Below are 57671 nucleotides of genomic sequence, written 5' to 3'. Positions count from 1 at the left end.
GCATAAAGCCAAAAGCACCCAGGTCATCGTGTCGACACGTGTGTGGATTTAAGCTTTTCGGGGTATCCCCGGAAAGCGGCGCATTTTATACCACAGGGTGCACAGAAACGGAACCCGGAATCTGCAATCGCACCAGGGACATGGGCGCAGCCCCCTTGGAATCGCCTTCAAGCGCATCATTGTATAGACAGACGCGATGCACGCAGGCGCGGATTTGCTCCTTTCGTCTGGTAGAATCGCGTTTTTCAGGGTCGCAAATCCCACACCTGCCACCCTATCCGTATCAGCAAGCGCCGCCGAGCGCAGAGAGAGCCTGTATGACCGTCAACCTCAAAACCCCCGAGGACATCGCTGGCATGCGTGTCGCCGGCAAACTGGCCGCCGATGTGCTGGAAATGATTGCCGAACACGTCAAACCGGGCGTGACCACCGATCAACTGAACCAGATCTGCCACGACTACATCGTCAACGTGCAGCAGGCCATCCCTGCGCCGCTCAACTACAAAGGCTACCCGAAGTCGATCTGCACCTCGATCAATCACGTCGTCTGCCACGGCATTCCGAATGACAAGCCGCTGAAGAATGGCGACACGCTGAACATCGACGTCACCGTGATCAAGGACGGCTACCACGGCGACACCAGCCGCATGTTCCACGTTGGCGAAGTGCCGGTCTGGGCCGAACGCCTGTCGCAGGTCACTCAGGAATGCATGTACAAGGCGATCGAAATCGTCAAACCTGGCTGCCGCCTCGGCGACATCGGTGAGATCATCCAGAAGCACGCGGAAAAGAACGGTTTCTCGGTGGTTCGTGAGTTCTGCGGCCACGGCATCGGCAAGGTGTTCCACGAAGAGCCGCAGATCCTGCATTACGGTCGCGCCGGCACCGGCATGGAACTGAAGGCCGGCATGACCTTCACCATCGAACCGATGATCAACCAGGGCAAGGCCGACACCAAGGTACTGGGCGACGGCTGGACCGCGATCACCAAGGACCGCAAGCTCTCGGCGCAGTGGGAACACACCCTGCTGGTGACCGACACCGGCTACGAGATCTTCACCCTGCGCGCCGACGACACCATCCCGCGCGTCTCGGCCTGATCCCAAGAACGCTCCCAGCCCTATAGAAGGAAAGCCAATCGATGCCGCAGGTGGATCCCGAACTCTTCGACCGCGGCCAGTTCCAGGCCGAACTGGCCCTGAAAGCGAGTCCCATCGCGGCGTTCAAGAAGGCGATCCGCCAGGCGCGCGAGGTCCTCGACACGCGTTTTCGTAGCGGCCGCGACATCCGCCGACTGATCGAAGACCGTGCATGGTTTGTCGACAACATCCTGCAAAAAGCCTGGGAGCAGTTCAACTGGAGCGAAGACGCCGATATCGCGCTGGTCGCGGTCGGCGGCTACGGCCGGGGGGAGTTGCACCCCTATTCCGACATCGACCTGCTGATCCTGCTGGACAGCGCCGATCACGAAGTCTTCCGCGATTCCATCGAGCGTTTTCTGACGCTGCTGTGGGACATCGGTCTGGAAGTCGGTCAGAGCGTACGCTCGGTCGACGAATGCGCCGAAGAGGCCCGCGCCGACCTGACCGTGGTCACCAACCTCATGGAAAGCCGCACCATCTGCGGCCCCGAGCGTCTGCGCCAGCGCATGCTCGATGTCACCAGCACCGCACACATGTGGCCGGCCAAGGAGTTCTTCCTGGCCAAGCGCGCCGAGCAGAAGGCCCGCCACCACAAGTACAACGACACCGAATACAACCTGGAACCCAACGTCAAAGGCTCGCCCGGCGGCCTGCGGGATATCCAGACGATTCTGTGGGTGGCACGGCGTCAGTACGGCACCCTGAACCTGCGAGCCCTCGCTGGCGAAGGTTTCCTGGTCGAGAGCGAAAACGCCCTGTTGGCGTCCTCCCAGGAATTCCTCTGGAAAGTGCGTTACGCCCTGCACATGCTCGCCGGGCGCTCGGAAGACCGCCTGCTGTTCGATCATCAACGGACCATCGCCGGCCTGCTCGGTTTTGAAGGCGACGACGCCAAACAGGCCGTCGAAAACTTCATGCAGCAGTACTTCCGCGTGGTCATGAGCATCGCCCAGCTCAGCGACCTGATCATCCAGCACTTCGAGGAAGTGATCCTCGCCCCGGAAGACGAAGCACCGCCGCAGCCGATCAACTCGCGCTTCCAGTTGCACGACGGCTACATCGAAGCACGCAACGACAACGTGTTCCGCCGCACGCCGTTCGCCATGCTCGAGATCTTCGTGCTGATGGCCCAGCAACCGGAAATCAAAGGCGTGCGCGCTGACACCATTCGTCTGCTGCGCGAGAACCGGCACCTGATCGACGACAACTTCCGCAACGATATCCGCAACACCAGCCTGTTCATCGAGCTGTTCAAGTGCAAGATCGGTGTACACCGCAACCTGCGCCGGATGAACCGCTACGGCATCCTCGGGCGCTATCTGCCGGAGTTCGGTTTCATCGTCGGGCAGATGCAGCACGACCTGTTCCACATCTATACGGTCGATGCGCACACGCTGAACCTGATCAAACACCTGCGTAAGTTGCAGTACACCCAGGTGTCGGAAAAATTCCCGTTGGCCGCCAAGCTAATGGCCAAACTGCCCAAGTCCGAACTGATCTACATGGCCGGCCTGTATCACGACATCGGCAAGGGCCGGCATGGCGACCACTCGGACATCGGCGCGGTCGATGCCGAAGCGTTCTGCCAGCGCCATCAGTTGCCGCTGTGGGACAGCCGCCTGATCGTCTGGCTGGTGCAGAACCACCTGGTGATGTCGACCACCGCACAGCGCAAGGATCTGTCCGATCCGCAGGTGATCCACGATTTCGCCCAGATCGTCAGCGACGAGACCCGTCTGGATTACCTGTACGTGCTGACCGTGGCCGACATCAACGCGACCAACCCTACCCTGTGGAATTCGTGGCGCGCCAGCCTGCTGCGCCAGCTCTACACCGAGACCAAACGCGCTCTGCGCCGCGGCCTGGAAAATCCGGTGGATCGTGAAGAGCAGATCCGCCAGACCCAGAGTGCGGCGCTGGACATCCTCGTGCGCGGCGGCACCGATCCGGACGACGTCGAGCAGTTGTGGGCGCAGTTGGGCGATGACTATTTCCTGCGTCACACCGCCGGCGACGTGGCCTGGCACAGTGACGCGATCCTGCAGCAGCCGGCCGATGGCGGTCCGCTGGTGCTGATCAAGGAAACCACCCAGCGCGAGTTCGAAGGTGGCACGCAGATCTTCATCTACGCCCCCGACCAGCACGATTTCTTCGCCGTGACCGTGGCCGCGATGGACCAGCTCAACCTGAACATTCACGACGCCCGGGTCATCACTTCGAGCAGCCAGTTCACCCTCGACACCTACATCGTGCTCGATACCGACGGTGACTCGATCGGCGACAACCCGGCCCGGGTCAAACAGATACGCGACGGCCTGACCGAAGCCCTGCGTAACCCCGACGACTACCCGACGATCATCCAGCGCCGGGTGCCGCGCCAGCTCAAGCACTTCGCCTTCGCGCCGCAGGTGACGATCCACAACGACGCCCAGCGTCCGGTGACAGTGCTGGAACTGACGGCACCGGATCGCCCGGGCCTGCTGGCACGGATCGGCGGGATCTTCCTCGAGTTCGACCTGTCGCTGCAGAACGCCAAGATTGCGACCCTGGGCGAACGCGTAGAAGACGTGTTCTTCATCACCGACGCCCACAACCAGCCGCTCTCCGACCCGCTGCTGTGCAGTCGCCTGCAGGACGCAATCGTCGAGCAACTGAGCGTCAATCAGGAACCGGATATCAAGCTTTCGCGCATCAGTATTTGATCCAGCAACTTCCCCCCTGTGGGAGCGGGCTTGCTCGCGAAAGCGGTGTGTCAGGCAACACATCATTCAATGACACACCGCTTTCGCGAGCAAGCCCGCTCCCACATTGAACGAGGCCCCCATGAACAACGCTCTGAACCAGCTCCAGCCCTACCCGTTCGAAAAACTCCGCGCGCTGCTTGGCACGGTCACGCCGAACCCGGACAAACGCCCGATCGCCCTGTCGATCGGCGAGCCGAAACATCGCTCGCCAAGCTTTGTCGCCGAAGCGCTGGCGAACAATCTGGATCAGATGGCGGTGTATCCGACCACCCTCGGCATCCCGGCCCTGCGCGAAGCCATCGCCGGCTGGTGCGAACGTCGTTTTGGCGTACCGAGCGGCTGGATCGATCCGGCGCGCAATGTGCTGCCGGTCAACGGTACCCGCGAAGCGCTGTTCGCTTTCACCCAGACCGTGGTCAACCGTGGCGACGATGCACTGGTGGTCAGCCCGAACCCGTTCTATCAGATCTACGAAGGCGCAGCGTTCCTCGCCGGGGCCAAGCCGCACTACCTGCCTTGCCTGGACGAAAACGGCTTCAACCCGGATTTCGACGCCGTGTCACCGGACATCTGGAAACGCTGCCAGATCCTGTTTCTGTGCTCGCCAGGCAACCCGACCGGCGCACTGATCCCGGTTGATGTACTGAAAAAACTCATCGCCCTGGCCGACGAATACGACTTCGTGATCGCCGCCGACGAGTGCTACAGCGAACTGTACTTCGACGAACAGACCCCGCCGCCGGGCCTGCTCAGCGCCTGCGTCGAACTGGGCCGCAAGGACTTCAAGCGTTGCGTGGTGTTCCACAGCCTGTCCAAGCGCTCCAACCTGCCGGGCCTGCGCTCCGGGTTCGTCGCCGGTGACGCGGATATCCTCAAGGGTTTCCTGCTGTACCGCACCTACCACGGTTGCGCGATGCCGGTGCAAACCCAACTGGCCAGCGTTGCCGCGTGGAATGACGAAGTGCATGTACGCGCCAACCGTGCGCTGTACCGCGAGAAGTTCGACGCAGTGCTGGCAATTCTCAGCCCGGTGATGGACGTACAGCGTCCGGACGGCAGCTTCTACCTCTGGCCGAACGTGGCCGGTGACGATGCCGCATTCTGCCGCGACCTGTTCGAGCAGGAACATGTGACTGTCGTGCCAGGCTCGTATCTGTCGCGCGAGGTCGACGGCGTGAATCCGGGCGCCGGGCGCGTGCGCATGGCACTGGTTGCGCCTTTGGCTGAATGTGTTGAAGCTGCAAAACGGATCCGCGACTTCATCACCCGCCAACACTGAGTTTTTAATATCCGTGCCAGTCATCTGGCACGGACATACCCCTCAAGTTACATTTAAAACCACTTTACGACTACTCCAGACACTGCCCGAAGCTTAATCTCGCGCAGTGGTTTTTTGCATGCGCGAAACAACCAAAAAGACAAATCAAGGAGCAAGACAAAGCATGGACAACTTTCAATATTGCACGCTGCAAAAACCGGCTAAAGAACTCAAATCCAGCGCCCTCAACAACAGCCGAAAAAAACGCTCATTGGTGCACTACGACAAACTTTGGCCAAGCCGACACACTCTGAAAATAGCTTTCATGGATAACCCAACTCCGGAACACAAAGATAAAATCATTGCCGCCGCCGAAAAATGGCTTCCTTATATCAGTTTGAAGTTTGAGTTCGTTGAAGGCGTAGAGGGTGAGATCCGAATCGCCACCGAGGGTGTGGTGAACAGTTCATTTCTGGGTACCGATGCACTGGATATGTTTCCTGACACGCCAACCATGAACCTTGGCATCGACCCCGAACACGAAGACTTCGAGACGGTCGTCATCCACGAGTTTGGCCACGCACTCGGCGCGATGCACGAACACCAGCACCCCAAGGCGCAAATCCCCTGGAATAAAGAAAATGTTTACAACTACTACCAGAACAGACCGATGAATCCACTGTCGCGAGGCGAAGTTGACGACAATATATTTACGCCTTTTGACGATGCCGACGCGCTTTACTTGCCATACGATCGAAAATCCATCATGCACCATCCTGTTCCCAACAATTTGACGCTTGGCAATTGGGCGAATCCGATCAATCGCGAAATCAGTGATAAAGACAAACAGCTCATGCAGTTGATTTACCCACGTTGAATCACATCTTTACCGTGCCAGTTCTGTTGGCACGGTAATCCGTCATAAAATCGTACACATATCCAATTTACCTGCTCAGGCGCAGCAACTAGCATCCTTCATTCAAAGCGACTTTCCGGGAACAACAAGCAACCCGAGAAGTTACATATGACGAACGAAAACATGGATGTTCAGTTATGCACTCAACCCGGCTTCAGCCAAACAAAAAAACCGAAACCACACGCACCTCCCGCAACATCAAATGCACTTCGGAGGTTCAGTAAAATGTGGGCTAAAAACAATCCGGCAAAATTCTGGACTCCCGGCAGCACTCTCCGCATCGCCTTCCTCAACGGTACGCAGGAATTCAAGGACGCGACCATTGCCGCTGCCAGCAACTGGTTGCCGCACATCAACTTGAAATTCGATTTCGTTGAAGGTGAAGTGGGCGACATCCGCATACTCAGTCAGGAAGGAACGTTTTCCTCCCGGATAGGTACGGATGCTCTGCTACATCCCGATGAGCCGACCATGACACTCTGGCCGCATCCGAGTCTGCCACGTTACTTCGCAGCCAATGTCATGCATGAGTTCGGTCACATGCTGGGCGCGGAGCATGAACAGACCAATCCCACGGCAGATATTCCCTGGGACAAGCCAGCCATCTATGCACAATTTGGAATCACCGCCGACCCGGAAGAAGACGACTCCCAGGCCAGCGTGACGCGCAAACGCCTGCACGACTGGTACTTTGACCGCGGCAATCCCGACGAAAGCATTTATTCGGAATACGATCCAAAGTCGATCATGCACTATCGGATCAGCCAGTCCTGGACCATCGGAGACTTCCAGCTCTTCATTAATCTGGATCTCAGCGAAAAGGACAAAATCTTCATGGCGAACGCGTATCCCTTCTCCGCGAGTGAGTGAGCGCATCAGGTCCGTGTCGGCTATTTGACCTGCCCCAGATTCGCCTCACTCAAATCCAGCTCACCCAATACCTCACGCAACACGTCATCACCGATCTGGTGCTGACGGCTGAGGCTATACAGCTCCAGGCGTTGCGCCCGCAACGCCTTCAAGCGCAAGCGGCGTTCCAGCAGGTCCATCTGGAACGCCAGCGCCTGGGCTTCGGCGGAGTCGTTGAATACATCGAGCTGATGACGATACTCGGACATGATCCGAGCCTTGAGTTCCGCCGAGAGTGCGGCCTGCGCCGCATCCTGCGGGCCGACCTCTTCGGTTTCCAGCGCATGGATCGCCGCCTCGGCGGTCTTGCGCCAGGCATCGCGCACTTCCTGACGACGTTTGTCGTCCGGGCTTTTCTCGATGCCACGCAGCAGCAACGGCAGGGCGATGCAGGCGCAAATCAGCGACAACAGAATCACCCCGGCGGCGATGAAAATCAGCAGATCACGCTCGGGGAACGCCTCGGCCCCCATCAACATCGGCACTGACATCACACCGGCCAGCGTCACCGCCCCGCGCACTCCGCCGACAGTCAGCAACCAGCAGGATCGCGCGGTCGGCACATGCGTCAGGTCGCCCTTGCCGCGCAGCCGTCGCAGCAGTACCGACAGGCGCCAGATGCTCTGTACCCAGATAAAGCGCAACAGCACCAGCGCGAGGAAAATCGCCACCACGTCGAGGCCACGGTACAGCAGCGTCGGCCACAACGTCGGCTCGTGGCTGACCACCGCTTTGATGATGTCCGGCAATTGCAGACCCAGCAGCAGAAAGATCAGGCCGTTGAAGGCAAATTCAAGCAGCGACCAGACGCTGCGATTGAGCAGGCGGGTGCTGGTCTGCCGCGGCAGCAGATCGAGCCAGCTCTGCATCATCCCCGCCGCGACAGCCGAAAGAATCCCCGAAGCGCCCAGTCGCTCGGCCAATACATAGGCGGCGAACGGCAGCAGCAACATGAACACCACGTGGGTGGCCGGATCGTCCCAGCCCCGGGCAATCATCCACGCGCGCAAGCGCCCGACCAGCCAGCTCAGCGCGACGCCGACGGCCAAGCCCCCGACCGCCACCAGTACGAACGTCAGGCTGGCATTGGCCAGCGAGAACACCCCGGTCACCGCCGCCACCAAGGCAAACTTGAACGTCACCAGACCCGAGGCATCATTCATCAGCGCCTCGCCTTGCAGGATGTGCATCAGCGGTGTCGGCAAGCGGTTCTGCGAGATCGCCGAGACCGCCACGGCGTCGGTCGGCGAGAGCACGGCGGCCAGCGCGAAGGCCACCGGCAGCGGAATGCTCGGCAACAGCCAGTGAATGAAGTACCCGGCGCCGACCACGGTGAACAGCACCAGGCCAACCGCCAGCGTCAGGATCGGCCCGCGCAGATGCCAGAACTCGCGTTTGGGCATGCGCCAACCGTCGGAAAACAGCAGCGGCGGCAGGAACAGAAACAGGAACAATTCGGGGTCCAGCGCGACGTGCAGGCCCAGTGTCGGCCAGGCCAGCAAGGCACCGGCGGCGATTTGCACGAGGGGCAGCGGCAGCGGGATGACCCGTCCGACCAGCCGGGAGACGCTGACCAGCATCAGCAGGATCAGGACGGTATAAGCGGTTTGCATAAAGCGGAAATCTCAGACAATCGACAGCGTTGAACTGCCATATTAGCCGCTTAGGATGCGTCTGACCGTTGCACCTATGTCGCAGCCCTGCCGCAGATCCCTTGTAGGAGTGAGCCTGCTCGCGATAACGGTTTAACATTCAACATTATCAGTGGCAGGTAAATCGCCATCGCGAGCAGGCTCACTCCTACAGGGTTTTGCGGTGGGAAATCGACCTCAGGCGTCGCGAAACCGTTCGGTCATGGCATAATCCGACACCATTTTTTTCCAGCACCTGTAAAGGGGGCGATTCCTTGACCGTTTCAAGTAAAACGTTGCACCTTTTCGGCATCAAAGCCTGCGACACCATGAAGAAGGCGCGCACCTGGCTCGATGAACACGCTGTCAGCTACGACTTCCACGACTACAAAACCGCCGGTATCGACCGTGAGCACCTGACCCAATGGTGTGACGAGCACGGCTGGCAAACGGTGTTGAACCGTGCAGGCACGACCTTTCGCAAACTCGACGACGAACGTAAAGCCGATCTCGACCAGTCGAAAGCCATCGAACTGATGCTCGCTCAACCCTCGATGATCAAGCGCCCGGTGCTCGATCTCGGTGACCGAACCCTGATTGGCTTCAAGCCAGACATCTACGCGGCCGCACTCAAGTAAGCAGCCCGTCACTTATTGCTAGAGGTATTCACATGTCCAACTCTCTGTTCAGCATCGCCTTTGGTGTCGGCACGCAAAACCGTCAAGGCGCCTGGCTGGAAGTGTTCTACGCTCAGCCACTGCTCAACCCGTCGGCCGAACTGGTCGCCGCTGTTGCGCCGATCCTCGGTTACACCGAAGGCAACCAGGCCATCACCTTCACCACTGCACAGGCTGCGCAACTGGCTGAAGCGGTCAAAGGCATCGACGCCGTTCAAGGCAAGCTGCTGACCCGTCTGGCCGAGAGCCACAAGCCACTGGTCGCCACCCTGCTGGCCGAAGACACACAACTGACCTCGACGCCTGAGGCGTACCTCAAGCTGCACCTGCTGTCGCATCGTCTGGTCAAACCACACGGCGTAAGCCTGGCCGGGATCTTCCCGCTGCTGCCGAACGTGGCCTGGACCAGCCAGGGTGCAATCGACCTGAGCGAACTGGCCGAACTGCAACTGGAAGCGCGTCTGCGCGGCGAGCTGCTGGAAGTGTTCTCGGTGGACAAGTTCCCGAAAATGACCGACTACGTGGTTCCGGCCGGCGTGCGTATCGCTGACGCGGCACGTCTGCGTCTGGGCGCTTACGTGGGCGAAGGCACCACCGTGATGCACGAAGGCTTCATCAACTTCAACGCCGGCACCGAAGGCCCGGGCATGATCGAAGGCCGCGTGTCCGCTGGCGTGTTCGTCGGCAAGGGTTCGGACCTGGGCGGCGGCTGCTCGACCATGGGCACCCTGTCGGGCGGCGGCAACATCGTGATCAAGGTCGGCGAAGGCTGCCTGATCGGCGCCAACGCCGGTATCGGTATTCCGTTGGGTGACCGCAACACCGTCGAGTCGGGCCTGTACGTGACCGCCGGCACCAAGGTGGCGCTGCTGGACGAGCACAACAACCTGGTCAAGGTGGTGAAGGCGCGTGAACTGGCCGGTCAGACTGACCTGCTGTTCCGTCGCAATTCGGAAACCGGTGCCGTGGAATGCAAAACCCACAAATCGGCGATCGAGCTGAACGAAGCGCTGCACGCTCACAACTAAGCAGCCACATGATCCCCCCTGTGGGAGCGGGCTTGCTCGCGAAGGCGTAGTGTCATTCAGCAACTTATTGACTGACAGGACGCATTCGCGAGCAAGCCCGCTCCCACAAGGTTCGGCGTACATCCCGCCCCTCTTCACCAGGGCTGAAAACTGTGATGATTCCCTCCCCCTGGCGCGCCGACTTTCCGGCCATCGCCGCCCTGCAACGGCAAGACCAGACCTATCTGGACAACGCCGCCACCACGCAAAAACCCCAGGCCCTGCTCGACGCGTTGACGCATTACTACGCCAACGGCGCGGCCAATGTGCATCGTGCGCAGCATCTGCCAGGCGCCCACGCGACGCAGGCGTTCGAAGACAGTCGGCTCAAGGTTGCCCAGTGGCTGAATGCCGGTGACAGCGGGCAGATCATCTTCACCCATGGCGCCACCAGTGCGCTGAATCTCCTGGCCTACGGCCTGGAACATCTTTTTCACCCGGGCGATGAAATTGTCATCAGCGCCCTGGAGCATCACGCCAACCTGCTGCCGTGGCAGCAACTGGCACAGCGTCGCGAGCTAAAACTGGTGATCCTGCCGCTGGACGCCGACGGCGTGATCGACCTCGGCGCCGCCGTGCGTCTGATCACCCCCCGCACTCGCTTGCTGGCGGTCAGTCAGCTGTCCAACGTGCTCGGTGCCTGGCAACCGCTGCCAGCGCTGCTGGCGATGGCCAAGGCGCACAACGCGCTGACCGTGGTCGATGGCGCCCAGGGTGTGGTGCACGGTCGCCACGACGTGCAGGCGCTGGGTTGCGACTTTTATGTGTTTTCCAGCCACAAGCTGTACGGCCCCGATGGTCTCGGCGTGCTGTTCGGGCGCAACAAGGCGCTTGAGCAACTGCAGCCATGGCAGTTCGGCGGCGAAATGGTGCTGGAAGCCAACTATCACGATGCACGCTTCCGCCCTGCCCCGCTGGGCTTCGAAGCGGGCACGCCGCCGATTGCCAGCGTGATCGGCCTCGGCGCGACCCTCGATTATCTGGCTGGCCTGGATCAGGACGCGGTGTCGGCCCACGAAGCGGCGCTGCACGCCTATCTGCTGCAAGGCTTGGCCGCGCGCAACGGCATTCGTCTGCTGGGCAAGCCGCAATTGGCGTTGGCGAGTTTCGTCGTCGAGGGTGTGCACAACGCCGATCTGGCGCACTTGCTGACCGAGCAAGGTATCGCCGTGCGCGCCGGGCATCACTGCGCCATGCCGTTGCTGAAAAGCTTCGAACTGGCCGGGGCTATTCGCGTGTCACTGGCGCTGTACAACGACTCCGAGGATCTGGAGCGTTTCTTCGAAGCGCTGGATCAGGCCCTGGAGTTGCTGCGATGAGCCTGCCGCTCGCCGCTGCCGAAGCGCTGCAGACCTTTCAGAATGCCGCCGGTTGGGAACAACGGGCGCGGTTGCTGATGCAGTTTGGCGATCGTCTGCCGCCGCTGGATGACGCGGACAAATGCGAAACCAACCGCGTGCATGGCTGCGAGAGTCAGGTGTGGCTGGTAGGGGAATTGCAGGACGGTCACTGGCAGTTCAGCGCTGCCAGCGATGCGCGGATGATTCGTGGGTTGGTGGCGTTGCTGCTGTTGCGGGTCAACGGCTTGAGCGCTGCCGAGTTGCAGCAGGTGGATCTGCCCGATTGGTTCAATCAGCTGGGACTTTCGCGGCAGTTGTCGCCTTCGCGCAGTAATGGCTTGAATGCCGTGCTCCAGCGGATGAATGAGTTGGCTAAATAAAGCGGCTGCTTCGCAGCCATCGCGAGCAGGCTCACTCCTACAATTGGAATGCGTCCCCCTGTAGGAGTGAGCCTGCTCGCGATGAGGCCCTCAGCCCCAGAATCAAACCTGAGGCTTCACCCGATCCGCTGGCCGCCGCACACCCGCCACAATCTTATCCACAGCCTTGGTCGCCGCGACCATGCCGAACGTCGCCGTGACCATCATCACCGCGCCAAACCCGCCGGCGCAGTCGAGCTTCACCCCGTCGCCGACAAAACTCTTCTGCAAACAGATGCTGCCGTCCGGTTTCGGATAGCGCAGTTGTTCGGTGGAGAACACACACGGCACGCTGTAATGGCGAGTCACGGTACGCGAGAAGCCATAGTCGCGACGCAACGTCGAACGCACTTTCGAGGCCAGCGGGTCGTTGAACGTGCGGTTGAGGTCGCAGACCTGAATCAGCGTCGGATCGATCTGCCCACCCGCACCGCCAGTGGTAATGATCTGGATCTTGCGGCGTTTGCACCAGGCGATCAGCGCAGCCTTGGCGTTGACCGCGTCGATGCAGTCGATCACGCAGTCGATGTTCGGCGTGATGTACTCGGCCATGGTGTCGCGGGTGACGAAATCCGCCACCGCATGCACGGTGCAATCCGGATTGATCCCGCGCAGGCGCTCGGCCATCACTTCGACCTTGGGTTTGCCGACGGTACTGTCCAGCGCGTGCAACTGGCGGTTGGCGTTGCTGACGCAGACGTCGTCGAGGTCGAACAGCGAAATCTCACCGACGCCACAGCGGGCCATGGCTTCCGCCGCCCAGGAACCGACGCCACCGACGCCGACAATCGCCACATGGGCCGCACGCAGGCGCTCGAGGCCCTCGATGCCATACAAACGGGCGATGCCTGCAAACCGCGGATCTTCTGTACTCATGACCATTACCCCAAAAACCGGCGCGCATTATAGGGCCGTCGGCGGCCAAGAGCATCTTTGACGCTATGAACGATGAACGCCGCCGTTTTGCGCAAGCCTTGTAGCGAGGGAGCTTGCTCCCGCCGGGTCGCGAAGCGGCCCTTGAAAAGCGGCCTGCTTCGCAGTCCAGCGGGATCAAGCTCCCTCGCCACTGGGAATTGCTATAACTAAACAACAAAGTTTTCTCTTACAAGCTGTTACTAAAGAACTTAAATCAGGTTGGACTGCCCAATGTCGGGCATTTTCCTGCCCGGTGTACGAGCAGTGAACTGCCGGTGTAGGATTCGCGCCCTTTTGGCGTAAGCCGATCCGTTCCTTCGTTCCACAGCCTTTGGAACCCGAAATAGCTATGTCATCGCGTAAATTTGGTCTCAACCTGGTGGTGGTTCTGGCAATCGCCGCCCTGTTCACCGGTTTCTGGGCGCTGATCAACCGCCCGGTCTCCGCGCCCAACTGGCCGGAGCAGATCTCCGGTTTCTCTTATTCGCCATTCCAGCAGGGCCAATTCCCGCAGAAGGATCAGTATCCGACTGACGACGAAATGCGCCGCGACCTGGAGATCATGAGCAAGCTGACGGACAACATCCGCATCTACTCGGTCGACGGTTCGCTGCAGGACATCCCGAAACTGGCGGAAGAATTCGGTCTGCGCGTGACCCTCGGGATCTGGATCAGCCCCGATCAGGAACGCAACGAGCGCGAGATCCAGCGCGCCATCGAACTGGCCAACACCTCGCGCAGCGTGGTTCGCGTGGTGGTCGGTAACGAAGCGATTTTCCGCAAGGAAATCACTGCCGAACAACTGAGCGTGCTGCTGGATCGGGTGCGCGCGGCGGTGAAAGTGCCGGTGACCACCTCCGAGCAGTGGCACGTCTGGGAAGAGCACCCGGAACTGGCCAAGCACGTCGACCTGATCGCTGCGCACGTGCTGCCTTACTGGGAATTCATTCCGGTCGACAAGGCCGGGCAGTTCGTCTTCGACCGCGCCCGCGACTTGAAAAAGCTGTTCCCGAAAAAACCGTTGCTGCTGTCCGAAGTCGGCTGGCCGAGCAACGGGCGCATGCGCGGTGGCGCCGATGCGTCGCCGGCGGATCAGGCGATCTACCTGCGCACGCTGGTCAACAAGCTCAACCGCCAAGGCTTCAACTACTTCGTGATCGAAGCGTTCGACCAGCCGTGGAAGGCCAGTGACGAAGGTTCGGTGGGCGCCTACTGGGGCGTGTTCAACGCCGCCCGCCAGCAGAAATTCAACTTCGAAGGCCCGGTCGTCGCCATCCCGCAATGGCGCGTGCTGGCCATCGGTTCGGTGGTGCTGGCGCTGCTGTCGCTGACCCTGCTGATGATCGACGGCTCGGCCCTGCGCCAGCGTGGCCGCACCTTCCTGACCTTTATCGCGTTCCTCTGCGGTTCGGTGCTGGTGTGGATCGGTTACGACTACAGCCAGCAATACAGCACGTGGTTCAGCCTGACGGTGGGTTTCCTCTTGGCACTGGGTGCGCTCGGGGTGTTTATCGTGTTGCTGACCGAAGCGCATGAACTGGCCGAGGCGGTCTGGACCCACAAGCGCCGGCGTGAATTCCTGCCGGTGGTGGGCGATTCGGACTACAGACCGAAAGTCTCGATCCACGTACCGTGCTACAACGAGCCGCCGGAGATGGTCAAACAGACCCTCGACGCCTTGGCCGCCCTTGATTACCCGGACTATGAAGTCCTGATCATCGACAACAACACCAAAGACCCGGCCGTCTGGGAACCGGTACGCGACTACTGCGCCACCCTCGGCCCGCGCTTCAAGTTCTTCCACGTTGCGCCATTGGCCGGGTTCAAGGGCGGTGCGCTGAACTACCTGATTCCGCACACCGCCAAGGACGCCGAAGTGATCGCGGTGATCGACTCCGACTACTGCGTGCATCCGAACTGGCTCAAGCACATGGTGCCGCACTTCGCCGATCCGAAAATCGCCGTGGTGCAGTCGCCGCAGGATTACCGCGACCAGAACGAAAGCACCTTCAAGAAGCTCTGCTACGCCGAATACAAAGGCTTCTTCCATATCGGCATGGTCACCCGTAACGACCGCGACGCGATCATCCAGCACGGCACCATGACCATGACCCGGCGTTCGGTTCTGGAAGAGCTGGGCTGGGCCGACTGGTGCATCTGTGAAGACGCCGAACTCGGTCTGCGCGTGTTCGAAAAAGGCCTGTCGGCGGCGTATTACCACGACAGCTACGGCAAGGGTCTGATGCCGGATACGTTTATCGACTTCAAGAAGCAGCGTTTCCGCTGGGCCTACGGCGCAATCCAGATCATCAAGCGCCACACCCGCAGCCTGCTGCGCGGCAAGGACACCGAGCTGACCCGTGGCCAGCGTTACCACTTCCTCGCGGGCTGGCTGCCGTGGGTCGCGGACGGCATGAACATCTTCTTCACCGTCGGCGCCCTGCTGTGGTCGGCGGCGATGATCATCGTGCCGCAACGGGTCGATCCGCCGCTGCTGATCTTCGCGATCCCGCCATTGGCGCTGTTCGTGTTCAAGGTCGGCAAGATCATCTTCCTCTACCGTCGCGCCGTGGGCGTGAACCTCAAGGATGCGTTCTGCGCCGCACTGGCTGGCCTGGCGTTGTCGCACACCATCGCCAAAGCGGTGCTGTACGGCTTCTTCACCAGCAGCATTCCGTTCTTCCGCACGCCGAAAAACGCCGACAACCATGGTTTCTGGGTGGCGATTTCCGAAGCGCGGGAAGAGCTGTTCATCATGCTGCTGTTGTGGGGCGCGGCGCTGGGGATCTACCTGGTGCAGGGCATTCCGAGCAACGACATGCGCTTCTGGGTGGCGATGCTGCTGGTGCAGTCGCTGCCATACCTGGCCGCGCTGATCATGGCGTTCCTCTCGTCGCTGCCAAAACCTGCGACAGCGCCTGAACCGGCGCCTGTCGTCTAATTCCTCTTTGATCCACTAAACGGCGGCCAATGGTCGCCGTTTTGCTTTAAGATAACCGCCATTTTGCAGGGCTTGGCGGGATACACGGTCTGACTGACCGGACACCATCCCCTGTAGGAGTGAGCCTGCTCGCGATTGCGTTGTAACAATCAATGTTTAAGTTGACTGACACACTGCAATCGCGAGCAGGCTCACTCCTACAGTCAGTCCGCGCCCACATTCATGACTCCGGAGTTTTCCATGACGGCCCACGCCGACCTTTCGCCGACCCTTCAACTCGCCATCGACCTGATCCGCCGTCCGTCCGTGACGCCGGTCGACGCCGATTGCCAGAAGCAGATGATGCAGCGCCTGGGCGATGCCGGTTTCACCCTGGAGCCGATGCGCATCGAGGACGTGGACAACTTCTGGGCCACCCACGGCAACGACGACGGCCCGGTGCTGTGCTTCGCCGGCCACACCGACGTGGTGCCGACCGGTCCGGTGACTGCCTGGCAGATCGAACCGTTCAACGCCGTGATCGATGAACACGGCATGCTCTGCGGTCGCGGCGCGGCGGACATGAAAGGCAGCCTGGCGTCGATGACCGTGGCCGCCGAGCGCTTTGTCGCCGACTACCCGAACCACAAGGGCAAGGTCGCGTTCCTGATCACCAGCGACGAAGAAGGCCCGGCGCACCACGGCACCAAGGCTGTGGTGGAACGTCTGGTGGCGCGCAAGGAGCGTCTGGACTGGTGCATCGTCGGCGAACCGTCGAGCACCACACTGGTCGGTGACGTGGTGAAAAACGGTCGTCGCGGCTCGCTCGGCGCCAAGCTCACCGTGCGCGGCGTGCAGGGCCACGTGGCCTACCCGCATCTGGCGAAGAACCCGATCCACCTCGCCGCTCCGGCGCTGGCCGAATTGGCCGCCGAGCACTGGGATCACGGCAACGATTTCTTCCCGCCGACCAGTTTCCAGATCTCCAACGTCAACTCCGGCACCGGCGCGACCAACGTGATCCCGGGTGATCTGGTGGCGGTGTTCAACTTCCGCTTCTCCACCGAATCCACCGTCGAAGGCCTGCAGAAACGCGTGGCCGATATCCTCGACAAACACAGTCTGGACTGGCACATCGACTGGGCGCTGTCCGGTCTGCCGTTCCTCACCGAGCCGGGCGCGCTGCTCGACGCGGTGTCGTCGAGCATCAAGGACATCACCGGCCGCGAGACCAAGGCGTCGACCAGCGGCGGTACCTCCGACGGCCGTTTCATCGCGACCATGGGTACGCAAGTGGTTGAGCTGGGCCCGGTCAACGCGACCATTCACCAGGTCAACGAACGTGTGCTGGCGGCCGATCTCGACGTGCTGACCGAGATCTACTACCAGACCCTGATCAAGTTGCTCGCCTGATGCTCGCGTGCCCGATCTGCAGTGAACCGCTGAACAGCGTCGACAACGGCGTGGTCTGCCCCGCCGGCCACCGCTTCGACCGCGCGCGTCAGGGCTACCTGAACCTGTTGCCGGTGCAGCACAAGAACAGTCGCGACCCTGGCGACAATCAGGCGATGGTCGAGGCGCGCCGCGACTTCCTGAATGCCGGGCATTACGCTCCGGTGGCCAAGCGTCTGGCCGAACTGGCGGCAAGTTATGCGCCGGCACGCTGGGTCGATATTGGTTGCGGTGAGGGTTACTACACCGCACAGATCGCCGATGCCCTGCCGGACGCCGATGGCTACGCACTGGACATTTCCCGCGAGGCGGTCAAACGCGCCTGCAAGCGTAATCCGGCAATCACCTGGTTGATCGCCAGCATGGCCCGCGTGCCATTGGCGTCGGGCAGTTGCCAGTTTCTCGCCAGCGTTTTCAGCCCTCTGGACTGGGCAGAAGCCAAGCGCCTGCTCAGCGTCGGCGGCGGCCTGATGAAGGTCGGCCCGACCAGCGGCCACCTGATGGAACTGCGCGAACGTCTGTACGACGAAGTGCGCGAATACACCGACGACAAGCATCTGGCCCTGGTGCCGGAAGGCATGGCGCTGGCGCACAGCGAAACTCTGGAATTCAAACTGACGCTGGACAAGCCCGAGGATCGCGCCAACCTGCTGGCGATGACGCCCCACGGCTGGCGCGCCAGTGCCGAACGCCGCGCCGCCGTGATCGAACAGGCCGAGTCGTTCGTGACCACCGTGTCGATGCGCTACGATTATTTCGTTCTTCAATAACTTTTGGTCTCGGGCAAGTGCCTGGGGCCGGCTAAATCCGCGAATGGATTTTTCAGACCCGCAGTGAGGACATCCATGCGCCAACCGGATATCGAGATTTACCTGAAAGACGCCGACGTCGACCACAAGGCGATTTCCGCCTGGCTCGGTGAGGCTCTGGGCCCGTGCAGCGACTGGGTACAGAAAGGCCAGACCTACAAGTGCAAGGCCGGCAACATCCCGGTGACCTGGTTGCCGAAAGCCGTGGGCAAGTGGAACAGCCTGTACCTGGAAAGCGACGCGACCCCATGGGACGACGACATCGCCTGCGCCCGTGCAGCTTTCGCCGCGCTGAACGTCGAAGTGCGTTGCGCACCGGGAACGTGGGTCGAGGAAGAAGGTGAGGAAACGGCTGATCGCTGGATTCGCATCAGCGAAGACGGTGAAGAAGAGATCACCTGGAAGACCGCGTAACAACAGTCAACGCAGATCCAAATGTGGGAGCGGGCTTGCTCGCGAATGCGGTGTATCAGTCACTATTGATATCGACTGATACACCGCATTCGCGAGCAAGCCCGCTCCCACAGTGGTTTTGGGATGTTTTGGAGGGTTGTGTTACAGACCTACCACATCCTCAGCCTGCAATCCCTTCTCGCCAGTAATCACCGCATACTCAACCTGCTGACCTTCAGTCAGCGAGCGATGCCCTTCGCCACGGATCGCGCGGTAGTGCACGAACACGTCCACGCCGTCGTCGCGCTGAATGAAGCCGTAGCCCTTGGCGTCGTTGAACCACTTCACATTGCCGGTTTCACGTGTTGCCATCTGTTCATACTCCTTTTTTATTATTGAACAGGCTTTTCGCAGGAAAGCCTTTGCGGAACGTCAGCCTGCGCCCGACGTCCATAAAGGGCCCCGGCGACAGATTGCCGAGTATATGACACGCGCCAAAACTCTCAACAGGAGTTTACTTCGCCGCTTTTTTGCCGATTTTCGATGAATCCGGCACACTGTCCGCCCCCGAGCATCTGCTCGGTTTTATTCACTCATGCAGAAGCCGTATGACCCGTTCCCCGTTCCGCCGTCTTGTGTTTGGCACCTTGCGCCGACTGTTGTACCTCTGGGTTCGCTCGGAGACGATCAACCAGTCGTCGTTCACCCTCAACCTCGACCGCAGTCGTCCGGTGTTCTACGTCCTGCAAAATCCCTCGCTCACCGATCTGGCAGTAGTCGACACCGAGTGCACCAAGGCCGGTCTGCCGCGTCCGGTGCTGCCGGTGTCGGTCGGGCCGTTGATCGAACCGGCGGCGTTTTTCTATCTGACGCCGGATCCTGACTGGCTCGGCCGTCAGGACAAGCGCGGCGCACCGCCGACCCTGACCCGTCTGGTCAGCGCCCTGACCCAGAACGCCGCCGAAGACGCGCAGATCATTCCGGTCAGCGTGTTCTGGGGCCAGTCGCCGGACAGCGAAAACAGCCCGTGGAAGCTGCTGTTCGCCGACAGCTGGGCGGTCACCGGGCGCCTGCGTCGGCTGCTGAGCATCATCGTCCTCGGGCGCAAGACTCGCGTGCAGTTCTCCGCGCCGATCCACCTGCGCGAACTGATCGAACACAACAAGGGCCACGAACGCACCGTGCGCATGGCCCAGCGCATCCTGCGCGTGCATTTCCGCAATCTGAAAGCCGCGGTGATCGGCCCGGACATTTCCCACCGGCGCAATCTGGTCAAGGGCCTGCTCAACCAGCCACTGGTCAAGCAAGCGATCGTCGAAGAGGCCGAGCGCGAGAACATCTCTCTGGAAAAAGCCAAGGCCCAGGCGTTGCGCTACGGCAACGAAATCGCCTCGGACTACACCTACACCGCGATCCGCTTCCTCGAAGTGGTGCTGAGCTGGTTCTGGAACAAGATCTACGACGGGATCAAGGTCAACCACATCGAAGGCGTGCAGAAGGTCGCCCAGGGTCACGAAGTGATCTACGTGCCGTGCCACCGCAGCCACATCGACTACCTGCTGCTTTCGTATCTGCTGTTTCGCAACGGCCTGACCCCGCCGCACATCGCCGCCGGGATCAACCTGAACATGCCGGTGATCGGCAGCCTGCTGCGCCGTGGTGGCGCGTTCTTCATGCGCCGCACGTTCAAGGGCAACCCGTTGTACACCTCGGTGTTCAACGAATACCTGCACACCCTGTTCACCAAAGGTTTCCCGGTCGAGTACTTCGTCGAGGGCGGCCGCTCGCGCACCGGACGCATGCTGCAACCGAAGACCGGCATGCTCGCGATCACGATGCGCAGCTTCCTGCGCTCGTCGCGGATGCCGATCGTGTTCGTGCCGGTGTACATCGGTTACGAGCGCGTGCTTGAAGGTCGCACCTACCTCGGCGAACTGCGTGGCGCGAGCAAGAAGAAAGAGTCGATCTTCGACATTTTCAAAGTCATCGGTGCGCTCAAGCAGCGCTTCGGTCAGGTCGCGGTGAACTTCGGCGAGCCGATCAAACTCGCGGAATTCCTCGACAGCGAACAGCCAGACTGGCGCCAGCAGGAACTCGGCCCGCAGTACAAACCGGCGTGGCTCAACGAGACCACCAACCGCCTTGGCGAGAAAGTCGCGCAGCACTTGAACGAAGCAGCGGCGATCAACCCGGTCAATCTGGTGGCGCTGGCGCTGCTCTCGACCACCCGCCTGGCACTGGACGATCGGGCCATGGCGCGGGTGCTGGATCTGTATCTGGCGCTGCTGCGCAAAGTCCCGTACTCGCCGCACACGACCCTGCCGGAAGGCGATGGCCACGCGCTGATCGAGCATGTGAAGGACATGGATCTGCTGTCCGAGCAGAACGATGCGCTGGGCAAGATTCTCTATCTGGACGAGCAGAACGCCGTCCTGATGACCTACTACCGCAACAACGTGCTGCACATCTTCGCCTTGCCAGCGCTGCTGGCGAGCTTCTTCCAGAGCACCTCGCGCATGAGCCGCGAGCAGATCCTGCGCTACACCCGCGCGTTGTATCCGTACTTGCAGTCGGAGCTGTTCATTCGCTGGTCGCTGGAGGAACTGGACGGCGTGGTCGATCAATGGCTGGAAGCGTTCGTCGAACAAGGCCTGCTGCGTTTCGAGAAGGACGTGTATATGCGTCCGGCGCCAAGTTCGCGGCACTTTGTGTTGCTGACCCTGCTGTCGAAGAGCATCGCCCAGACCTTGCAGCGCTTCTACATGACCGTGTCCCTGCTGCTCAACAGCGGCCAGAACAGCATCAGCGCCGAAGAGCTGGAGGACCTGTGCACGGTCATGGCCCAGCGCCTGTCGATCCTCCACGGCTTGAATGCCCCGGAGTTCTTCGACAAGAGCCTGTTCCGCCACTTCATCCAGACCCTGCTCGACCTCGACGTGCTGCGCCGCGACGAAGCGGGCAAGCTGAGCTACCACGAACTGCTCGGCGAACTGGCCGAAGGCGCTGCCAAACGGGTGTTGCCGGCGGAGATTCGTCTGTCGATTCGTCAGGTGGCTTTGCATCGCAGTGAAGATGCCGCCGAAACAGCGGATACACCACAAGTCTGAAACTTGCTGACAACTAACGGGCGCGCACTTCAATGGCCCCGTTAGTTGATTCATGGATTAATAGGCGCAACCCACCAATCACGATACGGATATCGAGATGAGCCTGTTAAACGAAGAAACTTGCACAGTAATCCTGGACTTCCGTCTACCGCCCGAATTCCACGCGCCTGCCGATGGTGTCAATGAAACCATTGTCAGCGTCAAAGTTTTCAATTCCCAATCGCCTATTAACATCAAGGACTGGCACCGTGCTGCGATCTTCGACGCCGGCTGGAAATTTGACTTCCCTCATCACTACGCCGATGTAGGCGTCAGGTACCAAGTCAATGTGCAGATCCTTCATGACCAAATACCGTTGCTGATCGAGCAGGACTACTTCGTCACTGTCAACAACACTCCCCATCGCCAAACCCTGCACCTGAGCCCGATCGGGTTTCTATATGTCGAGGCTCAAGAAGCCGAGATTGTTGCGCCAGAAGAAGCGGTCACCATCAGTCTGCATGAAGCAGAGTCTCCCGAAGTTGAGCTGGTGCATGTCAAACAGGACGAACAGTCAGTCTCCGGGTTTTATCTGAAATATGATCCTGACAGCGTTATACCCGGTAAACGCTATGCACTGACGGGTATTGAAAACCGCTACCATCAACGTCTTGTGATCTCGCCTGAACAAGTCGAACTGGCTCCCGCGATGCCCAACACAAGCGCGCTGTCGTTTCAGAAATTAATGCAGTGGCTGGAAAAACCCTTACGTTTGTTCACTGACGCTGGCACCAAAATCCGCTAGATTTCCTTCGGCGCCGGGATTCTTCCGGCGCAACCGTCTCAGAGGTCCCGATGAAAAAACTCACCCTTCTCGCCGCAGCTACCCTGTTGAGCGCCTGCCAGTCGACCACCCCCGCCGGCAAAGTCGGCCTCGACGGCGAAGTGTTCTACCTGCAACGCATCGCCCTGCCACCAAGCGCGACCCTGAGCGTGAGCCTGCAGGACGTGTCGCTGGCCGACGCACCGGCGGTGGTCATCGACGAACAGAAAGGCCCGGTCAAAGGCCAGGTGCCGCTGCCGTTCCACTTGAGTTACGATCCGGCCCAGGTCAAACCCGGCCACCGCTACTCGGTCAGCGCGCGCATCGAAGTCAAGGGCGAGCTGATGTTCATCACCACCGAGAACCACGCCGTGCAACTGGACGGCAACGATCCGCAGCCGCTGAAAATCCGCGTCGACGCCATTCGCTAATTGTCTTTCAAGGAAGCTGCCATGCTCCGCCCTACCCTTCGCTTCGCCGGCCTGTGCGCGGGCTTGATGATCTCTGCCAGCGCCCTGGCACTGTCGCTCAGCGACCTCTCGCAACAAGACGCCACCGGCGGCCTCAAGGACGCCCTGACCCAAGGCGCGCAAATCGCCGTCAAACAACTCGGCACCCCGGGCGGCTTCAGCAACAACCCGGAAGTGAAAATCGAACTGCCGGGCAAACTCGGCAAAGTCGCCGGCAAGATGAAAGCCTTCGGCATGGGCGCACAGGTCGACGAACTCGAAACCGCGATGAACAAGGCCGCAGAAAGCGCCGTAACCCAGGCCCAGCCGATCCTCGTCGACGCCGTGAAGAAAATGACCGTGGCCGACGCCAAGGGCATCCTCAGCGGCGGCACTGACTCGGCCACCCAATACCTGGACAAAACCAGCCGCGAACAGATCCGCGCCAAGTTCCTGCCCATCGTCAAACAAGCCACCGACAAAGTCGGCGTCGCACAAAAGTACAACGCCTTCGCCGGCCAGGCCGCGACCCTCGGCGTGGTGGATGCGAAGAGCGCCAACGTCGAAAACTACGTCACCGAACAAGCGCTCAATGGCCTGTTCGAAATGATCGGCAAACAGGAAGAAACCATTCGCAAGAATCCGGCTGCTGCAGCGACGGGTCTGGCGAAGAAAGTGTTCGGCACCTTGTAATTTTTGCCGCGGCACGAAAAAGCCCGCTGAACCTGTGAAGGTCAGCGGGCTTTTTGTTGCGTGTCAGCCTTGCGGATCGACTTGATCGAGGACGCGGTTAACCGACAGCTCCGCGAGCGAAATCATCTGCTGGATACCGAGAAGCTGACTGCACGTCGGACCGCTCAGGGTAAACGCCAACTCACTGGCCATGACATTGGCCGAGGCCAGAGTTTCACAGACATGGGCCAGCAAGGTTTCGGAATCGACTTCGGGGAGGACAGTGAAGATTGTGCTGGGCTGAGTGACGGGTTTGGGCTGTTTTTCAGGCTGGGGCAGGAGGTAGTGATCGAGCGCACGCAGGGCTGCGTCGTGGAGCTTGCGCGAGTCGAGGAAGGCGTAGGGGGAGACGGGGTCGGTTGGCCGTTCGGGGGTGGATTCTGGTGCGGATTCGGGGGGATTCGGGGTGTGTTTGAACATGGTGGAACTCCTAACTATGCAAGTGGAGCTACCACCATCACTTGCAGATGACGGGTGGCAGCTGTGCACGGGTCTGCAAGACCGAGTTGTTAGGCCCTCGGCATACCCAAAGGTATCCCGCACACAGCCACCATAAAACGATGGCCGCTAAAAAGCGCCACGATTATAGGGGCGCTGATCAGCACCTAACAAACTATCGGCGGGCTTGCAGACCCGGTCGCTGAATTGGCAACGACAGACTCAGGCTAGAGATCGCGCTTCCGACGGGCAACCTGAAAACCTTGTGGGAAGGTTCTGGTTATCTGGAACATTTTTAAACAGACCAGAGAGGTTGGGTGGCTGGGCGGGCCTCTTCGCGAGCAAGCCCGCTCCCACATTTGGATTGCGTGCAAGCAGTTGGAGAGTGGTCGGCTACTAGGCCGCCATCGCTGGCAAGCCAGCTCCCACAATGAGATTGGTTGCGGTCAGTTGGAGATTGGTCGGCTGACAGGCCGCCATCGCGAGCAGGCTCACTCCTACAGTGGGATTGGATGCAGGCAGTTGGAGATTGGTCGACTGTCAGGCCGCCTTCGCGAGCAAGCCCGCTCCCACATTTGGATTGGGTGTGGGCAGTTGGAGATTGGTCGGCTACTAGGCCGCCATCGCTGGCAAGCCAGTTCCCACAGTGGGATTGGCTGCGGTCAGTGGGAGATTGGTCGGCTGTCAGGCCGCCATCGCGAGCAGGCTCACTCCTACAGTGGGATTGGGTGAGTCAGTTGGAGATTGGTCGGCTGTCAGGCCGCCATCGCTGGCAAGCCAGCTCCCACAGAAAAGCAAAGCAGTCCAGACAGACCACATGCTTTTCACCACTCAACAGGATGAGCGCAAGCTCGGCTGCAGCTTTTGATCTTGCCGTGCCGGCCCCTTCGGCAGGCTGAGTGGAGGGGTTTATCCGGGGGTGGGAGCACAGCGACCGTTCGACGAAGTCGAACACATCGAGAGGAGGTGCAGCGAAGCAAACCGGAGGCGATGCCCCCGGATGAACCCCGCAACGAAGGAACCCGAGCCTAAGCGAGGGCCGTACGCCGGGGCCAAGACCTTTGCTTCCTTTGGGGCGTTTGCCAAAGGGAGTCGCTGTAAAAGCGAAACCGCCAGCGGCAGCACCCGAAGCAATGGATATTCACAAAGAACACCCAGAACCTGGTCGGCCCAAAGGCCGCCAAGTCCAAAACCATCAAGCGTCGCGACGCACCCGGAACCAGGCCGCATACAAAGCAGGCAAAAACAAAAGCGTCAAAGCCGTAGCCACAATCAACCCCCCCATGATCGCCACCGCCATCGGCCCGAAAAACACACTGCGCGACAAAGGAATCATCGCCAGCACCGCCGCCAAAGCCGTCAACACAATCGGCCGAAACCGCCGTACCGTCGCCTCGATAATCGCCTGCCAAGGCTTAAGACCAGAGGCAATATCCTGCTCGATCTGATCCACCAGAATCACCGAGTTGCGCATGATCATCCCCGACAGCGCGATCGTCCCCAGCATCGCCACAAACCCGAACGGCTGGCGGAACACCATCAGAAACAACACCACCCCGATCAACCCCAGCGGCGCCGTCAGAAACACCATCGCCGTGCGCGAGAAACTGCGCAATTGCACCATCAGCAACGTCAGCACCACCACAATGAACATCGGCACCCCGGCATTCACCGACTTCTGCCCACGCTCCGAATCCTCCACCGTGCCGCCAACATCCAGCAGATACCCGTCAGGCAATTCGGCACGGATCGGATCCAGCGTCGGCTCGATCTGCTTGACCAGCGTCGCCGGCTGCTCCTTGCCGTAAATGTCGGCACGCACAGTCACGGTCGGCAGACGATTACGGTGCCAGATGATCCCTTCCTCAAACCCGTACTCCAGCGTGGCAATCTGCGACAGCGCCACACTGCGACCGTTATCGGTCGGCACCGCCAGACTCGGCAGCAACGTCAACTCGGTGCGCTCATGCACCGTGCCGCGCAGCAGAATCTCGATCAACTCGTTGTCCTCGCGGTACTGGCTGACACTCGAGCCGGTCAGCGAGCTCTGGAGGAATTTCGCCAGATTGGCCGTGCTCACACCGAGCGCCCGCGCACGATCCTGATCGATGTTCAGGTACACCACTTTGCTCGGCTCCTCCCAATCCAGGTGCACGTTGACCACATGCGGGTTTTCGCGCACCTTGGCCGCCACTTTGCGCGCCAGCGCACGGACTTCCTCGATGTGCTCACCGGTGACGCGAAACTGCACCGGATAACCAACCGGCGGACCGTTTTCCAGACGCGTGACCCGCGAACGCAGAGTCGGGAATTGCTCGTTAAGGGTTTCGATCAACCAGGTACGCAAGCTCTCACGCTCTTCGATGTTTTTCGCCAATACCACAAACTGGGCGAAGCTCGCCGCCGGCAGTTGCTGATCCAGCGGCAGGTAGAAGCGCGGCGAACCGGTGCCGACATACGCCACATAGTTATCGATGCCGGCGTGATCCTTGAGCATCGCTTCCAGGCGTTTGACCTCGGCCGTGGTGTTGGCCAGCGACGCACCTTCGGCCAGTTTCAGATCGACCATCAATTCCAGTCGATTGGAGGCCGGAAAGAACTGCTGCGGGACGAAACGGAACAGCATCACCGACGCGATGAACAGACCTACGGTCAGCACAATCACCGTTTTGCGGTGCGCCACGCACCACTCCACCAGACGTCGAACCCGTTGATAAAACGGCGTGCCATACGGGTCGGCCTGGCCGTCAGTTGTGCCGTGTTTGGCCGCATGAATCTTCGCCAGATCCGGCAGGAGTTTTTCCCCCAGATACGGCACGAACATCACCGCTGCCACCCATGAGGCGAGCAACGCGATGGTCACCACCTGAAAGATCGAACGGGTGTATTCGCCAGTGCCGGACTGCGCGGTGGCGATCGGTAGAAAACCCGCGGCGGTGATCAGCGTACCGGTAAGCATCGGGAACGCAGTGCTGGTCCAAGCGTAGCTCGCAGCCTTGATCCGGTCGAAGCCCTGCTCCATTTTGATCGCCATCATTTCCACGGCGATGATCGCGTCGTCCACCAGCAAACCCAGCGCCAGCACCAGCGCGCCGAGCGAGATCTTGTGCAGGCCGATGCCCAGGTAATACATGCAGGCGAAGGTCATCGCCAGCACCAGCGGAATGGTCAACGCGACCACCATCCCGGTGCGCACGCCGAGGGAGAAGAAGCTCACCAGCAACACGATCGCCAGCGCCTCGACCAGCACCTGGACGAACTCGCCGACCCCGGTTTTCACCGCCGCCGGTTGGTCGGACACCTTGCGCAATTGCATGCCGGCCGGAAGGTTTTTCTGCAGGCGCGAGAACTCGCCTTCCAGCGCTTTGCCCAGCACCAGAATGTCGCCGCCGTCCTTCATCGCTACTGCGAGGCCAATGGCATCTTCACCCATGAAGCGCATGCGCGGCGCCGGTGGATCGTTGAAACCGCGATGCACATCGGCGACATCGGAGATGCGGAACGTCCGGTCACCGACGCGGATCGGGAAGTTCTTGATCTCCTCGACCGTCTGAAAATTCCCCGAGACCCGCAGTTGCACGCGCTCGCTGCCGGTTTCAAAGAAGCCGGCGGTGGACACCGCGTTCTGCTCTTGCAGCGCTTGCTGCACGGCCGAGAGTGGCAAACCGAGAGTGGCGAGTTTGACGTTGGACAACTCGACCCAAATCTTCTCGTCCTGCAAACCGAGCAGATCGACCTTGCCGACATCTTTGACTCGTTGCAGCTGAATCTGGATGCGATCGGCGTAATCCTTGAGCACCGCGTAATCGAAACCGTCGCCGGTCAGCGCATAGATGTTGCCGAACGTAGTGCCGAATTCATCGTTGAAGAATGGCCCCTGAATATCCGGCGGCAAGGTCTGGCGAATGTCGCTGACCTTCTTGCGCACCTGGTACCAGAGGTCAGGGATTTCCTTGGAATGCATCGAGTCGCGGGCAATAAACGTGACCTGCGACTCACCCGGGCGGGAGAACGACACGATGCGTTCGTACTCGCCGGTTTCCATCAATTTCTTTTCGATGCGTTCAGTGACCTGACGCGAGACTTCCTGCGCGGTCGCCCCCGGCCAGCGGGTCTGAATGACCATGGCCTTGAAGGTGAACGGCGGGTCTTCGCTCTGGCCGAGCTTGGTGTAGGACAAGGCGCCGACGATGGCCAGCAAAAGCATCAGGAACAGTACGATCTGGCGATTACGCAGCGCCCATTCAGAAAGGTTGAAGCGCATCGGGACTTACTCCTTGTCCGCCAGATTGACCACTCGGTTGGAGCGATCCACAGGCCGCACCTGCTGACCTTCGAGCAATACGTGAACACCGGCAGCCACCACCCAGTCGCTGGCGTTGAGGCCTTCGAGCACTGGCACGCTTTTCTCGCCGAACGGGCCGATGCGCACCGGGGTCTTTTTCAAGGTGTTGTTGGCGTTGACGACCCAGACGTAGGTCGCGCCGTTCTCGGCAGTCAGGGCCGAAAGCGGCACCGACAGCGGCACAGCATCCGCCGATTGCACGAACACCCGGGCGCTCTGCCCGAGCTCAGCCGGAACTTTGCCGCTGGTGAACGAGATGCGCGCGGCGAAGGTGCGGGATTTCGGGTCGGCTGCCGGCGACAGTTCACGAATCTGCCCGGCGAAGCGCTGGTTCTGCTGCGTCCACAGTTCAACGGTCACTGGCTGGCCGACCTTGAACCGCCCGAAGCTCTGCTCCGGCAGGCTGATCGACACTTCGCGCTCGCCATCAGTAGCGAGGGTGAACACGGTTTGCCCGGCGGCAACCACTTGCCCGACTTCCACCGAACGCTTTGCCACCACGCCGTCCTGCGGCGCGCGCAACACGGCGTAACTGGCCTGGTTGGTCGAGACGTTGAATTCGGCCTTGATCTGCTTGAGGCGGGCCTCGCCGGAACGGTAGAGATTTTCCGCGTTGTCGTAGGCCGAACGGCTGACCATCTGCCGTTCCATCAGCGTCTTGTAGCGGTCACGCTCGGCGCGCACCAGGTTCAGATTGGCTTCGGCGGCGGCGACCTGTGCGCGGGTGGCTTCCAGTTGCAGGCGCACATCCTGCGGATCGAGCTCGGCCAATGGCTGATCGGCCTTCACGCGCTGACCTTCTTCGACCAGTCGTCGGCTGACTTTGCCACCAATGCGGAATGCCAGATCCGGTTCGTAACGGGCGCGCACCTCGCCCGGATAACTTTCCATCGCCTGCGCCGAAGGCTCTGGCTGCACCACCATGGCCGGTCGAATGCTGACTTGCGTCGCCTCTTCCTGACCGCATGCGGACAATAAAACAGCCAGGCTGACTGGCACGGCAAACGACAACGCATGGCGGAACATGGTGACGGACCTTTCGCTAATGGTGCTTGGAATATTTATACTGGCCGGTATGGTATTAATAGCAAACTCACCAGTCCAGTATTAAAAGCGAAGAATGTCGAACAATCTTGCAGCTCCAAACGGCCCGGGCCGTCCGAAGGATCCGGCCAAGCGCCGGGCGATCCTCGACGCGGCGAAAACCCTGTTTCTGAGTCACGGCTACGCCAACACCAGCATGGACGCGGTCGCCGCCGAGGCTGGCGTGTCGAAACTGACGGTTTACAGCCACTTCAACGACAAGGAGACGCTGTTCTCCTCCGCGGTGATGGCCAAATGCGAGGAGCAGTTACCGCCGCTGTTCTTCGAATTGCCCGCCGGAATCCCCGTGGAAAATGTGTTGCTGAACATTGCCCGAGGCTTTCATCAACTGATCAACAGCGACGAGTCGGTGAATCTGCATCGCTTGATGATGGCGCTGGGCACGCAGGATCCGAAGCTGTCGCAGATCTTCTTCGAGGCCGGCCCCGAGCGCATGGTGCAAGGCATGGAGCGGCTGCTGAAACGCATCGACGAGACCGGCGCGCTGCGCATCGATCAGCCGCGTAATGCGGCCGAGCATTTCTTCTGCCTGATCAAGGGCGCGGGGAATTTTCGTTTGTTGTATTGCTGCGGTGAGCCGCTGAGCGAAGAGGCTTCAGAGAGTCATGTGCAGGAAGTGGTGGGGTTGTTCATGCGGGCGTATCGGCCCTGATTTTGCGGAGTTTTTGCGGACGCCTTCGCGAGCAAGCTCGCTCCCACATTTGAAATGCATTCCAAATGTGGGAGCGAGCTTGCTCGCGAATGGGCGCAACTCGGTCTTAAGGTTTTAACGCTTTCTTCGGGTAGATGTCATACCGGCTCGACTTGCCATCCAGCGCATGGCTCGGCTTCGGCCCCTCGATGCACGGTGCCTTGCGCGGGCGCTTGACCACCACCCGGTGTGTCGCCAGGGCCAGCGCCGCCTCGAGCAGCGCCGGCGCATCCGGATCATCCCCGACCAGTGGCCGGAACAGGCGCATTTCCTTCTTCACCAGCGCGGTTTTCTCGCGGTGCGGGAACATCGGGTCGAGGTAGATCACCTGCGGCGGCTCGCCCTCCCAGTTGCGCATGACCTCGATCGAGTTGCCCTTGAGCAGCTTCATCCGCGCGACAATCGGCGCCACATCGAAATCTTCCGCCGCCCGCGCCAGACCATCCTCCAGCAACGCCCCGATCAACGGCTGACGCTCGATCAGGCTCATCTCGCAACCCAGACTGGCCAGCACGAACGCGTCCTTGCCCAACCCCGCCGTGGCGTCCAGCACCCGAGGGCGCACGCCTTGGGCGATGCCAACCGCCTTGGCGATCATCTGCCCGCTGCCGCCGCCGTACAGACGCCGGTGCGCCGCGCCCCCCTCGACAAAGTCCACCCGCACCGGCCCTGGTGCATCCGGGCCGAGCTGCTGCAGTTGCAAACCCTGCTCGCCGACCTGCAAGGCGAACTCGCCGCCGTCCACCTGCAGCGGCAGGCCCAGACGCTCGGCCCATTGCTTGGCTTGCGCTTCAAACGTCGGGCCGAGGGCCTGGACATGGATGCGGCAGGCCGCGGGTTGCTCAATCATGAAAACACGCTCAAAAAAGTTAAGGATCGGCAAAAAGTGGCCGATAAACCAATCAACGCGCATTTTGCCAGAGCTGAGCGTCAACCGAAAAAAATGTCAGGCATTCTTCCCACATCGATTGGCTACATTTCGCCCAAGGGTGACTTCAGCCGTCATAACACTCAAGCATTGGGCGGCGTCAGTCACCTGTGGCAGGATTTCTTTGCCCAGGCCCTGGCCGAACAATCGAGCGATGTGGTGCCGGCCTGTGGCACCTTTCCACCGGTTGATCTGAACAGCCCGGAAGAACCGACCCTGGGCAGCGAGCTGCACGCGCACATCGTCGAGCAGCGTCAGTGCGACGTGGTCGACACCGAAGTGCGTCCGCCGGAGCCGCTGTTCCTGCCGATCGCCGAGTTCGAAACCGATCTGCTGGACAAGCCGTTCCCGCCGTTCCCGCCAGAAGAACTCAAGGCTCAGCAAGAACAGCAGGATTTCGACAGCAGCTGGGTCCGTCCAATCGTGATCAACAATGGTCAGCCGCTTCCCGAGCCTGGCCCGGCGCCACAGAAGAAGCCGCTGTACCTGCCAATTGCCGAATTCGACCTCGATCTGCTGCAAAAACCTTATCCGCCGTTCCCGCCGGAAGACATCGTCGAGCAGCAGAAGGCTTTGGACTTCGATAACGGTTGGGCGCGCCCGATCGTCCTGCAGAACCTGCGCCTCGCCGCCTGATCCCTCAGCGACACACGCTCCAGCGCCCGACATCGACATGAAAGTGATTGCGGTGGGCGGCGTTGTAATCCGGACTCAACACCACACTGAACGCCTCACAGGCGCCATCGCGCACCTGCCGCAGAAACTGCGCATCCTGATTCTGCTTCGGCCAGTCCTTGAGCACGCTGATGCTGCGCCCGTCCGCCAGCCGAAAACCGCTGATGTCCAGCGCATCGGCACTGGCATGCCGGCTGAGCGCCCCGCTCTCGCGGTTATAGACATTGCGACAGGCAAAGCTGCCGAGGTGATCAAGGCGCGCCACCCTCTGCCCGTAAACAGATTGCGCGGCGGGTTGCAGGGTATGCCGTTCAAACATCGCGTAAGCCACCGCCAGCGGGCAACTGGCGAGGAAGCTGCTGCTCAGCGCCACCTCGCCGCCCTGCACGCGCACGGTGCCGATCAGCGGGCACTTGGCATCGGGACTGTCGGCTTGCGCGGTGACGCGCAGACCCGAGTTGCTCAGGACTTGTGCGCATAATTCGGGATTGCCGCGCAGGCGCATCAGCTTGAAACCGGTCAACCCGTTCGGCGCTGCCTTCACGTCCAGCGGCGCCCACGGGTTCCACTCGGCCGGCACATCGAGCCAGCCGCGCCAGACGCTGAGCACGGCACCCGCGATGATCAGCAGTAACGACAGCGCGATCCAGCGACCCATGCTCAGCCTTTGAAAAACTGATTGGCCTTGGCGTACGGCATCGACTGCGACGTAAAGCCGAACGTCCCGCGCTGCTGGATCTCTTCAGCCGCGCGGAAGAACTCGCCGAACGCTGCCAAGGCCAGCGCCGAGCCGGTGCTGATCCTGCGCACACCCATTTCTTCCAACTCCTGTACGGTCAGTTTCAAACCGCCGGACATGAGCACGTTGACCGGTTTTGGCGCCACCGCGCGCACCACCGCCAACACCTCTTCGGCGCTGCGCAGACCCGGCGCATACAGCACGTCGGCACCCGCCTCGGCAAAGGCTTGCAGGCGGCGAATGGTGTCGTTGAGATCGGGATTACCGTGCAGGTAGTTTTCCGCGCGGGCGGTCAAGATGAAGGGAAATGGCAGCGTGCGCACCGCAGCGACGGCGGCTTCGATGCGTGCCACGGCGTGTTCGAAGCAGTAGATCGGCGCATCGGCACGGCCCGTGGCGTCCTCGATCGAACCACCCACCGCGCCGGCCTCGGCGGCACGCAACAGGCTTTTCGCGCATTCGGCGGGGTCATCGGCGAAACCGTTTTCCAGATCCACCGCTACCGGCAAATCCGTGGCCGCGACAATCGCCCGGACGTTGGCCAAGGTGTCATCGAGACTCAGGGCGCCGTCGGCCTTGCCCTGGGAAAACGCGTAACCGGCACTGGTGGTTGCCAGTGCCTGATAGCCCAGACTGGCGAGCATCTTCGCCGAGCCGGCATCCCACGGGTTGGGAATCACGAAAATCCCCGGACGCTCGTGCAGGGCCTTGAAGGCCTGGGCTTTGCGGGCTTGTTCGTTAAGGGCGTGGGCGTCCATCGGCAGGCTCCTGGGCTGGGGGAAAATCCGCCTCAGAGCAAGCCGAGTTGCTCGGCGGCGGGTTCTCTGTATAGCTCAGGCAGGGATGGCAGGCCAGGCAAACGTTGCATCAATTGTGCGTGAAAACGTTGCGCCAGCTTCGCCGCCATGACGTTGTCGGCGGTGTGCAGGAAGATGTACGGCGTGCGGCCCTCTCCGATCCACTCGGCGATTTTAGCCACCCACGGCACCAGGAACGGATCGTTGGCTTCCAGCTCCGGGTGGCCGATGAAGCGCACCTGCGGGAACTGGGTAAACGCCGCCGGACGCGTTGGCACCCGCGGCTTTTTCGATTGCGCGTGGATCACCGAAGACTCGGTCGACAGGCAACTGAACAGCGCTCGTGGATCGAGGCAGATGCGCTCCACGCCACGGTCGAGCAGCAAGCGATTGAGCAGGCGTTCGCTCTCGCCCTTGGCGAAGAACTGCTCGTGACGCACTTCCACCGCCAGCGGCCGGTCCAGCGCGTCGATGAACGCGGTCAGCTCCGGCAGTCGATGCGGGGTGAAGCTTTTCGACAGTTGCAGCCACAGCGGCGAAACACGTTCGCCGAGCGGGCTGAGAAGATTTACGAAGGTTTCGGCGGCGGTCAGTTGATCGCGCAGATCACCGCTGTGGCTGATGTCGCCGGGAAACTTGGCGGTGAAGCGAAAGTGTTCGGGCATGGTCTCGGCCCAGCGCTGCACGGTGGCCGGCGACGGACTGGCGTAGAAGGTCGTGTTGCCTTCGACGGCGTTGAACACTTGGGAGTAGAGAGCGAGGAAGTCGGAGGTCTTGGCGTCTTCGGGGTACAGATACTCGCGCCAGGCGTTTTCACTCCAGGACGGACAACCGAGGTAGTAAGGCAGATCCATCAGATGTACAGGTCGAGGCCCAGCACATCCGCATCCCAATCGACAAAACCGGCGGTGCTCAGGTAGCTGGCGAGGGCCATCGCTACGCTTTTGCTCATGGCGCGGTGATAAATCATGTCTTGCTGACGGGCGGGCAGATTGGCCAGGCGTTGTGCGGAGGCTTTGGCAGCGCGGGCGGCCAGTTGCTCTTCAGTCGGGAATTCCAGCTCGCCGTCGATATCGTCGACGGATTCATCCAGCGCCACATTGCCTTTGCGAGGCTTGCGCTTGATGGGGTAGGACTGAGAGGAGAGGCCGTCTATACGCATAATTTCATGCTCGGTATCGATGATGGCAATTTAGCGGCACTTGACCGACTTAGCAAATTGCCGAGTGATAACTAGAACACATAAAGCGCAAAAGGTTTAAAGCCCGGGGTTGGAAACTGACGATTGGCAGAATTTGGAATAAGACACGGAGTTTGTGGAGGGCTTTTGTGGTGAGGGGATTTATCCCCGATCGGCTGCGAAGCAGTCGCCGATTTTGGGGCCGCTTCGCGACCCATCGGGGATAAATCCCCTCACCACAGAAGCTTCCCCGCCAGAAGTCAGGCCTCAGCGAGCCTTGGGGGTGGCGACTTTGTCGCGCAGGTAAACCGGTTGCGCGTCATCGGCAGGGATCGACTCGCCGCGTTCCCAGGCAAACCGCGCCAGGGTCAGCAGGTCTTCGGCGTGAGGCAACATGCCGGCATCGGAGCCGGTGAGGTTGACCGCGATCCGCTCGCCATAGCCCCAACCGGTACCTGCACCGAACCACTCACCGCTGGCATCGGCCGGCAGCGCCGCCACTTCCGGCGGCAGCACCGCTTCGGCACCAACCAGACGCATCTCGCCAGCCGTTTCGCGGTAGCAGCCCCAATACACTTCATCCATTCGCGCATCGATGGCCGCCGCGACCTGGCTCACGCCGTGTTCGCGATACGCACGCTGCGCCAGGACGGCGAGGTTGGACACCGGCAGCACCGGACGATCCAGCGCGAACGCCAGACCTTGCACCACACCGATGGCGATCCGCACACCGGTAAACGCACCCGGCCCGCGACCGAACGCGATCGCGTCCACCGCTTGCAGCGTGGTGCCGGCATCGGCCAGCAGTTGCTGGATCATCGGCAGCAGCTTCTGCGCGTGCAGACGCGGGATCACCTCGTAATGGCTCGTGACCTTGCCGTCATGCAGCAAGGCAACGGAGCAAGCTTCGGTCGCGGTGTCCAGGGCCAGCAAGGTGCTCATCGATGTATCCAAAACAGGTGGTGGAAAAAGTGCGTCAGTATAAACAACTACGGCCCGCAAGCGGGCCGTGGATGATGCAGCCGATCAGCTTTTTCAGCTCAGCGCTTCGAGCACCTTGGCGGTGATCGCTTCAACCGAACCTACGCCCGGAATGTGGCTGTACTTCGGCTTGCCGTTGGCAGCGGAAAGCTTCTGGTAGAAATCCACCAGCGGCTTGGTCTGCGAATGGTAGACCGACAAGCGATGACGCACGGTTTCTTCGGTGTCGTCCTTGCGCTGCACCAGATCGTCGCCGGTAACGTCGTCTTTGCCAGCCACTTTCGGCGGGTTGTAGACGATGTGGTAAACGCGGCCACTGGCCTCGTGAACGCGACGACCGGCGATACGCTGAACGATTTCTTCGTCTTCAACAGCGATTTCAACCACGGCGTCCAGCTCGACACCGGCAGTTACCAGCGCTTCGGCCTGTGGAATGGTGCGCGGGAAACCATCGAACAGAAAGCCGTTGGCGCAGTCTGGTTGAGCGATGCGATCCTGCACCAGCGCGATGATCAGGTCATCCGACACCAGGCCGCCGGCATCCATGATGCTCTTGGCTTGAACGCCCAGCGGAGTGCCGGCCTTGACCGCAGCACGCAGCATGTCGCCGGTGGAGATTTGCGGAATGCCGAATTTCTCGGTGATGAACTTAGCCTGAGTACCTTTACCGGCCCCGGGAGCTCCCAGCAGAATGACGCGCATCGATGTGCTCCTCAATTTTTTATATAGAAAACAACGGGATTCGCCTCTTTGGGCCAATCTTAAAAAACGGGTCGTGGCCGCACAAACGGCCAAAGGCTGATCAAGATACACAGCAGGCTGCGCCCACACAAGACGCCAAAAGTCGGAGAAACCGGCGCCCGCCGCGACCTTGCGACGCGGTAACCCAAGTCGCAACCCCATCACTAACTGTCGCCTGCCCGCACTTCCTCCCTGTGTACAAAGCAGCACCCGGCCTGTGCACCGGGTGCCTGATGCCACCGCAAAAACCTTAGCCGGTATTGCGCAACCCGGCGGCAATCCCCGCCACAGACACCAGCAGCGCCTGCTCCACCGGGCTGCCCTGCTCGACATTTTGCTGCCGTGATCGGGCCAACAGCTCGGCCTGCAATAGATGTAGCGGATCAAGATAAGTGTTGCGCAGACGGATGAATTCCAGGGTGTCCGGGCTATGTGCCAACAGCTGCGACTGCCCGGTCAAGCCGAGCACCACCGCACACGCCTGCGACAATAGGTCGCGTAACTGCGCGCCCAACGGCAGCAAGTCCGGCTCGACCAGACGCTGGTCGTACGACAGCGCGATGTCGGCGTCGGCCTTGGCCAGGACCATTTCCAGCATGTCGATACGGGTGCGGAAGAACGGCCACTGTTCGCGCATCTGCCCGAGCAGTTCGCCTTCGCAGCGCTCCAGCGCCTTGCTCAGCGCAGTTTCCCAGCCGAGCCAGGCCGGCAGCATCAGCCGCGTTTGCGTCCAGCCGAAGATCCACGGAATCGCCCGCAGACTCTCGATCCCACCGGCACGGCGCTTGGCCGGACGGCTGCCAAGGGGCAAGCGCCCCAGTTCCTGCTCCGGCGTCGATTGGCGGAAATACTCGACGAACTGCGGATTTTCACGCACCACGGCGCGGTACGCGGCGACGCCATCGGCGGCCAGTTCATCCATCAGGTGTCGCCATTCGGGCGTCGGTGGCGGTGGTGGCAACAACGTCGCTTCCAGCACGGCAGCCAGATACAGATTGAGGTTCTGCTCGGCGATGTCCGGCAGGCCGAATTTGAATCGAATCATTTCGCCCTGCTCGGTGGTGCGGAAGCGCCCCGCCACCGAGCCCGGCGGCTGCGACAGAATCGCCGCGTGCGCCGGACCGCCGCCACGGCCCACGGTGCCACCGCGACCGTGGAACAACAGCAGTTCGACTTGCTGCTCGCGGCAGATCTCCACCAGCCGCTCCTGCGCGCGATATTGCGCCCACGCCGCCGCGGTGGTGCCGGCGTCCTTGGCCGAGTCGGAATAACCGATCATCACTTCCTGCGGGCCTTGCAGCCTCGCGCGGTAGCCCGGCAGCAGCAACAGACGCTCCATCACCGGCCCGGCGTTGTCGAGGTCGGCGAGGGTTTCGAACAGCGGCACCACACGCATCGGCCGCAGCACGCCGGACTCTTTCAGCAGCAGTTGCACTGCCAGCACGTCGGAGGCGGCGCCCGCCATCGAGATCACGTAGGAACCCAGCGAGGCGCCCGGTGCGGCAGCGATTTCCTTGCAAGTGGCGAGCACTTCAGCGGTGTCGGCGGACGGTTTGAAATGCGCCGGCAACAACGGGCGACGATTGCTCAGCTCTCGGGTCAGGAAGCTGATGCGCTGTTCTTCATCCCAGTCTTCGTAGCGACCGAGGCCGAGGTAGTCGGTGATTTCGGTCATCGCCGAGCCATGCCGCGTCGAATCCTGACGCACATCGAGGCGTACCAGGAACAGGCCGAAGGTCACCGCCCGGCGCAGGCAATCGAGCAACGGCCCATCGGCGATCACGCCCATGCCACATTCGTGCAGCGAGTTGAAACACAGTTCCAGCGGATCAAGCAGGTCGCGATTGTTGTGCAACACATCGGCCGGTGCCGGCGTGGGCGCAGTCAGCGACGCATGGGCCCAGTTGCGCGTGGCGCGCAGGCGTTCGCGCAATTGCTTGAGCACCGCCCGATAAGGTTCGGCGCTGTCGCCGGCCTTGGCCTTGAGCGCGTCGCTGGCCTGCTGCATCGACAGCTCGGCGGCCAGGTGATCGACATCGCGCAGGTACAGGTCGGCAGCCATCCAGCGCGCCAGCAACAGCACTTCGCGGGTCACTGCGGCCGTGACATTCGGGTTGCCGTCGCGATCGCCACCCATCCACGAGGCAAAGCGAATCGGCGCCGCCTCCAGTGGCAAGCGCAGGCCCGTCGCTTCATACAGCGCCTTGTCGGCCTTGCGCATATGGTTGGGGATCGCCTGCCACAGCGAATGCTCGATCACCGCAAAACCCCATTTCGCTTCGTCGACCGGGGTCGGCCGGGTGCGGCGGATTTCTTCGGTGTGCCAGGCTTCGGCAATCAGCCGTTGCAGGGTGTTCTGGATCTGTTCGCGTTCGGCGCTGGTCAGATCGCGATGATCCTGCGCGGCCAGCTGCGCAGCGATCGCGTCGTACTTCTGAATCAACGTGCGCCGCGCCACCTCGGTCGGGTGGGCGGTCAGCACCAGTTCGATTTCCAGGCGCGCCAGTTGTCGCGCCAGCGATTCGGCGCTGTGACCTTCATTGCGCAGGCGGGCGAGCAGTTCCGGCAGCACGCGGGACTCGAACGGCGCGGGCTGCGACTCTTCGCGGCGATGAATCAGCTGATACTGCTCGGCGATGTTCGCCAGGTTGAGAAACTGGTTGAACGCCCGCGCCACCGGCAGCAGTTCGTCTTCGCTCAACTGATTGAGGCTGGCGCTGAGTTCGGCGTCCATCGAGCCACGGCGGTCGGCCTTGGCGCCCTTGCGGATCTGCTCGATCTTGTCGAGAAATTCCTCGCCGTACTGGTCACGGATGGTATTGCCCAACAGCTCACCGAGCAGGTGAACGTCCTCGCGCAAGCGTGCATCAATATCGGTCATCAGCAGTTCTCCAGCGTTAATCGGGACGGCGCAGAAACGAATGCTTTGCCCAGAGAGTGCCGCTCTACGGCGCTTCTTACAAGCAGACGACGAAGGGACTTTAAACCTTGTGGCTTGAAGCTAGTCTCAACAGTAAGCCGTACAACGGCTTGCCGCCGGCCCCGCCGGACACTCACCCAGGCCTGCCACGAGCAGGCGCGAAATGAGGTCATCATGAAAATTCGTGAACTCGCCCAGCATTGGGAAGAAAACGCCAAGGGTCGCCTGACCGACACCGGCTACACGATTCATCTGGACGTCGAGGCCGCTGCGCGGCTGGCGGCGATCGCCGAGATGTACCCCAAACGCCACCCGGAAGAACTGCTCGGCGAACTGATCGGCGCCGCGCTCGAAGAGTTCGAGGCGAGCCTGCCGTATGTGAAAGGCTCGACGGTGGTGGCGACTGATGAGGAAGGTGATCCGCTGTATGAAGATGTCGGGCCGACACCGCGGTTTCTGGCGCTTTCTCGCCGGCATCTGCAGGATTTATCCGCCGCTGCCGGCAAGCAAAAACACTGACACAACAAAGATCAAACTGTAGGAGTGAGCCTGCTCGCGATAGCGGTGTATCTGTGGCTTTTGATGCTGACTGACACACTGCTATCGCGAGCAGGCTCACTCCTACAGGATCGTGTTTCCTTTTGAAAAGTTTTCTGACTTTCCCCCGCGCGTACCTCTCCCCGCCTCCAAAGTTCCCGGTTTAGAGCCTTGTCCGTTTGGTCAAAAAAAAATTTGGCGATAGGCCATCTTTTCTGAACTTTTGAAAAACGCCTCCGGTCGGAAGCTGTAACCACGCCTGGAACGAGCGTTTCAAAAACGCGCTTTTACACGACGCTTGCGGCTCCTCGACCAGGATGGATTTTCGGTTTTATCAGGAGTTAAACAATGGAGTTGAAGACCATGAAGACCCAAACCTCGTTCTCCCACCTGCGCGGTCTGAAACTGGCTGCTCTGGCTATCGGTACCAGCTTCGTTCTGGCCGGTTGCGCCGGTAACCCGCCGACCGAGCAGTACGCCGTGACTCAATCGGCCGTCAACAGCGCCGTCAGCGCCGGTGGTACCGAGTTCGCTGCAGTGGAAATGAAGCAGGCTCAGGACAAGCTCAAGCAAGCCGAAATTGCCATGCACGACAAGAAGTATGAGCAGGCTCGCACCCTCGCCGAGCAAGCCGAATGGGACGCTCGCGTAGCAGAACGCAAGGCTCAGGCTGCCAAGGCCGAACAGGCTGTGAAGGATTCCCAGAAAGGTGTTCAGGAACTGCGTCAGGAAAGTCAGCGCACCGTGCAGTAAGCGCGCATCCCGAATCGCAAAGCTGAAACTTTTATCGATAGAAAGGACGACAAATTATGCGTAAGCAACTGATGATCCCCGCTCTTCTGGCCGCAAGCGTTGCCTTGGCTGCCTGCTCTACTCCGCCTAACCCGAACCTGGAACAGGCGCGCACCAACTACGCCGGCCTGCAGGCCAACCCACAGGCGAGCAAAGTCGCTGCCCTGGAAACCAAGGACGCCAGCGATTACCTGGACAAGGCCGACAAGGCTTATCTGGACAAGCAAGACGCAGCCAAGGTTGACCAACTGGCCTACCTGACCAACCAGCGCGTGGAAGTGGCCAAGCAGACCATCGCCCTGCGCACCGCTGAAAACAACCTGAAAAACGCTGCCGCGCAACGTGCTCAGGCGCGTCTGGACGCTCGTGATCAGCAGATCAAACAACTGCAGCAGAGCCTGAACGCCAAGCAGACCGATCGAGGTACCCTGGTGACCTTCGGTGACGTGCTGTTCGCCACCAACAAGGCTGACCTGAAATCCAGCGGTCTGGTGAACATCAACAAACTGGCGCAATTCCTTCAGGAAAACCCTGATCGCAAAGTGATCGTCGAGGGTTACACCGACAGCACCGGCGCGGCTTCGTACAACCAGTCGCTGTCCGAGCGTCGTGCCACCTCGGTACAAGTCGCTCTGATCAAGATGGGCGTAGATCCTTCGCGCATCGTGGTTCAGGGTTATGGCAAGGAATACCCGGTTGCCGATAACAGCAGCGTTTCCGGTCGTGCGATGAACCGTCGTGTGGAAGTGACCATTTCCAACGACAACCAGCCAGTGATGCCACGTTCGGCGGTCAGCTCGAACTAAGCAACACGCGCTAACGCAAAAGCCCCGTCTGAGTGATCAGGCGGGGCTTTTTTTGGCCTTACACATTCCCCCCTTGTGGGAGCGGGCTTGCTCGCGAAAGCGGTGGATCAGTCGGAATATAGAGTGACTGACACACCGCTTTCGCGAGCAAGCCCGCTCCCACAGTTTTTATCGGGTTATGGTTCGAGTTTTTGTGGGGTTTCCTGGCCCATGCAGCGCACGGCTTTTTTCTGCGCATTGATCAGCACCCCGGTCAGGCCTTTCTGTTCGGTGTCGAACAGCACCAGCACGCCATCGATGCACTGCGCCACTTGCGGCGCCGGGTCCAGTGAGACTTTGTAGTCTTCGCCCGGCACGGTCTTGAGCATGGTGAACTCGTTGAGCAGCAGCGCATCCTCGGGTTTGGCGAAGTGCAGGTAACCGTAGTACCACAGCGCCCCGACGGTGCCGAGGATGCTGCAGATACCGGTGATGATCAGCGGGATGGCGTTACGTTCTTCAGTCATTGCGGACTCTCATCTTCAGAATTCGGGGCTTGCGGATAATTCGGGATCTCGCCGAGGCGGCGCAGGCCGTTGAAATGTTCGGGATCTTCCAGATAGCGCAGCATCACCTGGCGCCAGACCGGGTCACCGAAGGTCTGCACGTGGCCGCCGCGGGTCAGCTGCAGCACGCGCGGTGGCGGCGCAGCCTGATACAGGCGGATGGCGTTGGCCATTGGCACCAGCGGGTCGTCGATGCTGTGAAAAATCAGCTTCGGCACCCCGTTGAGCTGCGGCATCGAGTTGATCGCGCTGTCGCTATCCGGCACCAGCCACGACAGCGGCACCTGCAACGGCCAGGTCAGCCAAGACGTGCTGAGGGCATACTGCCCGACGCTGCGATAACTGGCGGGCACACCGTCGAGCACGAAGGCCTTGAGTTGCTTCTGCCGCTCCGGGTGCTGCACCAGCCAATGCACGGCCATCGAGCCGCCGAGGCTCTGGCCGAGGAGGATCAGCGGCTTGCCTTTGACCTCTGGCGCCTTGTCGAGCCAGGCGAACGCGGCGTCGATGTCCTGATAGATCGCCGGCAGGCTCGGCTTGCCCTCGGACAAGCCATACCCGCGATAGTCCACCAGCAGCACCTGATAGCCGTTTTTCGGCAACCACCAACTGCCGCCCAGGTGCATCGGCAGGTTGCCGCCGTTGCCGTGCAGGTGCAGGACTGTGCCTTTGACTTCGACGCCAGGTTTGGCCGGTAGCCACCAGGCGTTCAGCTTCAAGCCATCCGCCGTGACCAATGTGACGGTGCGGTATTCGAGCCTGGCTTTTTCCGGGGTGAAGATCTGGCCCGGTTCGGGGTAGAACAATAACGAACTGCAACCACTGAGGGTCAGGAGCAGGCAAAGGATGCCGAGGATTCTCATCCGGTGAAACCTCGCAGAATTCGAATTGGAATACAGTCAAAAACTGTAGGAGTGAGCCTGCTCGCGATAGCGGTGTGCCAGTCGATATTTATGTTGATTGACACACCGCTATCGCGAGCAGGCTCACTCCTACAGGGGTGTTGTGTTGGGTTAGAGGATATTGGAGTAATCCGCCTCGATCCGGTCCAGGCTCAAGTGATTGAGGAAGTTGGAGAAGCACATCCACGCCGACAGCGCGTTCATGTCACGGAACTGTTCCGGCAAATATTTCGGCGGCACCACCAGACCTTCATCGACCAACTGACGCAGGGTACGCATGTCTTCCAGGGTGGTCTTGCCGCAGAACAGCAGCGGCACTTGCTCAAGCTTGCCCTTACGCACGGCCAACTGAATGTAGTTGTAAACCATGATAAAGCCCTTGAGATAGGACAAGTCTTTGGTGAATGGCAGACCGGTCGGGGTCGAACCACGGAACACCCGGCTGGCGTTGCCATAGCTTTCGGCCATTTCAAAGCCCTGCTCGCGGAAGAACTCGAACACCTGCAAAAAGTCCGCGCCCTCCTCGACCATGTGAATGGCGCGGGTGCGGTTGGTCAGTTTGCGCAGACGGCTTGGGTAGGAGGCGAAGGTGATGATTTCCATCAGGATCGCCAGGCCTTCCTGGGTCACCGTCGACGACGGTGGGCCTTTGGACAGGAAGGTGCAGATCGGCTGGTTCAAGCCATTGAGCGTGGTGCCGACGTGCACCAGACCTTCGTGGACTTCCAGTGCACGCACGTCGCGGTCGTTGAACAGCGCGTCGGTGCGGATCTTGATGTAGTCGGCGCCTGCCGCCGCGTCGGCGACGATGCCGTCGGACTCGAACACGCGGATGGTTTCCTCGGCCTCGCCAAACACCTTGTTCAACCGGGTTTGCAGCAGATGCACGGCATCCTTGGCGGTGAGGATCTTCGGTTCGTCCTTCAGGTCGCCACGGCCATCAATGTTGTTCAGGTAGTCGGACATCATCAGGCCGAGGTCGGCCAGGGTCGGGTCGCCGGCGTGGAACGCATCGGAGGCGGCGCCGTAGAGTTCCTGGGAGATCAGGCCGAAATCCTCGGTGCCGCGCGCTTCGAGCATGCGCACCACCATGCGGTATTCCTTGCACATGCGCCGCATGATCTGCCCGACCGGGTTGAACTGGCCGAGCTGGCGGGTGATGTCGCGCTCGATGTTCTGGAATTCCAGTTTGACCTTGCTCGAATCGAAGGACAGCGGCCGATTGAGGTAGTAGTCGCGATCCACCGCCGGCATTTCCTTGCCCTTGGCCTTGAGAAAGCCCTTGCGGATGTTCTCGTCCCACTTCACCGCATCGAGCACGCGGATCGGCGTCTGCGCCAGCACAATGCGATCGGACAGCGTGCGTATCGTCTGCTGGTAATCGTCCACCCGAAACTCCTGTAGAAAACTGAATTATTTGGCGCGGGCCTGGCGCTGATAGCGCGCGGCCTCGACGAATACATCGGAATTGGCCGGATCGTCGAGGTAAGCAAAGACCTTGTCGAGGCTACTGTCGACTTGCACGCCGTCGCCGTCGTCCTCGGTCTGGAAAGCCTTGCCGTCGAGGGTTTGCTGTTTGATCGCCTGATTGATCTGTTCGAGGTCGAGGTTGTACACCACCAGCTCGTGTTTGTCGGTGAGTTCGAAACCGGCGATGGTGTATTGGCCACCGTAACGCGCCGGCACTTTCGCCGACAGGTACCAGCGACTGCCATGGCGCGACACGGTGAACGGGTACGCCTCGCGCTCGTGAGGCCGGGCCTTGAACCAGGTGACGGCCTGATAGCGATCGTTGCCGACGCGGGTCAGCTCAAGGTTCATCGGCTCGCCCCAGGCATTGGTGCTCGACCACGTGCCCAGCAGGCCCTTGGGCGCCGGGTCACTGGCAGGCAGCGGGTCCTTGAAGGTCACCAGACAGCCGCTGAGCAGCAGGAACGACAAGGCGATCAGCACGCCACGCCAGGCTTTCATTCAATACTCCCTATGAACATATCCCGCCCTGATGATCGGCTCAGTCCCCTTGTGGGAGCGGGCTTGCTCGCGAAGGCGGTGGGTCAGTCAACTGAAGCGTTGAATGTGATACCGCCTTCGCGAGCAAGCCCGCTCCCACAGGGGATTTCCATCAGCTGTCAGACCGAGGCCAGGACCAGATGCATGTACCGCGTCAGAATCCCGAGCATGTCCTGTTCGGCCAAAGGCTCGGCGTCGTTGAGCAGGCCCTGATATTCCATCCGTCCGATAATCGCCGTCAACACCTTGGCATCCTGCTGCGGTTCACGCGAGCCCAGCACCTGGAACAACTGGCAGGTGCCTTGCAGCAGAATCTGCTGATGCGAGCGCACCAGATCCGCCAGCCGCGGGTTGAGCAGCGCTTCCTGGCGGAACGCCTGCTCGGCCATCAGGTGCTCGCGGCGGTTGACCAGTTGCCGGTGCACGTAGTCAGCCATCAGCCGCGCGATGTCATCCGCCAGTTTCGAGCGCGACTCGGGGCTGCCGTCGCCACTGACGACCATCTCGCGCAGCAGGCCTTCGTTGTTGATCCACAGCTTGGCCATGTAGGCCGCGCTGCGTTCAACGTACTGGGCGAAGGTATCGGTGAGCAGGTCATCGATATCCTTGAAGTAATAAGTAGTGGCCGACAGTGGCACACCGGCCTCGGCCGCCACCGCACGGTGGCGCACGGCGCGCACGCCGTCACGCACGACAATGCGCATCGCCGCGTCGAGAATGTCCTGTCGACGCTGCTCACTGCCCTGTCGGCTGGCCTTGCGGCCTTGGTACTGAACACTTTCAGCGACCGCAGTGGCGATACCCGCTGCACCTTCTTGAGCGATTGCAACCATCACGACTGGACTTCCTCTGCTATTGCAAAATTAACCAATTGATACATTTGTACCAGACAGGCAATAAAAAGCCGCCTGTTTTAGGCGGCTTTTTAACTGAAACGTTTACGCTTGCGGTCGCATGTGCGGGAACAGGATCACATCGCGGATCGATGGCGAGTTGGTCAGCAACATCACCAGACGGTCGATGCCGATACCTTCACCGGCCGTTGGCGGCATGCCGTACTCCAGCGCGCGCACGAAATCGGCGTCGTAGTGCATGGCTTCGTCGTCGCCGGCGTCCTTGTCGGCCACCTGCGCCATGAAGCGCTCGGCCTGGTCTTCCGCGTCGTTCAACTCGGAGTAGGCGTTGGCGATTTCACGGCCGCCGATGAACAGCTCGAAACGGTCGGTGACGTTCGGGTTCTCGTCATTACGACGGGCCAGCGGCGACACTTCGAACGGGTACTGAGTGATGAAGTGCGGCTGCTCCAGCTTGTGCTCGACCAGTTCTTCGAAAATCATCACCTGCAGCTTGCCCAGACCTTCGAAGCCCAGCACCTTGGCGCCGGCCTTTTTGGCGATGGCGCGCGCCTTGTCGATGTCGTTCAGGTCATCGGCGGTCAGCTCAGGGTTGTACTTGAGGATCGAGTCGAACACCGACAGACGGGCAAACGGCTCGCCGAAGTGGAACACCTTGTCGCCGTACGGCACGTCGGTGCTGCCCAGCACCAGCTGTGCCAGTTCACGGAACAGTTCTTCGGTCAGGTCCATGTTGTCTTCGTAGTCGGCGTAAGCCTGGTAGAACTCCAGCATGGTGAATTCAGGGTTGTGACGCGTCGAAACGCCTTCGTTACGGAAGTTGCGGTTGATCTCGAACACTTTCTCGAAACCGCCAACCACCAGACGCTTCAGATACAGCTCAGGCGCGATACGCAGGAACATTTCCATGTCCAGCGCATTGTGGTGGGTTTCGAACGGCTTGGCTGCGGCGCCGCCTGGAATGGTCTGCAGCATCGGCGTCTCGACTTCGAGGAAGTCGCGCTTCATCAGGAAGCTGCGGATGTGCGCGATCACTTGCGAACGCACGCGGAAGGTCTGGCGCACTTCTTCGTTGACGATCAGGTCGACGTAACGCTGACGGTAGCGCTGTTCGGTGTCGGTCAGGCCGTGGTGCTTGTCCGGCAGCGGGCGCAGCGACTTGGTCAGCAGGCGCACGTTGGTCATTTCGACGTACAGGTCGCCCTTGCCGGAACGCGCCAGGGTGCCTTCGGCGGCAATGATGTCGCCCATGTCCCAGGTCTTGACGGCGGCCAGGGTGTCTTCGGACAGGGTTTTACGGTTGACGTAGACCTGGATGCGACCGGTCATGTCCTGGATCACCATGAACGAGCCACGGTTGAGCATGATGCGACCGGCAACCTTGACCGGGATTGCAGCCTCGGCCAGCTCTTCCTTGGTCTTGTCCGCGTATTTCTTCTGCAGATCTTCGCAGTAGTTTTCGCGGCGGAAGTCGTTCGGGAAGGCGTTGCCCTTGGCGCGCTCGGCAGCCAGCTTTTCCTTGCGCAGGGCGATCAGGGAGTTTTCTTCCTGTTGCAGGGCTTGCGGGTCGAGTTGTTGGTCGCTCATGTCTTCAGATATTCCATCAGGTTCGTTGCCCCCGGACCTGGCGGCCCGGGAATCGCCAGCAGGGCTGGCTCCTACAGGGATCGCGTTGCATCAGCGACCCTGCGTGCGTCTTTTACAGCCCCGACTTCAGGCTGGCTTCCAGGTATTCGTCGATGTCGCCGTCGAGCACCTTGTCGCAGTCGCTGCGTTCAATGTTGGTGCGCAAGTCCTTGATCCGCGACGCGTCGAGCACGTACGAACGGATCTGATGACCCCAGCCGATGTCCGACTTGGTGTCTTCCAGCGCCTGGGAAGCGGCGTTGCGCTTCTGCATTTCCTGCTCGTACAACTTGGCCCGCAGCATTTTCATGGCGGTGTCCTTGTTGGCGTGCTGGGAACGCTCGTTCTGGCAGCTGACCACGGTGTTGGTCGGTACGTGAGTAATACGTACGGCCGAGTCGGTGGTGTTTACGTGCTGACCACCGGCACCGGAGGAACGATAGGTGTCGATCCGCAGGTCTGCCGGGTTGATTTCGATTTCGACCTTGTCGTCGATCTCTGGCGAGACGAAAACCGCAGAGAACGAGGTGTGGCGACGGTTGCCGGAGTCGAACGGGCTCTTGCGCACCAAGCGATGCACGCCGATCTCGGTACGCAGCCAGCCAAAGGCGTATTCGCCCTTGATGTGCACGGTCGCGCCTTTGATACCGGCGACTTCACCGGCCGACAATTCCATGATGGTCGCGTCGAAACCGCGTTTGTCCGCCCAGCGCAGGTACATGCGCAGCAGGATGTTGGCCCAGTCCTGGGCCTCGGTGCCGCCGGAGCCGGCCTGGATGTCCAGGTAGGCGTTGTTCGGGTCCATCTCGTGGCTGAACATGCGGCGGAATTCAAGCTTGGCGAGGTTTTCCTCGAGACGGGCCAGCTCGGCGACGACATCGCCCACTGCGCCTTCGTCGTTTTCTTCGACGGCCATATCCAGCAGGTCGCGGCAATCGGCCAGACCGGCGTTCAGCTCGTCGAGGGTGTCGACGATCTGCGCCAGCGCCGAGCGCTCGCGGCCCAGTTCCTGGGCATATTCAGGTTTGTTCCAGACACTCGGATCTTCAAGCTCGCGATTGACCTCGGTCAGACGCTCATGCTTTTGATCGTAGTCAAAGATACCCCCGAATAGTTTCGGAGCGCTCGGACAGGTCCTTGATGGTGTTCAGGATCGGGTTGATTTCCATGACGGGCAGCACTCGTTGGCGAACTTTTGAAAGCCGGCGAGTATAACGTAATCAGGCTGTCACGGCAGCCCGTCTGGCGGCTGTTGAGGCGATTCACTTGACATGGCCTGACGCAGATCCCTTGTGGGAGCGGGCTTGCTCGCGAAGGCGGAGTGTCATTAAGCATCGATGTCGACTGATACTCCGCATTCGCGAGCAAGCCCGCTCCCACAGGGGGATTGCGAACCTATTCGATACCCACCTGATTACGCCCGTTGTTCTTGGCCAGGTACAACCCGCGATCCGCCGCCGAAATCAGCAGCCGGCAATCGCTGCCCGCCTGCGGCACCATGGTCGCCAGACCGATGCTGATGGTCAGGCTCGCCCCGTCGCCCGGGGTGTTGTGCGGAATCTTCAGCGCCGCCACGGTCTGGCGCAGTTTCTCCGCCACCAGTCGTGCGCCGCCCGGCGAGGTGTTCGGCAGCACCAGGGCGAACTCTTCACCGCCGTAGCGGGCCGGCAGGTCCGACGGTCGGGCGCTGGCGTCGCGGATCGCCGTGGCGACCTTGCGCAGCGCCTCATCGCCTTCAACGTGGCCGAAGCTGTCGTTGTAGGACTTGAAGTAATCGACGTCGATCATCAGCAACGACAACTGGCTCTGGTCGCGCAGCGAGCGGCGCCATTCCAGCTCCAGGTACTCGTCGAAGTGCCGGCGGTTGGACAGCCCGGTCAGCCCATCGGAGTTCATCAGCCGTTGCAGCACCAGGTTGGTGTCGAGCAACTGCTGCTGGCTGACGCGCAACGCACGGTAAGCCGCATCGCGCTGCAGCAGGGTCATGTAGGAGCGCGAGTGATAGCGGATGCGCGCCACCAGCTCGATGGTGTCCGGCAGTTTCACCAGATAGTCGTTGGCCCCGGCCGAGAACGCCGCGCTCTTGATCAGCGGGTCTTCCTTGGTCGACAGGACGATGATCGGGATGTCCTTGGTCGCCGGATGATTGCGGTATTCGCGCACCAGGCTCAGGCCGTCGAGGCCGGGCATCACCAGGTCCTGCAGAATCACCGTCGGCTTGATCCGCACCGCCTGGGCGATGGCCTGGTGCGGATCGGAGCAGAAGTGGAAGTCGATGTTCTCTTCATTCGACAGCCCACGGCGCACGGCTTCGCCGATCATCGCCTGATCGTCCACCAACAACACCATGGCGGCGTTTTCGTCGGTTTTAATGTCGTCGATCTGTAAATCATTCATGGGCGGTCACCTGAGTACTGCGGGGGCCAGGATTGCGGAATAGCCTGTTCATTTGGGGAATACCTCCAGCAATCGTGGCGCTATCTTTTCCAGTGGACGGATTTCGACGGCCGCATCGATCGCCGCTGCTGCCTTGGGCATGCCGTACACCGCACTGCTTTGCTGGTCCTGCGCGATGGTCAGATAACCCTGCTGGCGCATGAGCTTAAGCCCTTGCGCCCCGTCGCGTCCCATCCCGGTCAATAAAACCCCGACGGCATCGCCGTTCCAATAGCTGGCGACACTTTCGAAAAACACGTCGATCGAAGGCCGGTAGATCTCGTTGACCGGCTCGGCGGTGTAGGCCAGCGTGCCGTTTTTCAATAAACGGATATGGTGGTTGGTGCCGGCCAGCAGCACCGCGCCGGCCTGCGGTGGCTCGCCCTCGCGGGCCAGGCGTACATCGAGGCCACTGGCGCTGGCCAGCCATTCGGCCATGCCCGCGGCAAACACCTGATCCACGTGCTGCACCAGCACGATGGCGGCCGAGAAATGGCGTGGCAGGCCCTTGAGCAGCACTTCCAGCGCGGCCGGTCCGCCGGCAGACGAGCCGATCGCCACCAGCCGCTTGCACGACGCCGAACTGCGGTGGGGCGTCGGCACCGGGCGCGAGCGCGGGGTTTTCTCGCCGATCAGCCAGCCGATGTTGAGGATCTTGCGCAGCAACGGCGCTGCCGCTTCCTGCGCGTTCCCCGCACCAATGGCCGGGGTGTCGACCACGTCCAGCGCGCCGTGGCCCATGGCCTCGAAGACCCGGTGTACGTTCTGCTGGCGGTCGACCGTGACGATAACGATCGCGCACGGGGTTTCGGCCATGATCCGTCGCGTGGCCTCGACGCCATCCATGACCGGCATGATCAGGTCCATCAGGATCAGATCCGGGGTGTTTTCGGCGCACAACCGCACCGCCTCGGCGCCGTTGTTGGCGACCCAGACCACCTGATGCGCCGGCTCGAAGGCCAGCGCGCGGCGCAAAGCCTCCACCGCCAGGGGCATGTCGTTGACGATTGCGATTTTCATGCCCGCGCTCCTCCAATGAGCTCAACCACTGCATCAAGCAGGGCGTCGTCATGAAAACTGGCCTTGGCTAAATAATAGTCGGCGCCAGCGTCCAGTCCACGACGCCGGTCCTCTTCACGATCCTTGTACGAGACCACCATCACCGGCAGCGATTGCAGGCGGTTGTCGCGGCGCAACAGGGTGACCAGTTCGATGCCATCCATGCGCGGCATGTCGATGTCGGTGATCAGCAAATCGAAGTCCTCCGAACGCAGCGCGTTCCAGCCGTCCATGCCGTCCACCGCGACCGCCACGTCATAGCCGCGATTGAGCAGCAACTTGCGTTGCAACTCGCGCACGGTCAGCGAGTCATCGACCACCAGAATCCGTTTGCGCGCCACTTCGGCGGCCTGATTGCCATGGCGAGCAATACGCTCCAGACGCCCGGTGTTGAGCAGTTTGTCCACCGAGCGCAGCATGTCTTCGACATCGACGATCAGCACCACCGAACCGTCGTCGAGCAGCGCCCCGGCGGAAATATCCTGAACCTTGCCCAGTCGCTCATCCAGCGGCAGCACCACCAGCGTGCGCTCGCCGACAAACCGCTCGACCGCCACCCCGTAGATCGCGTCACGCTCGCGAATCACCACGACCTTGAGGGTTTCGCCGCTGCTCTGACTGGCCGGACGATTCAGCAACTGACTGGCCGCGACCAGCCCGACATGCCGACCTTCGTGCCAGAAATGCTGACGGCCCTCGATCTGCACGATGTCCTGTGGCTCCAGATCGCACATGCGTTCGATATGCGCCAGCGGAAACGCATAAGCCTCCTCGCCGACTTCGACCACCAGACTGCGCACCACCGACAGGGTCAGCGGCACTTCCAGGTGAAAGCGGCTGCCCTCGCCCGCCGTCTGCTCCAGCACCACCGCGCCGCGCAGTTGCCGGACCATGTGCTGCACCGCGTCGAGGCCGACGCCACGCCCGGACACTTCGGTCACCGTGTCGCGCAGGCTGAAACCCGGCAAGAACAGGAAGGTCAGCAGTTCTTCTTCGCTCAACTGCGCGGCAGTTTCTGCCGGTGACAATTGGCGTTCAACGATGCTGCGGCGGACCTTTTCCAGATCGACGCCATTGCCATCATCGCTCAATTCCAGCACCAGCAAACCGGCCTGATGCGAGGCACGCAGGCGGATCAGGCCTTCTTCGGACTTACCCTTGAGCAAGCGTTGTTCCGGGGTTTCGATGCCGTGATCGACCGCGTTGCGCAGCAAATGAGTCAGCGGCGCTTCGAGTTTTTCCAGTACGTCGCGGTCGACCTGAGTCTTCTCGCCTTCGATCTCCAGCCGCACCTGTTTGCCGAGGCTGCGCCCCAGGTCTCGAACCATGCGCACCTGACCGGTGAGCACGTCGGCGAACGGGCGCATGCGGCAGGCCAGCGCAGTGTCGTAGAGCACCTGGGCGCGCTGGCTGGCTTGCCAGGCGAACTCGTCGAGCTCGGCGTTCTTTTCCGCGAGCAATTGCTGGGATTCGGCCAGCAGGCGCCGCGCATCTTCGAGGGCTTCCTGGGCCTCAAGGCTCAGCGCATGTTCCTTGAGGTGCACATTGAGACTTTCCAGCGCCCGCAGGCCGTTGTTCTGCATGCGCCTGAGGCGCTGCATGGTCGCCAGATGCGGCTTGAGGCGCTGGGTTTCGACCAGCGATTTACTCGACAGGTCGAGCAGGCTGTTCAGGCGTTCGGCGGTGACCCGCAGCACGCGCTCGCCACCCTCGGTGGTGCGCTTGTTCTTGCGCGGTGCCGGGTCGGAGGTTTCCAGCGGTGTCTCGATCACTGGCGCCGGGGTTTCAATCGGTGCAGGCGCAGGCGGCGGCGCCTGCATCTGCAACTCGGCCATCGGCGGTGGCGCCACTGTGGGCGCTGCCGAAGGGTCGAGCAGGAGTCCCATCAACGCCACATACGCTTCGATGTCCGGCGCTTGCGGAGCATTGGCCGGCGTGGCGATGCGCATCAACAGATCGGTGCCCTGCAACAACGCATCGATGTGCTCGGGACGCAGCAACAGCCGCCCCTCCTGCGCGCTGACCAGGCAATCTTCCATCACATGGGCGACGCTGACGCCGCTGTCGATGCCGACAATCCGCGCCGCGCCCTTGAGCGAGTGCGCCGCACGCATGCACGATTCCAGATAGTCGGCCTGAGTCGGGTTACGCTCCAGCGCCAGCAGCCCGCTGCTGAGCACCTGGGTCTGGGCTTCGGCTTCCAGGCTGAACAGCTCCAGCAGCGAGGCGTCGCGCATTTGCTCGGGGGTCATGTGAGGCTCCGGGTCACGGCGGACAGCAGCTGTTCTTCATCCAGCCAACGCAGGCTGCGCCCCCGGAATTGCAGGACACCACGGGTGTATTTGGCGCTGGCCGTGCTGTTGTGCTCACCGCCGGCACGCGACGCGGCGTCGAGAATTTTTTCATCGATGGCGTGGATGCCGTCGACCTCGTCCACCGGCACCACCACCGGTCCGCCGTGGGCGGCGATGATCAGCATGCGCGGCATGATCCGCGCGCCAGTGGCCGGTGCGGCGTTGCCATCAAGGTCGAGCAACTCGACCAGCGACAGGCACGCGACCAGCGCGCCGCGCACGTTCGCCACGCCGAGCAAGGCCCGCGAACGCTGGTGCGGCAACGAGTGAATCGCCTGCAGCGGCGCTACCTCCACCAGGCTGCGGGTGGCCAGCCCCAGCCATTCCTCGCCGAGGCGGAACATCAGCAGCGAACGGGTTTTCACATCGGTTTCAACCGCCACGGCGACCGGATCGCGTTCGTCCTGCTGCAATGCATAACGGTCCAGCAGGCGCGTGGCGGCGGCGGAATACACCGCGCAGTTACGGCAATGAATATGCTCGGCCAGCAACGGGCACGACTTGTCGCCATGAATACCGATACGGTTCCAGCAATCATCGATGGCCCGGGCGTCTTCGTGGGTGACGTTCAAGGTGTCGGACGGGATCATCGTTTACGCTCACTGTCAGCGGTGCGGCCGCTGCGGGCGGCGCGTTCCTGCAATCGTCTGGCACCGGCGCTGTCACCCTGGGCCTGCAGCAAGGCGGCCAGGTGCATCAACGCTTCGGGGTGTTGCGGTTCAAGGTACAAGGCCTTGCGGTAATGACTCTGGGCTTCGAGCGCGGCACCGGCAACATCGCTGAGCAGACCGAGCCAGTAAAACACCTGCGCCACCGGTTCGTGACTGCGCAGATACTGCTCGCATGCCGCGCGGGCCTCGGCGCTTTTGCCTTCGTTGGCCAGCGCGGCGATGTTGGCGAGCAAGGTCGCCGCGTCCGGGTTGGCGCTTTTGCTGCTGACGGGCAACGGTGCAACGCTGGCAAACGGCCGCGGACGCACCGGCGGCGATACTGGCGGCGGACTGCGCAGCGGTTGGCGCACCGGCAAAGGGGTCGGGGTCGGCAATGCCACAGGTTCGGGCATGGGTTCAGCGTGTCGACTGAAGGCAAACGACTGCGGGATGCCGATCGAGCGCATGCCCAGGCGCCCGAGCAGACTGCCTTCGGCCGGGCCGATGAACAACACGCCATCAACGTGCGTCAGACGCTTGAGCACTTCGAAAACTTGCTTCTGGGTCGGCTGGTCGAAATAGATCAGCAGGTTGCGGCAGAACACAAAATCGAACGGCGGCTCACCCGCCAGCAGCGTCGGATCCAGCACATTGCCGGCCTGCAGGCGCACCTGCTCACGCACCGCTTCGTTGACCCGATGCCCCTCCGGCTCGGCGGTGAAATGACGCTCGCGATAGTCCAGATCCTGACCACGAAACGAGTTCTTGCCGTAAAGAGCCCGCCGCGCCTTGTCCACCGACAGCGGGCTGACGTCCATGCCGTCGACCTTGAACTGATGCGGCTTTAGCCCCGCATCGAGCAAGGCCATGGCAATCGAATAGGGTTCCTCGCCGGTCGAGCACGGCAGGCTGAGGATGCGCAGCGCACGCATGTTGTTCAATTCGTCCAGACGCTTGCGCGCCAGTTTGCCGAGCGTGGCGAAGGATTCCGGATAACGGAAAAACCAGGTTTCGGGGACGATCACCGCTTCGATCAACGCCTGCTGTTCGTCCCGCGAACCTTGCAGCAGTTGCCAGTATTCATCGCTGTGTGCCGCTTGCGAGAGCGTGGTGCGTTGGCGCACCGCGCGCTCGATAATCGCCGGCCCCACCGAGGTGACATCCAGGCCGATGCGTTCCTTGAGGAAATCGAAAAAACGCTGGTCGCTGCTCATGACTGCGCCCCAAGCGGCGCCGGAAACAGCAGGCTGCGCACCGCGTCATCCAGCAAGTCGTTGACCCGCACCCATTGCACCAGCCCCTGGGCATCTTCGCGCACCGGGCCGAGGTACGGCGCCTGACGATTGTCCAGGCCATACGGCTGAAAATCCTCGGGGTTGCAGCGCAGGGTATCGGTCGCCTGTTCAAGGATCAGCCCGAGCCAGCGCGACGGCTGCTGTTCATCCGGACGGTAATGCACCAGCACCAGCCGCGTACTGGTGCGCGCCTCGGCGGGATGGCCGAAAGTCAGCGCGCTGAGGTCGATGGCCGGTACCACCGCACCGCGATAGGCGAACACCCCGGCGACCCAGTTCGGCGCTTGGGCAATCGGCTTCAACGGCAGGCGCGGCAACACTTCCGCCACCTCGGTGGCGCGCAAGGCATAACGCTCGCTGCCGATGCGAAACAGCAGGAACAACGCCTGCTTCGCCACCGGCGCAGCGCTGCGTTTGGCGGTGATTTCGCTCATCAGACTTTGAATCGCGAAACGCCGCTGCGCAGCCCGACGGCCACCTGGCTCAGTTCGTCGATGGCGAAACTGGCCTGACGCAGCGACTCGACGGTCTGGCTGCTGGCGTCGCCCAACTGCACCAGCGCATGGTTGATCTGTTCGGCACCGGTGGCCTGGGCCTGCATGCCTTCGTTGACCATCAACACCCGCGGCGCCAGCGCCTGCACCTGATGGATGATCTGCGACAGTTGCTCGCCGACCTGCTGCACTTCGGCCATGCCCCGGCGCACTTCTTCGGAGAACTTGTCCATGCCCATCACGCCAGCAGACACCGCCGACTGGATCTCGCGGACCATTTGTTCGATGTCGTAAGTGGCGACGGCGGTCTGATCCGCCAGACGCCGGACTTCGGTGGCGACCACGGCAAAACCACGCCCGTATTCGCCGGCCTTCTCTGCCTCAATGGCAGCGTTGAGCGACAGCAGGTTGGTCTGATCGGCGACCTTGACGATGGTCACCACCACCTGATTGATGTTGCCGGCCTTCTCGTTGAGGATCGCCAGTTTGGCATTGACCAGATCGGCCGCGCCCATCACCGAGTGCATGGTGTCTTCCATGCGCGCCAGGCCTTGCTGGCCGGAACCGGCGAGTACCGAGGCCTGATCGGCGGCGGTGGACACTTCGGTCATGGTGCGCACCAGATCCCGCGAGGTGGCGGCGATTTCACGTGAGGTCGCGCCGATTTCGGTGGTGGTGGCCGCGGTTTCGGTGGCGGTGGCCTGTTGCTGCTTGGAGGTGGCGGCAATTTCGGTCACCGAAGTGGTCACCTGCACCGAGGAGCGTTGGGCCTGGGACACCAGCGAAGTCAGCTCGGTCATCATGTCGTTGAAGCCGGTTTCCACCGCGCCGAACTCGTCCTTGCGATCCAGATTCAGCCGGCTGCTCAGGTCGCCGGTACGCATGATTTCGAGAATCTTCACGATGCGGTTCATCGGCGCCATGATCGCGCGCATCAGCAACAGACCGCAGGCCCCGGCTGCGAGCACGGCCACCAGCAGCGAGACGAACATGCTGACCTTGGCCGCCGCCACGGCTTCGTCGATGTTGGCCATGGCCTGATCAGCGACCCGTTTGTTTTCGCCGATGATGTCGTTGAGTTTCATGCGGCCGGTGTACCAGGCCGGGGTCAGCTTCTCGGTGAACAGCTTGACCGCGTCGGCTTCCAGGTTGCGCTTGTGCAAGTCGAGCACCTGATCCTGGATCTGCATGTAGGTGTCGTGATCTTTCTCGAACGCAGCGAACTCGACCCGGTCCTCGTCGGTGGTGACGGTGTTGCGGTAGTTGGCCATCTGCTCCTGCAGGCGCGTCTCGAAGGCCTTGTAGTCCGCCGCGTCTTCGCTGCTGATGCCCTGCCCTTCCTTGAGGCCGAGCAGTTCCTGGGTCTGCAGATAACTGTCGACCCACGCGCCGCGGATCATCGAGCTGTAATAGACGCCGGGAACGGCGTCATCACGCACGCTGCTTTCACTGGCTTCGATTTTCAGCAGGCGGGAATACGAAACGACGACCATCAGCAACATGATGGCGATAATCACCGCAAAGCTCGCCAAAATGCGTTGGCGCAACGTCCAGTTCTTCACAGTGATTCCTCGTGCCTAAGTCGAAATGCGGGGAGTATAGCCGAGGGCGGTGTTTCATTTATAAGACGCTTTTTAACCCTCGGGCCGGCCCGACTTGGTTCGCGGGAAGGCTCTGGGGTGGGACTGTCCGACAATCCGGGGCTGGCGTGCCAGTGATGGAATGGCAAAAAGGGGCGCTGGATCGGTCATTTGCGCCCTCGACATCTCGCCAAATAATGGCAATGCGCCTTTATGCGCAACTTCTTGCGCACTTGATCGCGTTTTTTCGCTACTCGAATTGCTACAGAGCCCGTGTGCCGGAGCCTGTAGCCGAGTGCGCAACTTCTTGCACACCACTGCGCAAGAAGTTGCGCACTTTTCGCCTTTTTTTGGCATGAAACATCTTGAAACATGACCTTTAGAGCAGTTTAACCCCCGGATCACGGAGTCCTTGGCAAACCTGGCACGCTCCTTGATAACAGTCAGGCACCCACCGGGCGATTTCGCCTCCCGGGCACCCTAAATTTATCCGCAAGGAGAGCACCCCAT

At 61.2% G+C, this 57671-nt stretch carries 50 protein-coding genes; 22 read left to right on the top strand and 28 right to left on the bottom strand.

Annotation, left to right across the window (positions count from 1 at the left end; translation table 11 throughout):
- The first annotated feature begins 317 nt into the window (after window positions 1-317).
- From map to J1G18_RS18400, 5 genes are all read left to right on the top strand, one after another.
- On the top strand, window positions 318-1100 hold the full coding sequence (map, locus tag J1G18_RS18420; protein ID WP_007964271.1) for a type I methionyl aminopeptidase: 783 nt from the start codon (window positions 318-320) through the stop codon (window positions 1098-1100).
- Between the two features lie 41 nt (window positions 1101-1141).
- Window positions 1142-3844, top strand: coding sequence for a [protein-PII] uridylyltransferase (locus J1G18_RS18415; RefSeq protein WP_223008232.1), 2703 nt, complete (start codon window positions 1142-1144; stop codon window positions 3842-3844).
- Window positions 3845-3965: 121 nt separating this feature from the next.
- Window positions 3966-5165, top strand: a complete 1200-nt coding sequence (dapC, locus tag J1G18_RS18410; RefSeq protein WP_223008231.1) for a succinyldiaminopimelate transaminase — start codon at window positions 3966-3968, stop codon at window positions 5163-5165.
- 163 nt (window positions 5166-5328) lie between these two features.
- On the top strand, window positions 5329-6021 hold the full coding sequence (locus J1G18_RS18405; RefSeq protein ID WP_098967459.1) for a M12 family metallopeptidase: 693 nt from the start codon (window positions 5329-5331) through the stop codon (window positions 6019-6021).
- A 147-nt stretch (window positions 6022-6168) separates the two neighbouring features.
- Window positions 6169-6930, top strand: coding sequence for a hypothetical protein (locus J1G18_RS18400; RefSeq protein WP_262415620.1), 762 nt, complete (start codon window positions 6169-6171; stop codon window positions 6928-6930).
- Window positions 6931-6950: 20 nt separating this feature from the next.
- Here J1G18_RS18400 and J1G18_RS18395 read toward each other — a convergent pair whose 3' ends face one another.
- Window positions 6951-8582 (bottom strand): Na+/H+ antiporter, encoded by a 1632-nt coding sequence (locus J1G18_RS18395; RefSeq protein ID WP_223008230.1) that lies wholly within the window; start codon window positions 8580-8582, stop codon window positions 6951-6953.
- A gap of 293 nt (window positions 8583-8875) precedes the next feature.
- Here J1G18_RS18395 and J1G18_RS18390 point away from each other — a divergent pair, with 293 nt between their 5' ends.
- The 4 genes from J1G18_RS18390 to J1G18_RS18375 all read left to right on the top strand — a co-directional run bounded on the left by J1G18_RS18390 (window position 8876) and on the right by J1G18_RS18375 (window position 12064).
- Entirely contained in the window at window positions 8876-9238 is a 363-nt protein-coding gene (locus J1G18_RS18390) for an ArsC family reductase (protein WP_003222107.1), read from the top strand.
- Window positions 9239-9270: 32 nt separating this feature from the next.
- Window positions 9271-10305 carry a 2,3,4,5-tetrahydropyridine-2,6-dicarboxylate N-succinyltransferase gene (gene dapD, locus J1G18_RS18385; RefSeq protein WP_085697324.1) on the top strand — a complete coding sequence of 345 codons (1035 nt, stop codon included), beginning with the start codon at window positions 9271-9273 and terminating at the stop codon, window positions 10303-10305.
- Between the two features lie 152 nt (window positions 10306-10457).
- A complete protein-coding gene (locus J1G18_RS18380) occupies window positions 10458-11663 on the top strand; it encodes an aminotransferase class V-fold PLP-dependent enzyme (RefSeq protein ID WP_223008229.1) in 1206 nt (401 codons plus the stop codon).
- On the top strand, window positions 11660-12064 hold the full coding sequence (locus J1G18_RS18375; protein ID WP_134785539.1) for a SufE family protein: 405 nt from the start codon (window positions 11660-11662) through the stop codon (window positions 12062-12064). The genes J1G18_RS18380 and J1G18_RS18375 overlap by 4 nt, the downstream gene beginning before the upstream one ends.
- A gap of 102 nt (window positions 12065-12166) precedes the next feature.
- Here J1G18_RS18375 and tcdA read toward each other — a convergent pair whose 3' ends face one another.
- The gene (tcdA, locus tag J1G18_RS18370) at window positions 12167-12985 is read right to left on the bottom strand and encodes a tRNA cyclic N6-threonylcarbamoyladenosine(37) synthase TcdA (protein ID WP_003222099.1); all 819 of its coding nucleotides are present in this window, start codon (window positions 12983-12985) and stop codon (window positions 12167-12169) included.
- Between the two features lie 382 nt (window positions 12986-13367).
- Here tcdA and J1G18_RS18365 point away from each other — a divergent pair, with 382 nt between their 5' ends.
- The 4 genes from J1G18_RS18365 (at window position 13368) to J1G18_RS18350 (ending at window position 18613) form a co-directional block, all read left to right on the top strand.
- Window positions 13368-15959 carry a glycosyltransferase gene (locus J1G18_RS18365; protein ID WP_096795823.1) on the top strand — a complete coding sequence of 864 codons (2592 nt, stop codon included), beginning with the start codon at window positions 13368-13370 and terminating at the stop codon, window positions 15957-15959.
- A gap of 240 nt (window positions 15960-16199) precedes the next feature.
- Window positions 16200-17351, top strand: coding sequence for a succinyl-diaminopimelate desuccinylase (gene dapE, locus J1G18_RS18360; protein WP_223008228.1), 1152 nt, complete (start codon window positions 16200-16202; stop codon window positions 17349-17351).
- On the top strand, window positions 17351-18160 hold the full coding sequence (locus tag J1G18_RS18355; protein ID WP_223008227.1) for a putative RNA methyltransferase: 810 nt from the start codon (window positions 17351-17353) through the stop codon (window positions 18158-18160). Before dapE ends, J1G18_RS18355 begins: the two co-directional genes overlap by 1 nt.
- Window positions 18161-18235: 75 nt before the next feature.
- A complete protein-coding gene (locus tag J1G18_RS18350) occupies window positions 18236-18613 on the top strand; it encodes a hypothetical protein (RefSeq protein ID WP_134785536.1) in 378 nt (125 codons plus the stop codon).
- Window positions 18614-18754: 141 nt separating this feature from the next.
- Here J1G18_RS18350 and J1G18_RS18345 read toward each other — a convergent pair whose 3' ends face one another.
- Window positions 18755-18964: a cold-shock protein gene (locus J1G18_RS18345; protein ID WP_016771489.1), complete on the bottom strand. Its 210-nt coding sequence runs from the start codon at window positions 18962-18964 to the stop codon at window positions 18755-18757.
- Window positions 18965-19200: 236 nt separating this feature from the next.
- On the opposite strand from J1G18_RS18345, the gene plsB reads away from it, so the two are divergent.
- From plsB to J1G18_RS18325, 4 genes are all read left to right on the top strand, one after another.
- Window positions 19201-21699, top strand: a complete 2499-nt coding sequence (gene plsB / locus J1G18_RS18340) for a glycerol-3-phosphate 1-O-acyltransferase PlsB (RefSeq protein WP_223008226.1) — start codon at window positions 19201-19203, stop codon at window positions 21697-21699.
- 97 nt (window positions 21700-21796) lie between these two features.
- Entirely contained in the window at window positions 21797-22483 is a 687-nt protein-coding gene (locus J1G18_RS18335; RefSeq protein WP_223008225.1) for a hypothetical protein, read from the top strand.
- Between the two features lie 50 nt (window positions 22484-22533).
- Window positions 22534-22932, top strand: coding sequence for a YbaY family lipoprotein (locus J1G18_RS18330; protein WP_223008224.1), 399 nt, complete (start codon window positions 22534-22536; stop codon window positions 22930-22932).
- Between the two features lie 21 nt (window positions 22933-22953).
- The gene (locus J1G18_RS18325) at window positions 22954-23643 is read left to right on the top strand and encodes a DUF4197 domain-containing protein (RefSeq protein ID WP_086792179.1); all 690 of its coding nucleotides are present in this window, start codon (window positions 22954-22956) and stop codon (window positions 23641-23643) included.
- 63 nt (window positions 23644-23706) lie between these two features.
- Here J1G18_RS18325 and J1G18_RS18320 read toward each other — a convergent pair whose 3' ends face one another.
- The 3 genes from J1G18_RS18320 to J1G18_RS18310 form a co-directional block, all read right to left on the bottom strand.
- Complete coding sequence (locus tag J1G18_RS18320) at window positions 23707-24102, bottom strand: DUF6124 family protein (RefSeq protein ID WP_223008223.1); 396 nt, start codon at window positions 24100-24102, stop codon at window positions 23707-23709.
- Window positions 24103-25315: 1213 nt separating this feature from the next.
- Window positions 25316-28384, bottom strand: a complete 3069-nt coding sequence (locus J1G18_RS18315; RefSeq protein ID WP_223008222.1) for an efflux RND transporter permease subunit — start codon at window positions 28382-28384, stop codon at window positions 25316-25318.
- A gap of 6 nt (window positions 28385-28390) precedes the next feature.
- Window positions 28391-29491, bottom strand: coding sequence for an efflux RND transporter periplasmic adaptor subunit (locus J1G18_RS18310; RefSeq protein ID WP_223008221.1), 1101 nt, complete (start codon window positions 29489-29491; stop codon window positions 28391-28393).
- Between the two features lie 94 nt (window positions 29492-29585).
- On the opposite strand from J1G18_RS18310, the gene J1G18_RS18305 reads away from it, so the two are divergent.
- Window positions 29586-30221 (top strand): TetR/AcrR family transcriptional regulator, encoded by a 636-nt coding sequence (locus J1G18_RS18305; protein ID WP_223008220.1) that lies wholly within the window; start codon window positions 29586-29588, stop codon window positions 30219-30221.
- Window positions 30222-30327: 106 nt separating this feature from the next.
- On the opposite strand, the gene J1G18_RS18300 is transcribed toward J1G18_RS18305, so the two are convergent.
- The gene (locus tag J1G18_RS18300; protein ID WP_262415618.1) at window positions 30328-31110 is read right to left on the bottom strand and encodes a class I SAM-dependent methyltransferase; all 783 of its coding nucleotides are present in this window, start codon (window positions 31108-31110) and stop codon (window positions 30328-30330) included.
- Window positions 31111-31203: 93 nt separating this feature from the next.
- Here J1G18_RS18300 and J1G18_RS18295 point away from each other — a divergent pair, with 93 nt between their 5' ends.
- The gene (locus J1G18_RS18295; protein ID WP_223008258.1) at window positions 31204-31824 is read left to right on the top strand and encodes an energy transducer TonB; all 621 of its coding nucleotides are present in this window, start codon (window positions 31204-31206) and stop codon (window positions 31822-31824) included.
- Between the two features lie 4 nt (window positions 31825-31828).
- Here J1G18_RS18295 and J1G18_RS18290 read toward each other — a convergent pair whose 3' ends face one another.
- The 7 genes from J1G18_RS18290 to ppc all read right to left on the bottom strand — a co-directional run bounded on the left by J1G18_RS18290 (window position 31829) and on the right by ppc (window position 39182).
- Window positions 31829-32521 carry an extensin family protein gene (locus tag J1G18_RS18290; protein WP_098967431.1) on the bottom strand — a complete coding sequence of 231 codons (693 nt, stop codon included), beginning with the start codon at window positions 32519-32521 and terminating at the stop codon, window positions 31829-31831.
- Window positions 32522-32523: 2 nt separating this feature from the next.
- Window positions 32524-33360, bottom strand: coding sequence for an oxaloacetate decarboxylase (locus tag J1G18_RS18285; RefSeq protein ID WP_223008219.1), 837 nt, complete (start codon window positions 33358-33360; stop codon window positions 32524-32526).
- A 32-nt stretch (window positions 33361-33392) separates the two neighbouring features.
- Window positions 33393-34253, bottom strand: a complete 861-nt coding sequence (locus J1G18_RS18280) for a DUF72 domain-containing protein (RefSeq protein ID WP_135295043.1) — start codon at window positions 34251-34253, stop codon at window positions 33393-33395.
- Entirely contained in the window at window positions 34253-34561 is a 309-nt protein-coding gene (locus J1G18_RS18275) for a hypothetical protein (RefSeq protein ID WP_003222071.1), read from the bottom strand. Before J1G18_RS18275 ends, J1G18_RS18280 begins: the two co-directional genes overlap by 1 nt.
- Before the next feature lie 285 nt (window positions 34562-34846).
- Window positions 34847-35521, bottom strand: a complete 675-nt coding sequence (gene tsaB, locus J1G18_RS18270) for a tRNA (adenosine(37)-N6)-threonylcarbamoyltransferase complex dimerization subunit type 1 TsaB (RefSeq protein WP_223008218.1) — start codon at window positions 35519-35521, stop codon at window positions 34847-34849.
- A 93-nt stretch (window positions 35522-35614) separates the two neighbouring features.
- On the bottom strand, window positions 35615-36262 hold the full coding sequence (gene adk, locus J1G18_RS18265) for an adenylate kinase (protein WP_003222067.1): 648 nt from the start codon (window positions 36260-36262) through the stop codon (window positions 35615-35617).
- A gap of 289 nt (window positions 36263-36551) precedes the next feature.
- Window positions 36552-39182 carry a phosphoenolpyruvate carboxylase gene (gene ppc / locus J1G18_RS18260; RefSeq protein WP_223008217.1) on the bottom strand — a complete coding sequence of 877 codons (2631 nt, stop codon included), beginning with the start codon at window positions 39180-39182 and terminating at the stop codon, window positions 36552-36554.
- Window positions 39183-39395: 213 nt separating this feature from the next.
- Here ppc and J1G18_RS18255 point away from each other — a divergent pair, with 213 nt between their 5' ends.
- The 3 genes from J1G18_RS18255 (at window position 39396) to J1G18_RS18245 (ending at window position 41356) form a co-directional block, all read left to right on the top strand.
- The gene (locus tag J1G18_RS18255) at window positions 39396-39740 is read left to right on the top strand and encodes a hypothetical protein (protein WP_003222064.1); all 345 of its coding nucleotides are present in this window, start codon (window positions 39396-39398) and stop codon (window positions 39738-39740) included.
- A 366-nt stretch (window positions 39741-40106) separates the two neighbouring features.
- Entirely contained in the window at window positions 40107-40511 is a 405-nt protein-coding gene (locus J1G18_RS18250) for a DUF4398 domain-containing protein (RefSeq protein ID WP_007964219.1), read from the top strand.
- A 56-nt stretch (window positions 40512-40567) separates the two neighbouring features.
- Window positions 40568-41356: an OmpA family protein gene (locus J1G18_RS18245; RefSeq protein WP_007964218.1), complete on the top strand. Its 789-nt coding sequence runs from the start codon at window positions 40568-40570 to the stop codon at window positions 41354-41356.
- Window positions 41357-41532: 176 nt separating this feature from the next.
- On the opposite strand, the gene J1G18_RS18240 is transcribed toward J1G18_RS18245, so the two are convergent.
- The 14 genes from J1G18_RS18240 to J1G18_RS18175 form a co-directional block, all read right to left on the bottom strand.
- Window positions 41533-41862, bottom strand: coding sequence for a hypothetical protein (locus J1G18_RS18240; RefSeq protein WP_007964217.1), 330 nt, complete (start codon window positions 41860-41862; stop codon window positions 41533-41535).
- The gene (locus J1G18_RS18235) at window positions 41859-42764 is read right to left on the bottom strand and encodes an alpha/beta hydrolase (RefSeq protein WP_223008216.1); all 906 of its coding nucleotides are present in this window, start codon (window positions 42762-42764) and stop codon (window positions 41859-41861) included. Before J1G18_RS18235 ends, J1G18_RS18240 begins: the two co-directional genes overlap by 4 nt.
- A 150-nt stretch (window positions 42765-42914) precedes the next feature.
- Window positions 42915-44192: a flavohemoglobin expression-modulating QEGLA motif protein gene (locus J1G18_RS18230; RefSeq protein WP_003222055.1), complete on the bottom strand. Its 1278-nt coding sequence runs from the start codon at window positions 44190-44192 to the stop codon at window positions 42915-42917.
- 24 nt (window positions 44193-44216) lie between these two features.
- Window positions 44217-44774, bottom strand: coding sequence for a hypothetical protein (locus J1G18_RS18225; RefSeq protein ID WP_223008215.1), 558 nt, complete (start codon window positions 44772-44774; stop codon window positions 44217-44219).
- Window positions 44775-44932: 158 nt separating this feature from the next.
- A complete protein-coding gene (locus tag J1G18_RS18220) occupies window positions 44933-45646 on the bottom strand; it encodes a TetR/AcrR family transcriptional regulator (RefSeq protein WP_003222051.1) in 714 nt (237 codons plus the stop codon).
- A 105-nt stretch (window positions 45647-45751) separates the two neighbouring features.
- Window positions 45752-47254: a lysine--tRNA ligase gene (gene lysS, locus J1G18_RS18215; protein ID WP_041063265.1), complete on the bottom strand. Its 1503-nt coding sequence runs from the start codon at window positions 47252-47254 to the stop codon at window positions 45752-45754.
- Window positions 47255-47366: 112 nt separating this feature from the next.
- Window positions 47367-48462 (bottom strand): peptide chain release factor 2 gene (gene prfB, locus J1G18_RS18210; RefSeq protein WP_098967418.1). Its coding sequence is split into 2 segments (ribosomal slippage): window positions 47367-48389 and window positions 48391-48462, totalling 1095 coding nucleotides; the frame shifts between segments, so codons are not numbered across the junction.
- Between the two features lie 226 nt (window positions 48463-48688).
- Window positions 48689-49690 carry a diguanylate cyclase domain-containing protein gene (locus tag J1G18_RS18205; RefSeq protein WP_025112221.1) on the bottom strand — a complete coding sequence of 334 codons (1002 nt, stop codon included), beginning with the start codon at window positions 49688-49690 and terminating at the stop codon, window positions 48689-48691.
- 48 nt (window positions 49691-49738) lie between these two features.
- A complete protein-coding gene (locus tag J1G18_RS18200) occupies window positions 49739-50749 on the bottom strand; it encodes a chemotaxis response regulator protein-glutamate methylesterase (RefSeq protein ID WP_098967417.1) in 1011 nt (336 codons plus the stop codon).
- Entirely contained in the window at window positions 50746-53040 is a 2295-nt protein-coding gene (locus J1G18_RS18195) for a hybrid sensor histidine kinase/response regulator (protein ID WP_223008214.1), read from the bottom strand. Before J1G18_RS18195 ends, J1G18_RS18200 begins: the two co-directional genes overlap by 4 nt.
- Window positions 53037-53732 (bottom strand): chemotaxis protein CheW, encoded by a 696-nt coding sequence (locus J1G18_RS18190; RefSeq protein WP_007964201.1) that lies wholly within the window; start codon window positions 53730-53732, stop codon window positions 53037-53039. The genes J1G18_RS18195 and J1G18_RS18190 overlap by 4 nt, the downstream gene beginning before the upstream one ends.
- Complete coding sequence (locus J1G18_RS18185) at window positions 53729-55006, bottom strand: CheR family methyltransferase (protein ID WP_098967412.1); 1278 nt, start codon at window positions 55004-55006, stop codon at window positions 53729-53731. Before J1G18_RS18185 ends, J1G18_RS18190 begins: the two co-directional genes overlap by 4 nt.
- The gene (locus J1G18_RS18180; protein ID WP_223008213.1) at window positions 55003-55521 is read right to left on the bottom strand and encodes a chemotaxis protein CheW; all 519 of its coding nucleotides are present in this window, start codon (window positions 55519-55521) and stop codon (window positions 55003-55005) included. The genes J1G18_RS18185 and J1G18_RS18180 overlap by 4 nt, the downstream gene beginning before the upstream one ends.
- Window positions 55521-57143, bottom strand: a complete 1623-nt coding sequence (locus J1G18_RS18175; RefSeq protein WP_098967409.1) for a methyl-accepting chemotaxis protein — start codon at window positions 57141-57143, stop codon at window positions 55521-55523. Before J1G18_RS18175 ends, J1G18_RS18180 begins: the two co-directional genes overlap by 1 nt.
- Between the last annotated feature and the right edge of the window lie 528 nt (window positions 57144-57671).

This window comes from Pseudomonas sp. MIS38, assembly GCF_019891575.1.
In the GTDB taxonomy this organism is placed as follows: domain Bacteria; phylum Pseudomonadota; class Gammaproteobacteria; order Pseudomonadales; family Pseudomonadaceae; genus Aquipseudomonas; species Aquipseudomonas putida_A.
The sequence above is the reverse complement of the archived record's forward strand: the minus strand, read 5'-3'. Positions and strand labels throughout refer to the sequence as shown.

Excerpts from the sequence above, each read along its gene's own strand:
- J1G18_RS18355 (WP_223008227.1), top strand. The coding sequence starts at position 17,351 with ATGCTCGCGTGCCCGATCTGCAGTGAACCGCTGAACAGCGTCGACAAC.
- J1G18_RS18300 (WP_262415618.1), bottom strand. The coding sequence starts at position 31,110 with ATGATTGAGCAACCCGCGGCCTGCCGCATCCATGTCCAGGCCCTCGGC.
- J1G18_RS18305 (WP_223008220.1), top strand. The coding sequence starts at position 29,586 with ATGTCGAACAATCTTGCAGCTCCAAACGGCCCGGGCCGTCCGAAGGAT.
- J1G18_RS18225 (WP_223008215.1), bottom strand. The coding sequence starts at position 44,774 with ATGAAAGCCTGGCGTGGCGTGCTGATCGCCTTGTCGTTCCTGCTGCTC.
- J1G18_RS18415 (WP_223008232.1), top strand. The coding sequence starts at position 1,142 with ATGCCGCAGGTGGATCCCGAACTCTTCGACCGCGGCCAGTTCCAGGCC.
- J1G18_RS18250 (WP_007964219.1), top strand. The coding sequence starts at position 40,107 with ATGGAGTTGAAGACCATGAAGACCCAAACCTCGTTCTCCCACCTGCGC.
- J1G18_RS18395 (WP_223008230.1), bottom strand. The coding sequence starts at position 8,582 with ATGCAAACCGCTTATACCGTCCTGATCCTGCTGATGCTGGTCAGCGTC.
- tsaB (WP_223008218.1), bottom strand. The coding sequence starts at position 35,521 with ATGAGCACCTTGCTGGCCCTGGACACCGCGACCGAAGCTTGCTCCGTT.
- tcdA (WP_003222099.1), bottom strand. The coding sequence starts at position 12,985 with ATGGTCATGAGTACAGAAGATCCGCGGTTTGCAGGCATCGCCCGTTTG.
- J1G18_RS18320 (WP_223008223.1), bottom strand. The coding sequence starts at position 24,102 with ATGTTCAAACACACCCCGAATCCCCCCGAATCCGCACCAGAATCCACC.
- J1G18_RS18220 (WP_003222051.1), bottom strand. The coding sequence starts at position 45,646 with ATGGTTGCAATCGCTCAAGAAGGTGCAGCGGGTATCGCCACTGCGGTC.
- J1G18_RS18330 (WP_223008224.1), top strand. The coding sequence starts at position 22,534 with ATGAAAAAACTCACCCTTCTCGCCGCAGCTACCCTGTTGAGCGCCTGC.
- J1G18_RS18365 (WP_096795823.1), top strand. The coding sequence starts at position 13,368 with ATGTCATCGCGTAAATTTGGTCTCAACCTGGTGGTGGTTCTGGCAATC.
- J1G18_RS18290 (WP_098967431.1), bottom strand. The coding sequence starts at position 32,521 with ATGGGTCGCTGGATCGCGCTGTCGTTACTGCTGATCATCGCGGGTGCC.
- ppc (WP_223008217.1), bottom strand. The coding sequence starts at position 39,182 with ATGACCGATATTGATGCACGCTTGCGCGAGGACGTTCACCTGCTCGGT.
- J1G18_RS18200 (WP_098967417.1), bottom strand. The coding sequence starts at position 50,749 with ATGAAAATCGCAATCGTCAACGACATGCCCCTGGCGGTGGAGGCTTTG.
- J1G18_RS18180 (WP_223008213.1), bottom strand. The coding sequence starts at position 55,521 with ATGAGCGAAATCACCGCCAAACGCAGCGCTGCGCCGGTGGCGAAGCAG.
- J1G18_RS18280 (WP_135295043.1), bottom strand. The coding sequence starts at position 34,253 with ATGGATCTGCCTTACTACCTCGGTTGTCCGTCCTGGAGTGAAAACGCC.
- adk (WP_003222067.1), bottom strand. The coding sequence starts at position 36,262 with ATGCGCGTCATTCTGCTGGGAGCTCCCGGGGCCGGTAAAGGTACTCAG.
- J1G18_RS18195 (WP_223008214.1), bottom strand. The coding sequence starts at position 53,040 with ATGACCCCCGAGCAAATGCGCGACGCCTCGCTGCTGGAGCTGTTCAGC.
- J1G18_RS18400 (WP_262415620.1), top strand. The coding sequence starts at position 6,169 with ATGACGAACGAAAACATGGATGTTCAGTTATGCACTCAACCCGGCTTC.
- J1G18_RS18325 (WP_086792179.1), top strand. The coding sequence starts at position 22,954 with ATGCTCCGCCCTACCCTTCGCTTCGCCGGCCTGTGCGCGGGCTTGATG.
- J1G18_RS18235 (WP_223008216.1), bottom strand. The coding sequence starts at position 42,764 with ATGAGAATCCTCGGCATCCTTTGCCTGCTCCTGACCCTCAGTGGTTGC.
- J1G18_RS18335 (WP_223008225.1), top strand. The coding sequence starts at position 21,797 with ATGAGCCTGTTAAACGAAGAAACTTGCACAGTAATCCTGGACTTCCGT.
- J1G18_RS18185 (WP_098967412.1), bottom strand. The coding sequence starts at position 55,006 with ATGAGCAGCGACCAGCGTTTTTTCGATTTCCTCAAGGAACGCATCGGC.
- J1G18_RS18205 (WP_025112221.1), bottom strand. The coding sequence starts at position 49,690 with ATGAATGATTTACAGATCGACGACATTAAAACCGACGAAAACGCCGCC.
- J1G18_RS18350 (WP_134785536.1), top strand. The coding sequence starts at position 18,236 with ATGCGCCAACCGGATATCGAGATTTACCTGAAAGACGCCGACGTCGAC.
- dapD (WP_085697324.1), top strand. The coding sequence starts at position 9,271 with ATGTCCAACTCTCTGTTCAGCATCGCCTTTGGTGTCGGCACGCAAAAC.
- dapC (WP_223008231.1), top strand. The coding sequence starts at position 3,966 with ATGAACAACGCTCTGAACCAGCTCCAGCCCTACCCGTTCGAAAAACTC.
- J1G18_RS18405 (WP_098967459.1), top strand. The coding sequence starts at position 5,329 with ATGGACAACTTTCAATATTGCACGCTGCAAAAACCGGCTAAAGAACTC.
- J1G18_RS18255 (WP_003222064.1), top strand. The coding sequence starts at position 39,396 with ATGAAAATTCGTGAACTCGCCCAGCATTGGGAAGAAAACGCCAAGGGT.
- J1G18_RS18245 (WP_007964218.1), top strand. The coding sequence starts at position 40,568 with ATGCGTAAGCAACTGATGATCCCCGCTCTTCTGGCCGCAAGCGTTGCC.
- J1G18_RS18285 (WP_223008219.1), bottom strand. The coding sequence starts at position 33,360 with ATGGACGCCCACGCCCTTAACGAACAAGCCCGCAAAGCCCAGGCCTTC.
- J1G18_RS18315 (WP_223008222.1), bottom strand. The coding sequence starts at position 28,384 with ATGCGCTTCAACCTTTCTGAATGGGCGCTGCGTAATCGCCAGATCGTA.
- lysS (WP_041063265.1), bottom strand. The coding sequence starts at position 47,254 with ATGAGCGACCAACAACTCGACCCGCAAGCCCTGCAACAGGAAGAAAAC.
- J1G18_RS18190 (WP_007964201.1), bottom strand. The coding sequence starts at position 53,732 with ATGATCCCGTCCGACACCTTGAACGTCACCCACGAAGACGCCCGGGCC.
- J1G18_RS18275 (WP_003222071.1), bottom strand. The coding sequence starts at position 34,561 with ATGCGTATAGACGGCCTCTCCTCTCAGTCCTACCCCATCAAGCGCAAG.
- plsB (WP_223008226.1), top strand. The coding sequence starts at position 19,201 with ATGACCCGTTCCCCGTTCCGCCGTCTTGTGTTTGGCACCTTGCGCCGA.
- J1G18_RS18310 (WP_223008221.1), bottom strand. The coding sequence starts at position 29,491 with ATGTTCCGCCATGCGTTGTCGTTTGCCGTGCCAGTCAGCCTGGCTGTT.
- J1G18_RS18295 (WP_223008258.1), top strand. The coding sequence starts at position 31,204 with ATGTCAGGCATTCTTCCCACATCGATTGGCTACATTTCGCCCAAGGGT.
- J1G18_RS18240 (WP_007964217.1), bottom strand. The coding sequence starts at position 41,862 with ATGACTGAAGAACGTAACGCCATCCCGCTGATCATCACCGGTATCTGC.
- J1G18_RS18345 (WP_016771489.1), bottom strand. The coding sequence starts at position 18,964 with ATGGCAACACGTGAAACCGGCAATGTGAAGTGGTTCAACGACGCCAAG.
- map (WP_007964271.1), top strand. The coding sequence starts at position 318 with ATGACCGTCAACCTCAAAACCCCCGAGGACATCGCTGGCATGCGTGTC.
- J1G18_RS18375 (WP_134785539.1), top strand. The coding sequence starts at position 11,660 with ATGAGCCTGCCGCTCGCCGCTGCCGAAGCGCTGCAGACCTTTCAGAAT.
- dapE (WP_223008228.1), top strand. The coding sequence starts at position 16,200 with ATGACGGCCCACGCCGACCTTTCGCCGACCCTTCAACTCGCCATCGAC.